The organism is Pikeienuella sp., assembly GCF_046290545.1.
Classification (GTDB): domain Bacteria; phylum Pseudomonadota; class Alphaproteobacteria; order Rhodobacterales; family Rhodobacteraceae; genus Pikeienuella.
In genome coordinates, this window is the sequence record NZ_JBKAGV010000018.1 from 167,916 (window position 1) to 211,898 (window position 43,983).

Sequence of the window (43,983 nt, forward strand, 5' to 3'; positions counted from 1 at the left end):
CTGGTGGCCGTAAGACAGCCACCAGCCAGTTCCACTCTGCGACCGTAGCAACTAGCAACTACGCTCCCTCCTACCCCGTCCACTTTTCTTGCGGATCTGTTCTACACAAAGCTACATCACGCTCTAGTGTATTCACCCAGATTTTTTGCTCATTGAAATAGTATATTTGTTTATCTGCAGGGATTACGGTTGCATGTTTCGCGTGAAGGCGGGCGCCGTTTTCACGGGATCGCGGACGGGTCCGGTAGCGCCCCTTGGGGGGGTGTATGAACGCCAGCTTTCGGAGAGGCCCGGTCTCGATCAGGCGGCCACTGTGGGCAGCCCGTGATTGGGAGTATCCGTGATGGGGGCGAGAGATTACAGCCCCACGTACCGCCGCGCCACGGTCCACTCGTCATTGGTCTCCAGCATCAGCGCGCCGACCAGGCGGATGATCTCGTCGTTGTTCGAGAGTGAGGGCCATCGCCCTACCGCCGACGACGACCGAACGACGCTTGATCTTCTTGTCGACGCGCTTCAGCGGCTTCGTTGAGGCGATCTGCGGCCAGTGCTCACCTGGGAAGTCCATATAGGCGAGCACATCGTCTCTCGAGCCGTCCATCAGGGCGGCGAGCGTGGGCAGTTTATCGCGCGGCGGTGAGTGGGGAGCGTGGCCCCGGTGGGGCCGCGTAAGCCTCGCGAACGCGACCACGTCCCACTGGACGACAACCTCGACCTTGCTCTCCTGGGCGAAGATCGTCTTGAGCATGGTGGCCACGGCGCAGCGCTGCTTGGCGGGCGCAGGGACCAGGTCGTTGCGCATCCAGTGAACGCGGCACCTCTGGTGCCTGGCGGCTGACACCCGTCGCGCGGCGGCGCGGAGCCCCTTGTGATCGTCAGCGATCACCAGCCGGACGCCGCGCAGGCCCCGGTCGGCGAGGCTGCGGAGTAAGTTGGTCCAGGACACCTCGGCCTCGGAATGGCCGGCGTGCACCCCCAGCACCTTTCTCTTGCCGTCCTCGTTGACGCCGACGGCCACTGTGAAAGAACGGCTGACAATCCGGCCGCCGTCGAGCACCTTGATGTAGATGGCGTCGAGCCAGAGGTAGGGCCATTACCCCTCAAGCAGGTGCTGCAGGAAGGCGTTCACCCACACGTCTACGGCGACGCAGAGCCGCAACACCTGGCTCTTGGACATGCCGCCCGCGCCCATAGCCTTCACCAGATCGTCGACGGAGCGGGTGGACACGCCGTGGACGTAGGCCTCCTGTATGACTGCCACCAGCGTTCGCCCGCTCACTCGGACCGCTGGCGTTCGCGGGCTCACTCTCGGCTGTACGGCGCGGCTCCAGGAAGCTCGGTAAGCAGTTGCCCTCGCGCAGCTTCGGGAGCTCCAGCGCGATCAGACCGGCATGCGTGTGGGTCTGCAGGTGGGGTGTTTCCGCCGCGCCGATCTTCCGGGCATGCCCAGATCGGCGCTCCGGCGCTCAGACTGGGGAATTTTCAAACGGCACTTTCGAGGAGTTTACGCTCGGCACACACACCGCGCGCCGAAGCGCGAGATCGTCGAGGCGATCCTCTATCTGTTGCGCGCCGGCTGCTCATGGCGGCTCCTGCCGCATTATTTCCCGCCGTGGCAGACAGTCTACTACTACCTGCGGCGCTGGGAGCGCGAAGGAGTGTGGGCGCGGGTCCACCACGCCCTCGCCGTCGCGGACCGGGAGCGGGCCGGACGGGAGGCCTCGCCCTCCGCCGCGATCATCGACAGCCAGACCGTCTTCGCGGACGGCGGCTATGCCGGACGCCTTGTCGACTGGGCGAAAGACAAGACCCACGTCGCCCTCTAGATCGTGCGCCGGATGCCCTGGATGAAAGGCTTCGTGGCCATTCGCCGCCGCTGGGTCGTCGAGCGCAGCTTCGTCTGGATCATGAAATGCCGCCGCCTCGCCCGAGACTACGAGAAGCTCACCAGCGTCGCCAAAACCCTCATCGCCGCCGCCGCCGCCGCGACCCTCATCAGGCGATGGAAGTGAGCCTTCTCAAACACGCTCTAAGCAAAACACTGAATGACAATAGTTCAGTACCCCGCTACGAAGCTGAGTGATTATTGAATTTGTGATTTATACGAGCGGAGGTTTTTTAACTGTTAAAAAAGAAAATACAAAACGCCTTAGGGTGGAATTTAAGGCATAGCGATTTGACAAAAGCATATCTGGCGAAATTTCCTGTTAGTCGAGTGCAAAGGAGCGTAGTGCGTGTTGAGACTAGAAAAAGTAGATGCATCTTTGGGTGCACGGCTGCGGCGTATGAGGATCCGTGCGGGGATCTCACAATCTGATATTGGGAAAGTATTGGGCTGTACCTACCAGCAGGTTCAAAAGTACGAGGCTGGCACTAACCGCATCAGTCTCGTCTCGCTCGTAAGGATTTCCAGGTTCTATAAAAAATCGATCAGCGAACTATTGGATGATGTTGAAATAAGCTCAATATCCGACTGTGTCAATTACACGCTTGACGACATACAAACACTGCAAAAGCCTGAGCTTGATTTGATCAATGCATACAGGGCCATCGAGGATCCGATCCGGCGCAGCAAGATCCTTGAACTTGTAAAGGCGATTTCTGATCTCAATCACATCGTGGATAACGACAGGTATTCCGAGAAGACAGGTTCCATGTAGAACTGAGAAATTAGGCGTTTTGCCGCCATAAATTTCGACTTTGAGTCTCAGCGCTGCCGGCGCCCTCTATTTCAAGGTGCGTGTATTCGTAAAGCGCCTGCCCTTCCAATTCGTGGCGGTCATCGCGGACAACAAGTCTCGCGGGCGGCCTGCATTTCTTAACAGGAACGTCTTGAGCCGACTCGGACCGCGCGCCCAACCGGTGATTGGCCCACATCCGTGAACCTTTTAGCGCAAGTCGCCGCAGCGAGCGGCGCAATTCCCATGGAACCGCGGTGCGATGCCGGCGCACGCCGCCCTGGAGTCGCTCGATCAGCTGTGCTCGCAGCCCAATGCAGAACGGTTTGCCCGTTGCTGACCTGAACATTTATCTTGAATTCAGTATATCACAGCCGAGTCAAACCAATAAATACAAATGAATAAAGGCTTCTTTACGCACTAGATAAGCATTATACTTATACCAAGTAAAACTTATGTGTGTCTTGATAGGCGAAACGTGTATATAATTTTGCTTATAGCGACGTAATCTCTCGCCCAGTTGATGTTACTAGGAGCAGTCAGGTGCGTCGAAGATCACAAGTGACGACCGCGGCGCTGGCAGGGGCGATGCTGGCCAGTCTCGGTGCATATGCGGGTGCGCAGGAGATGCGCTACACTCCGAACCTGCCGCAGTTCGGCGGTCTCAATGGCCAGACTCCGGCTCGACCGTCCTCGCGGGCGGCGGTGTCGGCACGGTTTCTCAATAGCGCACGCTTTGGTCCGGGGCGTGCCCGAGAGCGCGCCCCGGATTATCCACGCAACTTGACGGTGAGGCCCATGACCGCTCTCGTTTCCCTCCGGATGGCCCTGTTCCCGCTTCTGCTCGCCGCGCCTGCGCTCGCGAATGAGGCGCGCATCCAGCAGGGCGGCGGCGCGATCACGGATTTTCGGTTGGAGCAGGCGCCTGGCGGCGGTCACTGGCTCGGCGGCGTCGAGACCTCTACGCTTCCCGCGGAGCCGGGCGATCTCGTCTTCAAGGCGGCGGGGCCGGCGGCCATGACGGGGGATTTCTCCAAAGTTCACATCGCTCAGAGCGGCGTCGGCGGCAGAGTCGGCCTTGATGTCGACGCTGACACTTTGGAGATCGACATCAGCACCGCAGGGGCCGACACGGTGCTCCTCTACGCCCGCGCCGGCGATCTGTCCTCGACGGTCGAGGCGTCCGGCGTCGGCGCGCGCACCGTGAACCTTTACGTCAACGCGGCGGGCGAGACCGTCTCCCACGACCTGACGCTGAGCGGCGCGGGCGACCTCATGGTGAATGTCAGCCAGACCGCCGCGGCGTCTCTGTCCGTGGACATCACGGCGCTCGGGGGGGACGCCTCGGCGACCTTCAACCAGTCTGGCGCGGGCGCCAGCGCAAATGTGATGGCCACGCTCGACGACGGGGCGGCGCTGACGCTCAACCAGACCATGCCGGATGTCATGGCGAACTTCACGACAAACATCGGCGCCGGCGGTTCGCTGACCGTGAACCAGACGGTTGCTCCGGGAACGTCGGTGAGCCTTGCGACCACCCCCGAGGTTGCTTCGGTGGGCGCCGGTCATCAGGTGACGGTGACGCAATGACCGCCCGGAACCTGGTTGCGCTGGCTTCGATACTTTCGCTTCTTGGCTGGAGTGCGGAGGCGGATGACGGGCCGCTGCGCATCGGCCCGCAGGACGCGCCGCAATCTGTGCGACCGGATGTTCGCGAGGGGCCGGGTTCTCTGCGCCTGTGCGGCGAGGAAGAGACGGTTGGCGACGGCTGCGTCGTGCGTCGCCCGGGACAGATGCTTGAAGACCGGCTGCCGTCCGAGGGCCGGCTTTTGGTCGATCCCCGGCGCCGCGCGGTTTCCGGCAGCGGGGACGGTTCGCGCTCGGTTTCAGTGCAGGGCCTCGGAGGGCGCGATCCTTTTTTCGCCGTCCAGACTTTCGGCGCTCCCACCGAAGTGGGCATACTGGCGGATCTCGCCGGCTCGGGCCGTGTGTCGCTCCGGGGAGGGCGAAGTTCGGTGGGGGACGGCACAGACCCGTCTCTGCCCCCGCCCGGTGTCCCGGACCCGTCATCCGCGTCCCGTGACCTTTTCAACGCCGGTCGGAACAACCTGCCTTCGCTAGCAGTGGACGTGACCCTGTCTCCTTCAGGCTCTCTTTCTGTCTCGCAGTGACGGCTGTTTTGCGCGCCGAGCATTTTATAGGCATTTCTGGTAAGTTCTCTAAACACATGTTTCAGTGTAGTAGTGAGAATTAACAATAAGTCCCCAACTTATCAGTTATGCTCGTTGAACCCGTTGGAGCCCTTTGGGCGCAGGACGGGCGATCAATTCTGCAGATTAAGATGCAGTTCGAGGCCCGGCGGCTTTCGCCGTGGAAAAGGAACGTGTCGCCTGATGTACAGGAGGGTGTGGATTTGAGGTTATCAGAAACCGACGGGAGCGGCGACGATGCCGGCGAGACAACACTTGAATCCGAACTCTCGGTGCTCATCGTCGACGATGAGCGGCTGATAAGGGATCTTCTTGCGCTAGCGCTGGAACAGCGCCTTCCTAACGCTCGCGTCGATACGGCGGCCAGCCTGGCATCTGCGATCGAGCATCTTGACCGTCGACCGCGCACCGACGTCATCGTACTCGACTACAAGATGGGCGACATGCGTGGCGTGAGCAGCGTCTCCCGCGTGGTGCGGCTGGCGCGAAAAGGGCGTGTTGTCGTCCTTTCGGGACATGTGACCGCTGCCCTGGCTTCCGATCTGTCCAAGGTCGGCGTGGCGGCCGCGCTGACCAAAGACGTCGGCATGTCCGAATTGGCGGGGAAAATCGTCGACGTCATGAATGGCCAGAGCTTCTTCGAGTTGCCCACGCCGGTGGACAAGTTGGGCCGCATGCAGTCCACATTTGCGCTATCGAAGCGTGAAGCCGAGATTCTGCAGCACATCATCGACGGGGACCGAAACGCGGACATCGCATTCAAGCTTGGGATCAGCGAGTCGACCGTGCGGGTTCACGTTTACCATGTGTTCAAGAAGCTCGGAGTGACGTCGCGGATCGAAGCATTCAACTGCTGGAACGCGATGACCAACGGCGTAGCGGCCAAAATCTGACGGAGTCCGACTTCGCTTTGCCCGGCAAGGATCACTTCACCGACATACGGATCGATGACAGTGGGTTCAGCTGCGGACTGGGTGGCATTTTCATCCCGCCTAGGACCCGGTCAAGCGCAGCTACAAGGCGAACACGTCGCGCTTCCGGCTTGGCGTCATGAGCCCACTCTACAATCTCGTCCAGCGCAGCTTCGACTTTGCAATGCGTTCCACCGTAAACAACCAACCGAAAAAGAGCATCGATCAGGCGCTGCTGAAGCTCCATTTCGGCGATCAGGTCCTCCAGATCCATCTTAGCATTCCACTTGGCGTCGTTCTAGATTTTTCTTAAGGTGCACTTGTTGTGTCGCGCAATAAGCAAGTAATTTATTGTCTTTCAATTTCTTCAGAATCATCGTTTTTCGAAGCTGTTTTTCGGGCCTCTCGACTTGATCGCATCCGCCGACAGGGGCTTCGAGACGGATGCCGGCGTGGCATCAGAGGCGACCGGGATGGGCGTGCGGGTCGCTGGAGCAACGGGGGGAGGCCGCTGGTCGATAAAGCGCCCGACCGTGGCGACGGCGATCTCAAGACGGTTGTCGCCGGGGATGCGGTCGAGGCCGCACTGGACCTTCGGGCTGTTGCGGTTGGTTGCTGCGCGGCGGGACGCCAGACGCCGTCAGGTAGGGCGAGCGTGGCGAAAGCTGACGGGCCTACGCCGTCAAATCGAAATCCCTGGCCATTCGCTCGGCTGCTTCGCGCGTCCGCTCCATCTCTGGCGTCATCGCAGAGAAGGCCGCGCGCAGGGCCGCCGTTTCGCCTGCTTCGGCCAGTTCCTCCAGCGTCCGCAGGCGACCCGCCAGGCTGCGCGCGCCGAGCACTAGACAGAGGCCTGACAGCCTGTGGGACATACTCCCGACCGTCTGGACTTCGTTTCCATCGATGAGGCGACCGACGACCTCCCAAGCCTTCGTCAACTCGCGCGCCAGTCCGGTCAGCGACCGCGCCAGCGATGCGCCGCCGTCGAGGGCGCGAAGGGCGTCGACCGTTGCGGTGTCGAACGTCTCTTGTGCTTCGTCATGCTGATGCGGTCTCGGCTGATCTTCAAGCAGCGCAGCAAGATCGTGCAGGTTGAGCGGCTTGGGCAGACACGCGTCGAGCGCCTGGTTGCTGAGCATCAGGGCGGCGCTCTCGGTCTGGTGCGCAGTGACGCCAATGATCTTCGCCTGCGCCGACGGGCCACCGCTACGACGGATTCGGGAGGCGGCCTCGGCTCCATCCATCCTTGGCATTCTCAGGTCCATCAGGATGAGGTCAAACGCTTCGCGCCCGGCCAGTTCAACCGCCTCGACACCGTCTTCCGCCTCAACGGTCGCCGCATTGAGTTGTTCAAGACTTAGGGATGTGAGGTGGCGGATGGTTTTTTGGTCTTCGGCCACCAGTACCCGCATCCCGGAAAACATCTCGATGAGCGCGTGATCCGCCATGGCCGAAATCTCCTCGGGCCTCGCCTCCGGCAATGTCACGCGCAACCAGAACCGGGAGCCGCTCCCCGGCCTGCTTTCGGCGCCCACCTCGCCGCCCATGGCCTCCGCCAGCCGACGGCATATCGCCAGTCCAATCCCGTGCCGCCCGACGATGCGTCCAATCGCTCGAGCATCCCGAATTCCCGGAACAGTAAAGGGATATCTTCCGAAGCGATGCCGCGGCCCGTATCAGAGACGGCGAAGGTCATCTCCCGGCCCGCAGGGTCCCGCGGACCCGCGCTGACGGCGAGTGTGATCGTCCCTTGCAGCGTGGCCTCCGCGGCGTTCATGCCGAAGTTCACAAGAACTCTTTGCAGAGCCGCCGTGTCGCCCAGCAGGCATTCTGGAACCGCGCCGCTCTCGATCTGGATCTCGATTCCACGCTGTTCCGCCTCGGGTTTGATCACGCGCCGCACGTTTTGGAGCAGGGTGACTGGATCGAACGGCCCAGGACGAAGACGCACCTCTCCGGAGCCAAGAACGGCGAGATCCAGAACGTCGTCGATCAGTCGCAACATGCCATGACCGTCTTGTTTGGCCTGATCCATCAACTGCTCGCAAGCCTCTCGGTTCGCGTGATGTTTGAACAGATCGAACGACGCCAGCATCGCCACGAGCGGCGCACGCAGATCGTGCGCAAGCACCGCCATGAGCCGCGACTTCCGTTTGTCGGCTGAGCGAAGCTCGGTCAGGATTAGTTGCCGCTCTAAAGCCCGCTCGATCGCAAACTCCGACTCTTCGCGCACACGTCGGCGATCGAGTATCAGGAGCGAGAGCGCAGCGCCAAGAAACGTGACGGCGAGCGCCGAAAGCGCCGGCCAAGCCGAGTGAATGGCTGACCCGAGAAATGTCGGCGGCCGGCTCGATATCGCCAACGTCCAGGCTGGCGCCTCGGCGAGGCGCTGAAATGCGAAAAGCCTCGGCGCGCCGTCTCCTATCGGCATCCCATGGGCGACGCCGCTGTTTCGCTCTTTCGTGAAGTCGACATACCACGCCGGGGTGGCTCGCAGCATGAACTGCTCGATATTCTCCGAACGCGCGATCACCCGCCGCGACCCGTCAGCAAGGGCTGCGAATTCCCCTTCTTGCAACGCCTCGTTGGTGAGCCAGCCGCAGAGATCCGCGAGGCTGACCGAGAAATAGATGAACGGATCGGGGTTCATGTTCCGGTCGACAGGACTAACGACCGTCACGACCGGGCTGCCTTTCACGCGCCCGGGGAAGGCGTCGGAGACGGCGGCCCGCCCCGAGTCAAGGCTTTCCGCCTCCGCCCGCGCGACTTCGGGATACTGTCTTCGCGGCTCCGGCGAGGGAAGAGCGCCGCTCTCCGACGCCGTGGTCATCAGGATTTCCAGCGTGTCGCCCCCGGTCGCGATGGTGAACCACCCGCCGTAGAGATCGCCTATTCGACGAGCGTCCTTTTCGACGCGCCGGAGGTCGAAATCCTCCCGCAGGGTCGATGATTGCGCGACGGTGGAGAGCGCGGCCTTGAAGGTCAGCAGCCGGAGGTCGATCGTCCGCGCCAGCGCAGAGGTTCGCGCCTGGAGGTCGGCTTCGACCGAGCGGCGCTCAAACTGCGCGACCACCGCCGCGACTGCGCCGGCTGTTGCAATGGCCATCGCTGCAACAAGAAAGGCTGCAACGGCCCTTCGCCGCCGATGACGCGCGGCCAAGCGGCGCACCGCGGCCGGCGCCAACTCTTTCAGGTTCGCTGTCGACTCGCTCATGTCCTTCAGGCGCCCGCAATGAATATCTCTGACGCTCAATTCGCACCCTTGTAGTGAGCGCCCCCGGCGCGCCACCGCCGGGGCGAGTTCGTCAAGGTCGGCGGGGAGCTTCTGCGCATTTCATTAGCCGTTGATGAAACACGCTTCCATTAACTCTTTCCGGAAACCGATGCGATGCGTGCGTTAAGTCACAGTGGTTCGAATTCTACTTGATCCTGCGCGGTATTCTGCAGCGGCGCCGAGGGCGGTCTGATCGTTCCGCACGGTCATCAAAATGTTCGCACCTCTCAAAATCCGATAACAAACATCGACGCCGGCTCGAAAGGCCGTCGCGTCAGGGGAACAGGCGAAAGATCGCCAGCGCCTCAGCGCCGGCCCAGGCGCTCCAGCGTCTCGGGGTCGGGCAGTTCGGTCAAGGGCAGTCTGTTGGCCTGCTGGAACTCGCGCAGCGCCTTGCGGACGGGTTCGGTGTAGCGGCCGTCGACGCGCCGGGTGGGCAGGAAGCCGCGCTCGATGAGCTGCTGCTGCACCTGCCGCATGGCCGATTCCGCGATGGCCATGTTCGAGCCGTTGGCCGACATGGCGACCATCGGTCCGTCGGTCTGCGAGCGGAAGGGGGCGAGCGTGTTGAGCACCTGGTAGAGCACGGCGTGGACCGGCGATTGCGGGTTGGCGCCGCAGCGCTTGATCACCATGGCCTGCACCACCGGCGAGCCGCGATAGGGGCTGAGGTCGAAGGTGTTGGGCAGCATCATGTTGGCGCCGGTCACGGCGCCGTCGATCCAGGCGATCAGGGCGAGCAGCTCGGGGCCGCGGGCGGCGACGACGCGCTGAAGCTGGGCGCAGGTCATCACGCCCTGCGCGCCGCGGGCGCCGTAGGCGCCGGTGGCGTCGGCGGCGCGGCCCGGCGCGGGCGCCGTTACGGAGGCTGCGGCGAGGGCGAGGGCGAGCGCGGCGGCGAGGGGGCGCAGGGTCATGTGGCGGCGTCCGTCGAAACTGGGGCCGAACAGGCGGCCGGGGGGTGCGCCGGGCCCCGAACGGGGGCCCGGCGCGAGAGCGGCGGAGGCGATCAGCGCGTGAAGCTGAAGCTCGTGCCGCGAGTCGCGGAGATGGTCGAGGTCGACACGTTGCCGGCCGACCGGGCGGCGACTGTGTTGCCTGCCAGCACCGAGGTGACGGCCTCGCCGCTCGACGACAGCGCCGTGATCGCCGCATCGTTGATCGTGGCCGCCACGGTGGTGGAGGTCAGGGTCTGAGACGCCTGCGACCGCGCCTGAACCGGCGCGAGGCCCGACGCCACGATCAGGTTGCTCTGCCGGTTCGCCGCGGCGTCCGCGGTGAAGCCGTTGTTGAGGATGCTCATCTGCGCGCCCGTCGTCTCAGTGGGCTCCTCGTTCACCGCGATCGACATGACCGAGGAGCCGCCGATCGTCGCCGCCACGTTGTTGGCGGCGTCGGCGCCCGACGTCTGCGCGCCGTTGACGATCAGCGAGCCGCCCGCGATAGACCCTCCAGTGTAGCCGAGCTGGTTGGTCTGGTCATTCAGGCTCGCCATCACGGTGACGGCGTTGTCGCGCATCACGAACGTGCCGTCCACCGCCGTATCGGTGTCGTTGACGTCGATCTCCATGATGCTGCCGTTGACGGTCGAGTCGAGATCGATCTCGTCCGCGATCTGCACGCCGTCGAGCCGCGCAGTGTCGGCGGTCGTCGCGCCGAGCGAGGCGAGGACCAGCAGGTTGTCCTGCCGGTTGATGTTCCCCGTTGCGCTGATCGCGTTGCCCGACAGGTTGGCCACGGCGTCGGCGCCGAGGAAGTCCATGTCCTCAATGGCGATGGTCGGCGCCGCCAGCGTGGCCGCCGCCTGAACGGTGGTGGCCTGCTGTTCGCCGAGCACGCGGGCGTCTTGGCCGTCCAGCGCGCCTGTCGAGGTGAGCCGGAGCTCGTTGGTCGCGACGTTGCCGCCGGCTTCGGCGCCGATGGTGTTGCCGGTGACGGTCAGCACCTCGGTATCGGCCACCTGGAGCTCTTCGCCAGGTTCGGTGCCAGCGAGGCGAATCAGCGACGCCACCACATCCGCCGTGATGTCCTCGGTTCCGTCGCCGGTCAGGCTCTGGACCGAGCCGACGCCGACTGAGGCGCCGGTCACGCCGCCGGTGGTCACGTTGGCGCTGTTGGCCGCAGTGTTGATCGTCGCTTCGGCGAGGATGCTGTTGCCGCGCGCGGACAGGTCGGCGCCCAGCGTCGGCGCGACGCCGCCCACGACGACTTCCACCGTGCCGGTGGTGACGTCGGCGTCCACATTGATCGCGTTCGCCGCTCCGGCGCCGCCGGCGGTCTGCACGTTGCCCACGGCGTAGTCGGCGATGAAGGCGAGCGTGCCGGCGGACGCGGTGCCGAAGGCCAGAGCGAGGTCGGCGACGGTGCCGAGCCCCAGCGCCACGCTGTCTCCGTTGCCGGCGGTCAGCGAGTTGACCGCGTTATTGGCGCCGGCGCGCGAGGCGATGACGTTCTCGTCCACCGAGGCGTCCGCGGTGATGTCGAATGCGGCGGCATCACCGTCGAGGTTCACGCTGACCAGAGCCGTCGTGACGTCGCTGGTGATCGCGGTCGTGGTCGCGGCAGCCGAGTTGTCCGTCGAGGTCGCCGTCTGCAGGCTGACGATGCCGGCCGGCATGGCGACACCGGCGCCGCTGACGTCCTGCGCGGTGACGGTGTTGACCGAGTCATTGGCCAGCGAATCGGCGATGGACTGGGTGCCCCGGATCGTGCTGACGCCGGAGATGCCGATCGAGTCAACGTCGATCTCGATCAGGCTGTCGACGGCAGCCGCGGTGAGGCCGTCGGTGATCGACTGCAGCGACCCCGCGCCGATGCCGAAGTTGCCGACGACCGCTGTGGCCGCGGTGCCGGGTGCGATGTTGAGCCCGCCGACATTCGCCGCGTTGGCCGTGCTCGAATCAACTTCGACCGTGGTTGTCTGCTGGTTCATCCGCGACTGACTGCGGGTGATCACGTTGAGGATCGACTGGCTCTCGGTCACGACGTCGTCATCGACAACGTCGATGGTCTGGTCGCTGGTGACGAGGCCGTCGTCGACGATGGAGGAGGTCGAGAGCTGGCGCGAGCCGCTAAGGAAGTTCTCCAGCCCGTCAGCGATGGTGATCGCCGCCTCGTCGAGCGTTGCCGGGTCAGAGCTGATCGTGACGCTCTGCGCCAGAGCGCCGTTCCAGCCGAGCGCGGCGACCGCCGTGCTGGCCATCAGCGCCATCTTGAGGTTTTTCATCTGGTCGTTCTCCGTTCTGGTTCATTCATGCGGGCGTGTCCTTCGCGCGCGGGTGAGCGCCCTGTCCGACCCGCCCCTGATGCGCCGCCCCCTGCGAGGGTTGCGGCGACATTCCTGTCTGCGGCCCGCGGGCCGCATCCTGTTCCTGCGCGCGTCATCCGGGCGCGTCCGCCGGCCGCGTCGCCTCCGCCAGCGCCAGCGGCGCGATGGCGCACTCCACGGCCCGCCCCGCCATCGCGGCGCAGATGGCCTGCGCCTCGGGCCGCGGCAGGCGCGCCACCACGAGGTGGATCATGCCGTCGCCGTTGCGGAGCCCGCTCACCCGCCCCTCGGCCCCCGCCAGCAGATCCGGATGGGCGGCGAGCAGCGCGCGGAACGCCCCGGCCGCCGCCTCCGCCGTGGCGTGGGCGCCCAGCACCACCGTGTCGGGCGAGCGCGCGGGCTGCGCCGAAGGCGGCTCGGCGGCGGCCGCGGCCGGCCCGGCGGCGGCGGGCGCGGCGGAGTCCTTCAGCGACGGCGCCTCGACTTCCGGCCGCTCGACTTCGGGCCGCTCGATCTTCGGCTCGCTCAGCACCGGCTTCGACGCGGGCGCGGCGCCCGCCCGGGCCGGTCCGCCCGGCGCCGCGGTCGCCGCCGGGGCTGCGCCGCCGCCATTGGTCAGGATCGGCTGAACGCCCTCCTCCCGGCGCAGCAGGTCGGCGACGAAGCTCGCCTCCGCCTCCGAAGGGAACGGCCCGGCGAACACCACGGTCCAGTCTAGCCCCGCCGTGTCCGTCCGCGTCTCGATCGCAGCGGGCATGCCCCGCGCGACGATGGACGACAGCAGCGTTTCGGCCAGGGCCGCCGACTGGAACGAGGCGACCTGGAGCCGGTAGGCGCCGTCGGCGGCGGGCGACGGATCGTCGTCGGCCGCCGGCGCGGCTGCGACCGGCGCGGCGACGATCGGCTCGGCGGGCGCGGCGGGCGCATCCTCAGCCGCAGGCGCAGGGCCCTCAGGCTCCGCCGCGGGCGGGGTCGCCTGCGCGGGGGCCGGCGCAGCGGCTGGAGCCGGGGCCGGCGCAGCGGCCGAAGCCCGCGCCGCGACGGGCGCCGCCGCCACCTGCGCGCCGACATCGCCACGCGCATAGGCCTCGCCCTCCAGCGCCGCCCGCGCCGACTCCTCGCCGCCGGGGTCGCTGGCGGAGGGGGGCTCAGGATCCTGCAGGAAATCAGGCAGGCAGGGGCGATGGTCGACGCCTGTGACGCCGTCGATCAGCTCCATCGTCGCGAATTCGAGCACTGCGCGCACGGCGAGCTGCACAGGTTCGAGCACCTTGGAGCCGGCGTTGATGTCGAACAGCCGCACGCCGAAGAAGCGGAACAGATCGACGCCCGCCTCGTAGCCGACCACCTGCTTCTGAAGCGTCACGGCGCGGTGGACGATCAGGGTCCGCGTGTCGACGATGCGCAGATCCACCGCGACATTGATCGCGAAGGTGCGCGCCCTGCCGCCGATCCCGTCGATGCCGACTTCGACCCCGCCGCTCGAGATCGCGAAGTTCAGCTCGGTGACGCCGCCGACAATGTAGAAGTCGCTGCGCTGGATCGTGCCGCCGCGATAGGGCAGCCACGGCACGGGCGGGGAACCTTCCGAGACCTGGTGCAGCCGCCCGTCGCCGAGCTGGCGGCGGTCGGTGTAGGCGAGTTCGAGCTCCGCGATCCGCGTATCGAGGCGTTCGTGCACCCGCACCGCGCCGCCCAGCTTGGCGAGGGCGGAATACACCATCAATCCACCGCCCTGCGTGATCTGCGCCCCTTCGATGTCGCTGACTTTGCCCGTGAAGTCCCGCACCTCGCCGACGCCGATGCCGACGCCGATCTTGCCGGCGCGCCTCAACGCCGCGCCGTAACAGGCCAGCGCGTCATCGAGCGGCGTGCGGTTCGTCGTGACGCCGGGACCGCTCAGCATGGGCGCATTGCCGCGGCCCATGTCATGCAGGCCCATCGCGGCGGGATTTGCGCATGCGGCGACCAGAGTGGGCAGCAAGAGCGCGGCGCCGAGCCGCCGCATCGATCGGCCCGGGCCCATGTCACTGGCCAAACGCACAAGCGCGGGAGGTGCCGATGGTCGCGCCGACGTTGCTGTTGTTGAGAACCTGATCGGTCGCGAAGTTCTGGTCGAGCGCGCTCGTCGTCACGCCGCCTGCGCCCGACACGCCGCCGATCGTCGATCCGGCCACATCGCTTGTGATCGTCGAGGACTGGACTGTCTGATCAGTCGAGACCGTGCCGCCGCCGCCGGCGTTGAGCGGCCCGCCGGTCTCGCCGCCGGCCACGCTCCCTGTCGAGCCGGCGCTGATCGTCGGCGAGTTCAGGATACTGGGGGCTCCCGCGTCCCCTGTCGCCGAGTTCGTGGAGCTGTTGACGAGGCTCGTCGCGCTGACATCGCAGTTGATCTGGTCGCCGGCGATGTTGGTCGTGTTGTTGTTCGTGATGTTATAGACGGGATTGCCATACTGGCCGGCCTTCTTGCGCTCCATCATGTCGAGCTGCTGGTTCAGAACCGCTCTCTCGTTTGGCGACCGGGTTTCGAATGCTCCTGTCGACACGGCTCCAAATGCGTGCGCGCTCCCAGCCGCAGCGAGTGCCAGAGCGGCCCCAATCCAAGTTTGGCGTATCACGTACATAGCCCCACCCGTACCAAACCCTATCAGCGGCCAAGGCTCTTTTCTGTCCGAACCTCACTGGCTTGTTCTACGTAGCGACGGTTTTTCGCAATAATCGTATCGTTTATTTTCATTATCTTAGTAATTATATACAGTTTATTGCGTCGTCGATAGCACCTTTTCAATAGATTTTCCGTTCCAAGGGTAGGCAACATGGCAAAAATCTCGCTCGAACTCGTCGAGGGCGCACTGCAGCTTGACGGGCCTCTGCCGCTTCTGACATCTCGCGGCGCGCCCTTCACGCTTGGGGCGGGGCAGGCCGGCGTTGCCGCACGGAGTATCGACGAGGGCGCGGGGATCGTAGCCTACGCGGTGGTGATCAGCACGGCGACATCCCGCGGCGTGACATACTCCGAGCAGCGTTTCGGCCTCGACGGCGTCGCCGTTGGGCGCGCCGAGACCCTCGATGCGCTGGAAGTCGTCCGTCTGGAGCCGGCCTATGAGGCTGACCTGAACGGGGATGTATCCACCGGGTTCGCGAAGATTGGCGCGCGCAAGGATGCGGGAACCGGCGATGCCAGCGCCACGGCGCCTGCGGTGTTCGACGTGTCCGGGGGCGCGCTGGCGATCCTGACGGGCGACGGGACGGATCAGGCTCATTTCATCCCGCTGGTGACCGACCGCGGTGCGATCTGGTCGCTGCGCAGCGGGCAGAGCGTTGCGGCGGTGGTCGACGTGGACGGCGGCTTCCGGATCGTGGTCGCGACCGAGTCGCGCGGCACGACGGCTTACGCCGAGCACACGGTGTCGGCCGTAGGCGTGGTGGAGACCCGCGGGACGGCCCTCTCCACGCTGGAGGTCATCGAACGGGAAACCGCTTACGGCGTCGACATCAATGACGACTCGGATATCGGATTCGATGAGGTCGGAGCCCGCAAGGATCGCGGGACAACGACGCCGCCGACAGCAGATGATCCCGCGGTATTCGAGGTTTCCGGCGGCGCGCTGGCGATCCTGACCGGTGACGGTACGGATCAGGCACACTTCATCCCGCTGGTGACCGACCGCGGTGCGATCTGGTCGCTGCGCAGCGGACAGAGCGTCGCGGCGGTGGACGACGCGGCCGGCGGCGGCTTCCGGATCGTGGTCGCCACCGAGTCGCGCGGCACGACGACTTACGCCGAGCACACGGTTTCGGCCGCAGGCGTGGTGGAGACCCGCGGGACGGCTCTGTCGACGCTGGAGGTGATCGAACGCGAAACCGATTACGGTGTGGACATCAACGCGGATGGAGACGTCGGCTTCGCGCTCGACGGAGCGCGAATGGACCGAGGGACAGCCGACCCTGTCTCCGCGATGGCGCCGGCCATTCACACCGTTCTTGACGGCGGCGCGCTGGCAATCCTGACCGGCGACGGCTCGCAGCAGAGCCACTTCATCCCGTTGGTCACCGACCGCGGGGCGATCTGGTCCTTGCGCAGCGGACAGAGCGTCGCGGCAGTGGACGACGTGGCCGGCGGCGGCTTCCGGATCGTGGTCGCCACCGAGTCGCGCGGCACGACGACTTACGCCGAGCACACGGTCTCGGCCGCAGGCGTGGTGGAGACCCGCGGGACGGCCCTCTCCACGCTGGAGGTCATCGAACGGGAAACCGCATACGGCGTCGACATCAACGACGACGGTGACGGCGGATTCGACAAGGTCGACCCGCCGCGCCTCGACCGGAACGTGCTCGACGCAGAAGGTGTCGACAACGGTAAGAACGTCGGCCTCTTCGAGGTTTCGCAGGGGGCCTACGCCATCGTCGCCGACCCGACGGCACCCGAGCAGGACGACTACCTGCCGCTCGTGACCGACCGGGGCGCGATCTGGACGCCGACCGCAGGGGTCCCCGTGGCGCTGCGCAAGGACGGCGACGCCTACAGGATCATTCTGGAGAACGCCGACTCGACCTTCACTCCCTTCACAGAATACGCCGTCAGCGCCGAGGGCGTGGTCGCCTCGCGCGGTACGCCGCTGACGCCGTTCCAGGTGGTCGCGCTGGAGGCAGACGGCCTCTATGATGGCGATGTCACCGGCGGGACGCTGAGCGGCGATCCGGTCGGCACCGTCGGCTTCGTGAAGACCAACGAGACTCGCGTCGACCGCGGCGTCGGCGACATCGCGGTGTTCGAGATCAGCGGTTTCGGCTACGCCATTGGCATCCTCGACGGCGCGGAAACCACGCTGTTCCCCCTCGCGCTGGAGGACGGCCGCGCGTGGACGCCCGGCACGCGCCAGACGCCCGTCGCAATCCGGGGCCGGATCGAGGATAACGAGCGTCCTGGCGTTCTGGGTGATCCGGTTGGCGTCGACTATTTCATCGTCTCGCGGCTGGTGACCCCCACCTCCGAGGCGTTCTACGAGTTCGCTGTGCGCGCAGGCGTGAAGCCCGACGTCCGCGGCACGCTCCTCACTGCCGAGGACGTGCTGTACCGCGAGGGTATCTACGGTTTCGACATCAACGGTGACGGCGCCATTACGGTGCTGGCGCCGCTGGAGCTCGACCTCAAGCTCGACCCGACATCAACCATTCCGCTGAACTTCAACCTCAGCACCGGCACGATCCGCCTCGACGCGTCGGAGTTCACGGCCTCGGATTCTGTCGTCCTGACCGGCGGCATGGAACCGAGCGGATCGCTCACCTTCAACGACTTCAGCGGAACGCTTGACGCCGATGGCGTGCCCGCCGGCGCCAACCCTGAAATCCCGGCGATGACCGGCGCGTTCACGGTGAACACCGCCGCCAGCGCCGGCGCGGTCACGATCAACGCTGGAACGGGCAATCTGACCGTCAACGCTGCGGCAGCCGGCACGACGGTGACCGTGAACGCCGACTCGATGGGAAGCGACGACACGCTGACGCTGTCGGGCGCGGGGAATGTGAACGTCGACGAGCTGTCCTCGACACTCGCCGCCTCTGGCCACAGCGGGACGCTCGACGTCGACACCGAAGCCAGCGCCGGCGCTGTGTCGATCACCTCCGGCTCCGGGGCGACGACGGTCACCGCCGAGACCGGCGTGCAGGTGACGCTGAACGCTGCGGCGCTCGCCGCCGCGCTTACCCTCGACGGCGCCGGGAGCGTAACCGCGACCGGTGTCGCGCAGAACGTGACGGCGACGAGCCTCTCGGGAACGCTCGACGTCACCACGACCGACGCCGCCAACATCACCGTGACGACCGGGAGCGGGAACACGACAGTCGAGTCGGCCGGGACCGTGGCGGTGGTCGCGACCGCGATGGGCGACGAGGACACGCTGACGCTGCAAGGGGCTGGGACCTTCACGGTCACGGACCTCGCCTCCGACGTAGACGCGGATGACACGCCGCAGCTGACCGGATCGCTGACGCTGACCACGCGGGACACTGCGAACATCGCCGTCACCACCGGGTCGGGCGCGACGACCGTCAACGCCGTCTCGGGCTCCACGGTGACCGTGAACGCCGACTCGATGGGAAGCGACGACACGCTGACGCTGTCGGGCGCGGGGAATGTGAACGTCGACGAGCTGTCCTCGACGCTCGCCGCCTCTGGCCACAGCGGGACGCTCGACGTCGACACCGAAGCCAGCGCCGGCGCTGTGTCGATCACCTCGGGCTCCGGGGCGACGACGGTCACCGCCGAGACCGGCGTGCAGGTGACGCTGAACGCCACGGCGCTCGCCGCCGCGCTCACCCTCGACGGCGCGGGAGACGTGACCGCGACCAATGTCGCGCAGAACGTCACCGCGACGAGCCTCTCCGGCGCGTTCGACGTCACCATGACGAACACGGTCGCGCAAACGCTGACGACCGGCAGCGGGAACACCACCGTTACGGCGAACGGGTCTGCCGCGCTCACCGTCGACGCCGTCGCCATGGCGTCCGACGACGACCTCACGCTCAAGGGAACGGGCGCGGTCACGATCAACAACCTGACCGCCGAACTGGTGGGCGCAGAGCATAGTGGCGCGCTGACGCTCACCGTCCCCGACAACGCGGCCGTCACGGCGTCGACCGATTCCAACGCCATCACTGCGACCCTCGGCTCGAACGCGATGCTCGCGCTCACGCCGGGCGACGGGAACGGGACGACCGACATCACCGCGAACGGCGGGGCGGTGTCGGTCGACGCGTCCTCCATCGACAGCGCGGGCGAAGCGTTGGCCCTGAGCGGGGCGAGCGCCTTCACGGTCACCAACATCGCGACGTCCAGGGTCTCCTATGACGGGTCGGGTTCCCTGGCGATCACGCCGACGGGCACGATGACCCTCGATCTCGAGGGATCGGCTGGGGCGGTCAGCATCGACACGGCGTCGCTGAGCGGCGGCACGCTGACGATCGACAACGCGCCGGTTTCGGGTCTCACGATCACCGGCTCGGGCGCCGTCGTGATCGACGTGGACACGGCCTCGACGGACCTGTCGGGCGTGGCCGCGACAGTCGCGCTCACCGTCAACGTGGCGGGCGGCGCGTCGACGAGCCTCACCGCCGATCAGGCGACCGGCTCGACGGCGACGGTTGCGGCGACCGGGTCTCTCGCCATCACCGGCGCGGTCGCAGCAACCACCTACGATTTCTCCAATATCGACCAGACCGACACCGGCCCCGTAACGCTGACCTATGCGACGGGGGGCGTGGTCGGCACGACGCAGTTCGGCGGCATCGACACGATCTCGGCGGCGGACGGCGTCACCCTCACGCTCACGGCGACGCAGGCGGCCGACAAGTCGCTGACGACCGGGGCCGGCGCGAAGGTGATCTTCGACCTCGCCACGAATGACGACATCCGCGCCCAGTCGATGCCGACCATCTACGATCTTGCGTTGCAGAGCGGCGCCACGAACGTGCAGATGACGATCGCCCAGCATGCGAATGCGGCGGCCGTCACCGGCGACGGAACCGAGGGGATCGTGTTCACCGACGCAGGGACGGCGACTGGCGACCCGGATATCGAGGGCTACACGCTCTCTGACGCCGGGGCCAACACCTTCACGGTCGCTGCGACTGCGGGCGCGTCGAGCCAGAACGTGACCGGAGGAACGGCGAACGACACCGTTGTCGTCGGCGCAAGCGTCGTCGCGATCGGGGCTTACACGCTGGGCGACGGCACGAACACCGTGCAGCTCGCCGACGGCGCCGACATTAAGGGCGCCACGCTGACCGACGTCGACGTGATCGCGCTCGACAGCGACGCCTCGGTGACCATGACCGTCGGCCAGCACTCAGGCGAAAGCCGCTCGATCACCGGCGCCGGAACCGAGACCGTGATCCTGTCGGACGCCGGAACGCTGACGGCCTCGGCCGCCATCGAGACCTACACCCTCGCCGCCGAAAGCGGCACGGTGCTGACGCTGGCGGCCGACGCGCAGAGCGTGACCGGCGACGTCGGCGCTTTCGACGACACCGTGATCGTGGGCGCGCGGACGCTTACGGGCGACTCGATCATCGACCTCGGCGGCGGCACCGCCGACAAGGTCCAGTTGCAGGACGGCGCGAACACTGCGGCCGCGACCCTCTCCAACGTCGAGACCATCGAGATCGAAGCGAACGCCTCAGTCACCATGTCCGTCGATCAGCACACGGCGGCCGGGCGCACGGTGACGGCGGGCGTCGACGCCACGGTCACGTTCTCGAACGACACCGACAGTGCGACGGCGGCTGAGCCGATCACCGGCGCCGCGACGGTGGACAGCTATGTCCTCGCGGACGGAACCAACGACTTCCAGATCGGCGCCGCCGCGCAGAACGTCACGACGCAGGGCGGATCGGGCACGATCCGGGTCGGCACGCTGGCGGCGACCGGTACGTTCGACATCGACCAGGGGAGCTACACGCTGGTCGCGAGCGGCGGCGCCGACATACAGGGCGTCAACGGCGGCGCATCCACCACCGCCGCGGTGCTGGAGATGACTGGCGCCGTGACGATGACGCTGACCCAGCACGACGCTTTCGGAACCGTCACTGCCTCCGGCCCGAGCGACGCCATCACCCTCATAGGCGCAGGGTCGGTCGGCGCCAAGGCCGGCGTCGAGAGCTACACGCTCGACGGCGCGGGCGCGAACACCTTCACGGTCAACGCGTCGACGCCCGGCGTGAGCGTCACGGGCGGCGCCGCGGCGGACACCATCGTGGTCGGCGGCGCGAATGTCGGGTCGGCTGTCTATTCGCTCGGGGCCGGGGCCAACGTGGTCCGGCTCGGCAATGGCGCGAACGTCTCGCAGGCCACCATCTCGGCGGTCGGCGGCACGTTCGCCTTCGACGTGCTCGACGGCGCAACGGCGACGATGTCGACCAACCAGCACATCGGCGCGACCGCGATCACCGGCGCCGGGACGAACGCGATCACCTTCTCCAACGGCGGCACGATTACCGGCGACGCCGATATCGGGACCTACACGCTCGCTGACGCCGTCTCGAACACCTTCACGCTCGGGGCGAACGGCCAGAGCGTGACCGGTGGAACCGGCGCCGACAAGGTCGTCATCGACAACCGCGTTCTCACCGGGTCGTCGACCATCGACCTGGACGGCGGGTCGGACACGATCGAGTTCCGCAACGCCGTGAACATCGCGGCGGCGACCGTCTCCGACGTCGAGACCTTCGATCTCGCCGCCAACGCCGCCGTGACCATGACGGTGGCGCAGCACGAGGCGGTCGCCTTCACCGGATTGGGCGCGGTGACCTTCTCCGACGCCATCGGCGCCGGCCCCGTGACGGGCGAAGCGACAGTGACGCGCTACACGCTCGCCAACGGCGCGAACAGCTTCATTCTCGGCGCAGACGGCCAGGGCGTGACAGGCGGCACCGGCGCGGACGTCGTCGACGTCGGCGCGCGCACGATCACCGGCGCGATCGCGCTCGGCGATGGAACCGACACGGTCAAGGTCTCGACGGGCGCGAACCTCTCCGGCGCGTCGACCTTCACCGGCGTCGAGACCATTGACGTGGCCGCCGCCGGCGCGACCGTCACGATCAGCGAGGCGCAGCACGCCGCGGCGATCACCGTCGCGGGGGGCGGCGCGCAGGGCGGGGACGTCACCATCGTCTTCAGCGAGGCGGTGGGCGACGGCGGATCCACGCTGACCGGCAAGACCTCCGTAGCGCGCTACACGCTGACCGGGACGGCGAACGACTTCACGTTCGGCTATGCGGGCCAGAGCGTCTCCGCGTCGGCAGGCTCGGGGACGATCAGGATCGGGGCGGTGGACGCCAGCGGGACGTTCGCCTTCACCGGGGCTGCAGACTACACGCTCGATCTCACCCCCGGCGCGAACATTTCCGGGGTGAATGGCGGCGCGGCCACGACCGCAAACGCGCTCACCTTCACCGGCCCGGTGTCGATGACGGCGGCGCAGCACAACGCGTTCACCAGCGGTATCACTGCGTTGAGTGGGGCGGACACGATAACCCTGACCACGGCCGATACGGCGACGGGCGACGCGGATGTGGAGACTTATGTGCTCGGCGACGGCGCGAACACCTTCACACTGGGAGCCACGGGCCAGAACGTGACCGAGAGCGGCGGAGCCAACACGCTGGTGTTCGGCGCCGGCGCCTATACGGGGACGTTCACGGGCTTCGACGCGGACGAAACCTATCGGGTGGTGGGCGGCACGAACCTGTCTGGCGCGACGGGCCTGACGCAGGGCACGCTCGACTTCCAGGACGCCAGCGCGACGGTGACACTGAACGCTGCGCAGAACGGCTTGCTGACCATCGCGAACGCGGCAGGCGCGCAGATCATCGTTGTGACCGAGGCCGACACCTTCACTGCGGACGCGGCGATCGAGACCTACCGGCTGACGGGCGCGAGCGAGATCACTGTCGCCGCGGGGACGAACGTCGAGGTCGCGGCCGGAGACACTGCCGACCAGACGGTGATCGTCAACGCCCTGACCACGACCGGGTCCTACAGCCTCGGCGACGGAGACGAAGACACGGTCGCGATTACCGCGATCTCCGACATCAGCGCCTCGACCTTCACCGGCGTCGAGCGCGTCACGCTCGGCAACGGGGTGAACGCGACCATGACGATCGCGCAGAACGCGCTGATCTCGACGGCGACCGGGGCGAACAGTGTTGGGTTGTCGGAGGCGGGCGTTGCGACCGGCGCCGCCGAAGTGGAAACCTACAACCTCGCAAACGGCGCGAACACCTTCACGCTCGGCGCGCTGGCGCAGAACGTGAACGGCGGCACGGGTGCGAACACGCTGGTGTTCGGCGCCGGCGCCTATACGGGGACGTTTACGGGCTTCGGCGCCGACGACACCTACCGGGTGGTGAACGGCACGAACCTGTCCGGGGCGACGGGTCTTGATGCGGGCGTGCTCGACTTCCAGGACGCCACCGCGACCGTGACGCTCGACGCGGCGCAGAACGCCTCGCTGACGATCCTCGCCGACGGGGCCGACAGCGGCACGCAGACGATCGCGCTGACCGAGGCGGCGTCATTCACCGGCGACGCGGCCATCGAGGCCTACATCCTCGCGAACGGCAACCAGACCTTCACGGTCGGGGCGGCCGGGCAGGCTGTGACGACCGGGACGGGCGACGTTACGATCAGCACGAATGTCGTAACGGGGGCGCTGAACGGATCGGCGGGTGGCGTGGTCACTCTCGCCGTGACGGGAGGAACCCTCGACTTCACGGGCGTGACGCTGACCGGCCTCGACGCGGTCACCATCGCTGCCGGGGCGACGGTGACGTTGACGGCGGCGCAGGTGGCCCAGATCGGCATCGGGGCAGTGACAGGCGACGGGACGCTTCGCATCGCCGCCGACGAAGGTGGTAGTGTGCTCGACGCTACTGGAGCTTCGGTCGCCGTCGTCTTGGAGGGCGGCGCAGGTGCGGACACCTTCGTGTTCATCGACGGTGTGGAGATCGCAGGCTTCGATGCAACGGACGCGGACAAGATTGACGTCAGCAGCTTTGCCGCTCCCGTTGTTGCCAGCGATCTGGAATGGAACTTGTCAGCAAGTAGTTCTACGGGAACCCCTACCTCGACCCTGACTCCGACTGGCGACGACATCGTGGCGAACCTCAATCAACCGGGTTATTTTACGTTTGCCCGTCCCAATGCGACGCTAACGGCGAACGCTTCCGTGACTGGAAACTACGAGTTTGACTGGACCTTCGCTCGAAGTTTCGGCACTGGAGGCTCCGCTAATCTAGGCCGAGATGGGAGCAGCAATAATCTGCTCAATACTTTCTCAAACGGAACCACTTCCGGGTCGGCGACTTTCGTCATTGGAGATACAACGACGGATGTCTTCCGCTTTGATTTCGGCGGTTATCAGGGACAAGGTGGTTTCGACGCCACACTCACGCTCTCGCTTACCGCTGCGCCTGACGCACCCATAGCCTTCGGAGAAATCCAGTCCTCACAAGATGGCGCAGACGCCGTGCTGACAATCGGACCCGACTTTCTCAGGCTGGTCGGAACGGCCGCCGTTGACGTGCAGGAGAGTTGGTTCCTCTTTTCGTGACGACTTCGGGGCCGGCTTCTCCGGCCCCGCACCGTTCCGGCCCGCTTGCCGGAAAACGAGGCGGCCCGTTTGAGCCGCCGTCACTCCCCGCCCGCCGGCATCCCCGGCGCGGCGGGGTTTTTTCCGGGGAGCGCGGCGGGCCGGGTCCTTCGCGAGAAACCGGGGGCGCCGAAATGGGGTGGCCCCGCGGCCGCGCCCCGAACCCTTGTGTTCGTCGGCGCGGCGCGGCATCGGCGATAGAGACAGCGGAGCTTTGGATGCCGAACAGCAGGCTTTTCGCCGCCGCGGCCGTGGCGATCGGGATTGCGTCTTCGACGATAGCGGCCCCCGCCTCGGCGGACGGGGCGATCGTCGGTCTGATGTCGGAACGGGACGCCGAGGTTCTCGCGGACTTCGACACGCGCCGTGCGGCCGCAATCGAGATGGCCGCCGGCGCCTCCGACGCGGCCGCCCTCGAGGCGCTCACGCAGGCGCTTTCGGGCCGGATCCTGCCTTTCGAGGCGGGATATGACCCGAGCGGCGATTGGCGCTGCCGTTTCCTCAAGCTCGGCGGCGATCCGGCGCTGACCGTCTACGGCTGGTTTTCCTGCCGCATTTTCGACGACGCGGCGGGGTGGGCGCTGCACAAGACGACCGGCTCGCAACGGAGCCTCGGGCGGCTTTACCGGCTGACCGAGGAGAGACTTCTGTATCTGGGGGCGCTGCATTACGCCCATGACGCGCCGATCCGGTTCGGGGATAACCCGTCTCGCAATCAGATGGCGGTTCTGTTCCGTCTCGACGATGGGCGCCTGCGGCTGGAATTCCCCGAACCCGTGGCCGAATCCGCTTTCGACATCCTGGAACTGGCGCCCTTAACCGGCGCCGCCCTCAGCGCAGAAGAGTGATGCTCGAGGGATCGAAGAGCGGCCTTTCCTGGCCTTCTTCGACAAAGATCGCGCGCCCGGCCCAGCGAAGATCGGTCATGAAATACCGGACGCCATGCGTCGAGGCGCCATACGGGCCGCAGACGGGTTCGGGGATCTCGCCGGAGTCGGCGGCGGCAAGGGCGGCCGGATCGTCGGGGGTCAGCACATGAAAGGCCCTGCTGCGCGGGGCGGGGCGAAGGGCGACGGCTCGCCATGTGCAGGCGGCCTCGGGCTCAAGGTATCCGGCCGCGACCAGCGTGTCGCTCAACGCGGCGATCTCCCCGCCGGGCAAGGAAAAGACCTGAACGGCAATCCCCATATCGGCGTCGTCTCTACGGGTGACGAAAGCCGCGCGCGCGTCATCCCACAGGACCTGCCAGATGCGTCCATCGATATCGCAGGTCTCCGCCCAGAGCGCGATTTCACCGCCCTCGCGCCAGCTCCAGGAACAGCCCTCCGCTTCGGTCCGCCAGCCGGGCGCCGGTGGAAGAGCGCTGTCCGCGAGGCCAGCTACGGGCGCGCCCAGCGCGACGAAGAGGGCCATCAGGCCAGTCCGGATCATTGCGCCCACCAGCCTTCAAGCTTCAGCGCCTGCCGCGCGGTCTCCTGCATGTGGCAAGCCAGGGTCGCCGGCCCGCCGCCCGTGCCGCCCAGCCATTGCGCCTGTTCATAAAGGCAGGACGCATCCCGAAATGAGAGCCAGGCCCGCTGCATGGCGCGCAGGCTGTCCGCGACAGAGGCGGCGATGGATCTGAGGGTTTGCGCCTCCGCATCCAGCGCCTGCGCGCCCACTATCCGTTTTGCATAGGCGGCATTCAGCCGGGAGTCCCAATATCCCAGCTCGCCTTCCAGACAGTCCATCATGCCCAATGTGGTGTCGCCGCCGGGCGTCATCATGCAGGCCGCCGCCGCGCGCCCGACGCAATCGAGAACGCCGTGGCCCCCAAGGCCCGGCGAGTTCGCGACGGCTTCACTCACGCAGCCGTCCGTCGCCGACGGGGAAAACGCCGGCTCCGCCGGAAGCTCAGCGGCCGATGCGACGGTCAGGGCAAGCAGGCCCGGTCCGAAGAGGCGGTTCGTGCGTCGTCTGTCCATGATCGACCGTTTCGGCTGCGTCGGGAGATCGGTCGCAAGTCTCTCCTGTCCGGCGGGGCGCCGCAACCGGGAAAGGTTCGGCGCGACTGGGAATCTCATATAATACAATAGTTTACGCCTCTTCTGCCCTTGGCCCCTGTCTCTCGGCGCAGTATGCTGGCGGGGTGTCTTGACAAATGGATGTGGAGGAGGCGGCTCTTGTCCGTTCTCGAAATGGAGGCGCGCGCCGGTTTCTTCGGAATGCGCGGAATCTGCCGGTTGACGCAGGATCATGTGGAGCTTCTTCGCGGCTCACATATAAGCCTGATCGGATATGGCGAGCTTTCCTCGGTAAGGGTCTATCGCCCGGCGCCGGGGCGGGCCGCGCTCGGGCTTGTCGCCCGGAAGGGTCCGAAGATCACGATCCGTTTGACCCCGTTCTCCCGGTCGGACCAAGAGGTTTCCGCCTTCACGGCCGCGCTCGTCGAGCGGGTCGCCCGGGCGGCGCCGATGACGACCCTCCATCTCGGGCCGAGCCGACATCAATGGATCGCCGCATGGATCGGGGCGATCGTCTCCGGGGCCATCCTGCTCGCGGCCGGCTGGACTCTCGCCGCCGGGGGCTCCGCTGCGCCGCTGCTGCCGTCTGTCGCGATCGCGGTCGTCAACCTGGTCGTCGCCGCGCCGATTCTGAAGTCCGGCCGCCCGCATGAAGGGAGTGTCGGCAGGGCCGCCGCGGAGGGGATCCGACATCGGGCGTCGCGGCGGTTCGGAGCCGCGCCTTGGGTTGGCCCGCTTTGACGTTCGGCGGCTGATGCGGCGATGACCGCGCCGCCGGCCGCAGAAGATAGCGACAGGCGCCGAGGCCGCGCCGTCGCGACGCCTTCTTCCGACCGAAGCGATCGGACGATAAAGGGCTCACCCCGGGATCGTCAAGGCGACGTCGCGGTCGCCGGAATGCCGGGGCGCGCGACGTAAGAACCTTTCCGGAATTTACCGTCTTACGTCCCGTCGCCGCGGTTGCGTCGCCGCCCCTCGCGCGGGAGCATGCGGCGCTTGCTCCCGGGGCGGGCGCGCACAGCCGTCGCGTCTTGCGTCAACCGACTCCGGTTCGCTGCGGTCGCCGAAACCCCCGGCGGGAGGGACGAACTTGCTTGAGATAACGCCGCTGATGCGCGCAGCCGCGCTCGCCCTATTCGCGGGAGCCGCGCTTCCCGCCTCCGCGTGCGACGGTGTGTCGATCTCGGGCGCAAGAGCTCTCGAGTTCGGCGCTCTCGCGGTCAAGCCGCAGCGTTCCGGCTTCGTCGAGGTCGCCGCGAACGGCCGCCCCGCGACCTCGGCCGAGGCGATTTCGTTCCGCGGCGTCCCGGCTGCAGGCGAGTTCACCGTGAGCGGGCCCGCCGGTCGCACCGTGGTTGTCGAAGCGGTGGCTCTCGAAGATCCTGCGGAGCGGGTGGCCCCCGCCGCGCTTTCGGAGCTGATCTTCCGCTTTCCGGGGGGAACAAGGCGGCTACCGGCCTCCGGGAGCCATGTCGAGGTCGGGCTCCCGCAGCGTAGCCGCGGCGAAGGCGTCGCGTCGGTGCGGATCTCGGTGGGGGCGGTGATGCGGATCCGCGCGGTCGCGCGACCCGTCGATCTCGACATCGCGGTTTCGCTCTCATGTGTCGATCTTCATTGAGGCCGCTCTGTTGGGGGCGGCGACCGACGCCCGCACCAAAGCGGTGCAGGCGTCTGCGAACTCGGCGAAGGGCGTCTTGATGATCGGCGTACCCGACGCGCCGAACACCCTCGCTATGGCCTCGGTCAGCGGCCCGACCGCGCCCCGCGGGAGATCCAGTGCGCCGAGGTCCTCGGCGATCGCCGCTTCCTTAGCGTCCAGATAACAGACCTTGTCCTCGGTCCGGGCGGCGGCCGCGTCGCCGACGCGGACGGCGACGAACGGGGAGGCGCCGGGTTCCCGCTCAGGGCCAAAGGCGGCCGCGGCGAGCATCTGGCCGAACAGCACATGCGGCGGATGGCCCGGCGTCCGCAGCAGGAACAGGAACGGCGTCGCCTTGGCGGCGGCGTCGGGATCCGTCGCATGACAGGCGAGAAGGCCGCCCGAAAGCTCCGCTCTGCCGCGCACATCGATCACGTGCTGCTCCTGAAACTTCTCCCGGTAGGTCAGGTCGTAGCGCCCCTCGGGCCGCGGCGCGATCCGGAGCACGCCGCGCACGAGGCTGCCCCGGTAGTAGCGGGAATAGGCATGGCTATAGGTCACATAGCTTCCGCTCGCGGGGTCGGGCCCGGCTGGTGCGGCGGCGCGGCGCCCTTCGAGCGTCGACAGAACCGCCTCGAGCGCCGCCGGGTCGGCCGCCAGAACGTCGACCAGTTCGTCGGCGAAGGCGGCCGGTGACGCCGCCGCGATCCAGGCGCCACCGCGGGCCGATCCGATGACCATGGCCCAATCGTCATAGAAGCGGTGATCGCGTGGGCGTGCGACGCCGCGCATCCACTTGCGCGCCCGCTCCACCTCGAAGGCGGTTCGCGGGTTCACGGCGCGGAAGCGCGCGGCGAGTTCCTTGAGGCTTCCGCAGTGCAGCGCCCTCTGCGTGAGCCTGAGCTTGTGCGCCAACGACACTGTCCCGTATCCCCCCTTTCTGTCGTACCTGTTTTCGGGCGAGCCGAATTCCAGCAGTGAAATTGCAGCACGCCCTGGGTAATCTCCAATAGAAATTGTATGCTGATTGGGAATTTCCGGAAATTCCCGCACTGCTACATTTATGATCATCTCGTGTATGCGCTAGAGCATTGATGCCTGGCTGCAATGCAGTGCTTAAGATGGCGACGAAGACTAAGCGATAGTTTACGTAGGTGCGTGCGGCGGGAAGGTCCGTACGCCGCGCCCGCAACCGGAAAGGCTTACCATGCGCAACACCCGCCTCCTTCTCTCCGCCGCCGTCGCGGCGGCGCTCGCCGCCCCGGCCGCCGCCGAGACGGCCAGCACCACCCTCGACGTCACCGTCGCGCTGCAGCCCGCCCTGACTGTGAGCTGCACAGACACGGACTTCGGCATCGTCCGGGTTCGGCCGTCGGCGCAGACTAACACCTCAATCATCACATTCACCGATGCGAACACGGTGGCGATAACTTCTGACGGCGGCGGCGTGTCGCTGAGCGGAACCCCCTCCGCCTCGACGTGCACCGTGTCGGGCTCGTCGGCGGCCAATGGCTCCACGTTGTTCATTAGTGATAACATAGGTTCGCGTACCTTCGGCGCGGCGGCCGAGGGCGGGCCTTCAACAGCAGCAAATCTGAGTTTCAGCTCAAGTCAGTATAATGATGGTTCCGATGTTACGGTGACCGACGGCTCCGCGACCTTCACGTTCATTACTGGTATATTTATCCCGAGCGGCATCGTGGCCGACAACTTCGGCAACTACGTCACGACGGTCACGATCACTGTCGACGACAACATCTGACGCCGACCGTCGCTCCGGCGCGGGGGGGCGGTCTCCGTTCCCGCCCCCCGCGCCGGCCTTCTTCCCCGCGGCCCCTCGCAAGGAAACTACGATGCGGAACACCCGCCTCCTTCTCTCCGCCGTCGTCGCGGCGACGCTCGCCGCCGAGGTCGCCGCCGAGACGGCGAGCACCACCCTCGACGTCACCGTCGCGCTGCAGCCCGCGCTGACCCTCACCTGCAGCGGCGCGGATTTCGGCGTGATCCGCGTGCAGAGCGGCGCCCGGGGCGGCGAGGGCGAAGTCGTGCTCTCGGCGTCGAACCAGCGGTCGATCACGTTCGGGTCGGGCGTCTCGCTGGGCGCCGCGGGCGCGCAGGGAGCGTCTTGTACCCTGACCGGATCCTCGGCGCCGACCGACACCGAGGTGCAACTCACGTTTCTGCAGACGCCGGGCACGGCGCTCACGGGCGCGGCTGTCAACGGCGCCGATGCGCCCGTCACGGACGGCGGCAACGTCGAGATCAGCTTTCTCGGCGGCAACAACGGCTCGCTCGTCGTCAACGGCACGGCGATCTTCAACGACGTCACCATCGGCATCAAAATCCCCGACAACCTGACCGCGGCGAATTTTGGCGGATATAGCACGCAGCTCACCGTATCGGTTGACGACGGCGTCTGACGCTCCGGCGCGTTCACCCCGTTACCCCAATTTCAAGAGGACCGAATGCGCAGACAGCTTCTCTTCGCGGCCACGGCGGCCGCCCTCGCCGCGCCAGCGTCGGCCGAGACGGCGAGCACCACCCTCGACGTCACCGTCTCGCTGCAGCCGGCGCTGACGGTCACCTGCGACCCGGCGGATTTCGGCGTGCTGAAGCTCGCCACGGGGAACCGGGGCGGCGTGACGCGGGTGCAGCTGCTGTCGGACGGCACGCGCATCTTCTTCGGCGCCGCCAACGGCGTGTCCTTCGGCGCCGCCGGCGCCTCAGGCCCCAGCTGCACCATGGAAGGCTCCGCCGCCGGTGATGGCGAAACGGCCTCGATCAGCATGGACATCGGCACGGGCTCCATGTCCGGCGACGCTGTCGGCCAGATCGCGGCCCCGTCCGCCGCCGCCGCCGTTAAGGTGTTCGGCACGACGACCGCAAACGCGACCGTGGCCTCTGGAAGCGCCACCTTCGACGCGCTCGCCGTGACCATAGAGGTTCCGAACAATCTGACTGCGGACAACTACGGCGGCTACGCCGGGACCATCGAGGTCGCCGTGGACGACGGCGTTGGCGGCTGAGCGCCGCGCCGAGGCCTTCCGCTCCGACGCCGGCGTTCAGGGCGACGACCACAGGCCGCGACCGGCCAGCGCCGGCAACACGAGGAGACCTTGCCCATGACGCTCTGGGGTCCGTTCCGTCTTCGGCTCGCACGCGCTTGCGCGCCGGCGCTGGCTGCGGCGCTCGCCGTCGCGCCCTCGGCCGCGCAGGACATATCGGTGTCCGTCTCGGACAATGTGATCGTCCTTTCGGACCGCAAGCGTTCGGGCGGCATCGAAATGTTGAGCATGACGCCGGACGCGCTGGAATTCTCCGTCGCGGCGGCGGGGGCGCCCGAGGGCGCGCGCGACGGCTCAGAGCACCTGCGCTGGTCTCCGCCGCGCACGCTGGTCCCGCCGAACCGGGGCGTCCCGCTGCGCGTGTCGTTCCGCCCGCCAGAGGGGCTGGAGCCGGGCGAATACGTCGCGCGGCTGAACGTGCAGTCCCGCCCCGCCAACCCGCCTCCGGTCGTCCAGCCGGCGGAGGCGCCCGAGGGCGGCGCCGGCCTGTCGGTCAGGGTGCCGATCGTCCCGGTGCTGCCGGTCACGATCTATATCCGGCACAAGATCGACCCGCCCGCGCTCGAGGTGGAGCGGTTCGAGCCCGCGCGCGGCGACGCCGACATGCTGGGGCACTTCCTCGTCCGCAAGCCGGCGGGCGTCAGCTTCGTCGGGACCGTCGCAGTGGTGGCGGAGACTGACGGTTCCGTGCTGTCGCGGGGGCGGCTGCGCCTCGGCCAGACCATCACGGAAAGCCGGGTCGCCGTGCCGCGCGGCGACGGCCAGCGCGGGGTCGCCGGCGCCGTCTGCCTCCGTGTCTGGCGCGATTTTCCGGAACAGGGCGAACCCGACACCGTTCGCTGCAACTGAAGACGGCGCCTGCGCGCCCACGCCCCGAGAACCCGGAGACGCCTCGCGCTCTGGCGAAGAGGACGCGTCCCCATGTCAAGAGTCGTTCGGGTGGCCCTCATACTGGCCGTGGCGGCGTTCGCGCGCCCCATCGCCGCGAGCGAAACCGTTCTTCTCGTGGCGGTTTCGGTAAACGGGCGCGGCGCCTCCGAGTTCGAGGACGTCGCGGTCACCGAAACGGGCGCGCTGCTCGTGCCGGTCGTCGCGATCGTACGGGCCGCCGAGGGCCTTGTCGATGTCGCCGACGACGGCTCCGTCACCCTGCAACTGCCGCCGGCGGACGGGACGATCCGGATCGATGCAAGATCCGAGCGGCTTCAGGTGAACGGCCGCGCTCGGGAATGGGCGCCCGAAACGGCGATGCTCGTCGATGGCCGGCCGCTCGTCGCCTCGGGCCTGATCGCGGAGGTCTTCGGCCTGGAGACGACGCTTTCGCAGGACGCCTCGACGCTCGAAGTCGTGAGCGCGAGGCCGCTGCCCGCAGATCTCCGCGCCATGCGGGAGCGGCGTTGGAGCACTTTCGGCCTCGACAGTCGAGAAGAGCCGGTCGCCGTCGCCGTCGAGACGCCCTACGTCATGCTCGCGCCTCCGGAGGGCGAGCTGCAGCTGGGCCTGTCGGTGAACTCCGGGGGCGACCTCGGCGCGACGGCCTCGGGACGATTCGAGATGGAGGCCCTGCGCCTCGGTCACCGCGTCAGCTTCTCGGGGGACAAGGACGGCGGGATCGGGAGCCTCCGGTGGACGAGTGGTCGGAGTTCCCCGACCGGCGGCGTGTTCGGCGTCGATCGCCTTTCCCGCGCCGAGATCGGGGACGTCGAAGGTCTCTGGGCCCCGCTGGTGCGCTCCGGCGGCCAAGGGCGCGGGCTGCGGCTGAGCAGCGACGTGTTCGAGCGCGACTCTCGCTTCGACGTCTCCCGGGTCGCCGGCGACGCCCCCCCCGGCTGGGACGCCGAACTCTATCTCGGCTCCACCTTGATCGACTTCCAGCGGGTCGGCCCGGAAGGGCGCTTCGCCTTCGAGGATCTGCCCCTCTTTGGCGGGGCCAACGATTACCGCGTGGTCCTCTACGCGCCGGACGGCCGGACGCGCGAGATCTCGGCGACGCGGACGATCGCAGCAGGAGCCCTGCCCGCAGGGGAATGGCGGTTCGACGGAGTGCTGCTGGAGCGCGGAGCTCCCGTGTTCGATCTGGCCGGCGACGGCGTCGACGAGGGGCCCAGCCTGCAGTTCGCCGTCGACTACGGCGTTGACAGCGCGCTGACCCTTGGCGCCTTCGGCTTCTTCGACCTGGAGGCCGGCGCGGAAGGCTCGGAGCCGACGCGCCATTTGGGGCTGCTCGCCCGATCCGGCCTCGGGCCGGTCACGGCCCAGGCAGGCTTCGCTCTGGACTCGAACGGCTTCTCCGCCGCGGAACTCGCCACCGCCGTTGGCCTCAGGTCCGTTGGTCTCCATGCCCGATACCGCCGCTTCGACGTGGGTTTCGACAGCCCGGTCAAGCGCGAGGCAGGCGGCGACGCCCTCCAGTCGTTCAGGGTCGGGGCCTCGACTGCGCTCGGGTGGCTTGGGTCGATATCCGCCGAGTACGAATGGGTCGACTTGGTCGGGGGCGAGACCGAGGAACGCATCGACGCCTCGTTTCGGCATCGTCTCGGGCCGATAAGCTTCTCCCATGTCGGAGAGCTGTGGCGGGTCGGCGGCGCGGATCGGGTCCAGTTCTCTTCGCTCGCGTCTCTTTCGCTCTTCGGCGCCAACGCGCGGCTGCGCGCAGAGGGCTCGATGGAGACCTCGGGCGACCCCCGCCTCGATCGTCTGGAGGCCGCGCTGACCTCGCGGATCGGCCGCGACGCGAACCTCGCCGTCTCGTCGAGCTACGATCTGAACTCTGGCGCGCACGCCACGAATGGCAGCCTCGCGTGGGATACTGAGTTCGGCTCCTTCGGCGTGGCCGCGTCTCTCGACGACCGGGGCGGATGGTCGGCCAACTTTGGCGTCGGCGTCAGTTTCGGTGGCGACACGAGGACGGGCGCGTGGCCGGTGCTGCGCGACAGGAAGGAAACCGACCGGGGGATGGCGAGGCTGCGCCTCGCCGGCGTCGACGGAACGCCCTTCGCCGGCGGGGACGGCGAGTCCGGCGCAGGCGCCTCGGTGGCGCTCCTCGTCGATGGCCGGCCTGGCAGCGCGCCGATCGACGAGACGGGCGCGGCGATCATCTCCGGTCTCGCTCCGGGGAGAGCGACTCTCATCGAACTGACAGGGCTCGACGACGCAGACCCGTTTCTCGCGCTGAGCCCCGCCGCGGCGTCGGTCTCGCCGAGACCCGGGGTTCCGGCGGAACTGTCCGTCGCCGTAGCGCCCGGCGCGATGCTGTCGGGACGAGTGATCGCCTCGACAGCGAACAGCGAGAGCGGAACAGCCCATGCGACGGTCGTGCTGGAGCGGAGCGACGGAACCTCGCGGCAGACGACCCGGAGCCTCACGGGCGGCTATTTCCTCTTCGAGAACGTCTTTCCGGGCGACTGGATCGTGCGCGTGGAGGACCACGAAACCGGGGTTCCGGGATCGCGTTCAGGGCTCGCCGTCATCCTCGCTCCGGACGAGATGCGCGACGACCTCGTCCTCGTGAAAACCGGGGGCGGATGAACCATCGGAGGTAGACCGCACTCCGTCAGGCGCCGCATCGCCCCGGCTGATGGCCTACAAGGAGGCCGCGCCCGGAGCCCTTGCGTAGCGCAGCGCGCGACCGGGCTTCCGCGGGGCGGCAATCGCCAGTTCTCGATAGAGGTTCGGTTTGCAAGACTTGGAGCGCAAACCGGAGACGACGATGGCTACAAGAGAATGACGCTGGACGAGGTGGTTCAGAAGGACGCCGCGATAACCGGCCACGGAACCGCTTGGATCATCCAGGCAGGGCCTGGTAATTTCCCGCCCTTGGCACGGTTCACTTTTTTGATGGTTGGTCCGGGGTCGGAAGGATTTACGGTTTGGAGTTGTATTTGAAGGTCCTAGTGGTTGAGCAGCGGGATGGCGTGAGCCGGCCCGCAGCGGCGCGGTGGTTCGGGATTGACTGTCAGGCGGTCGCGAAGTCGGTTGAGCGCACCAGATTACAAGGATGCGATAGAGGCCGGCGTCGAGCATCTCATTCGGATTCCGTTTCCGCGGAGACCTCCCGGCTCACCTCCCTCGCCAGCGTCGTCCCCTTCGCGAGCCTACGCGCGAGCGCATCGACGAAGCCGGCGTAACGCTCCTTGCCCTTGGCCTGAGCGGCGTCGCGGAGTTCGTCATGGATCGGCGGCGTGGCGGTGAGCCAGAATCGGATGAAGAGCGCAAGCGCCTCGGCGGAGATCTCCTGATCGCGTTCGAGGCGCTCGATGGCGCGGGTCATGCGGTCGAGACGACGGGTGATGGCGGCTTCGCTCTGCTCGGCGCCGTCGGGCGAGAGGAAGTAGGCGAGGGCGGCCTCGACGATCCGCGTGGCGGGAACGCGGCGCCGGGCGGCGAGCGCCTCGAGGTCGTCGGCGAGCCGGGCGTCGAGATAGGCGGTGACCTTCTGCTTGCGCATGGCGGCGTTCCTCAGAGATCGATCCCGTCATCCGGATCCATCGCGGCCTGCCGCGCGACGTTCCGGAATCGGGCGCGAAGGGCGCGGGCGCGGGCGGCTTCGTCATCGGCGTCGTCATCGGGCGCGACGAACTCCGCCTCGGGCGCGGCGCGATCGGGGGCGATGTCCTCGTGTTCGGGGAGGTCGGGTGCGCGTCGGATGCCGCCGTCCTCGTCCTCGGGATCAGCATCGGTAGCTGCAGGCGCCGTTGCAGGCGCTGCGATCAGGGGCAGTGCGCTCCAGTCGTCAGGCGGCGCCCCGGCGGTCGGGATCGGCACGGACTGCCCCGGCGGCGAGGTGATCCGCGCCTTCAACTGCGCGTCGAGATAGTATCGGACCTTGCGCGCCCGGATCGGCGGCGCGCCGGAGACCAGCACGATCTCGTCCTCTGGCGGCAGCTGCATGATCTCGCCCGGCGTCAGGAGCGCCCGCGCCGTCTCCTGCCGCGAGACCATGAGATGCCCGAGCCAGGGCGAGAGGCGGTGCCCGGCGTAGTTCTTCATCGCCCGGAGCTCGGTCGTGGTCCCGAGGGCGTCGGAGAGCCGCCGCGCGGTCCGCTCGTCATTGGTCGCGAAGGCGACGCGGACATGGCAATTGTCGAGGATCGCGTTGTTCGGCCCGTAGGCCTTCTCGATCTGGTTCAGCGACTGGGCGATCAGGAAGGCCTTCAGCCCGTAGCCCGCCATGAAGGCGAGCTGGCTCTCGAAGAAGTCGAGCCGCCCGAGCGCCGGGAACTCGTCGAGCATGAAGAGGAGGCGATGCCGGCGCCCTTTCGCCTCCAGCTCCTCGGTCAGGCGGCGGCCGATCTGGTTCAGGATCAGCCGCACCAGCGGCTTGGTGCGCGAGATGTCGGAGGGCGGCACGACGAGGTGCAGCGTCACGGGGCGCGGCCCGGCGACGAGGTCGGCGATCCGCCAGTCGCAGCGGGAGGTGACGGCGGCGACGACCGGGTCGCGGTAGAGGCCGAGGAAGGACATCGCGGTCGAGAGGACGCCCGAGCGCTCGTTCTCCGACTTGTTGAGGAGTTCGCGCGCGGCTTGCGCCACGACGGGATGCGGCCGGTCCCCGAGATGGGGCGTGCGCATCATCGCCGCGAGCGTCGCCGCGATCGGGCGGCGCGGATCCGAGAGGAAGGTCGCGACCCCGGCCAGCGTCTTGTCGCGCTCGGCATGGAGCACATGCAGGATCGCGCCGACGAGCAGCGAATGGCTGGTCTTCTCCCAGTGGTTCCGCCGCTCGAGCTGGCCTTCGGGGTCGACGAGGATGTCGGCGATGTTCTGGACGTCGCGCACCTCGCGGGCGCCGCGGCGGACTTCCAGGAGCGGGTTGTAGGCGGCGGAGCCCGCGTCGGTCGGATCGAAGCGGAGGACCGGGCCGAGGCGGGCGCGCCAGCCGGCGGTCAGGGTCCAGTTCTCGCCCTTGATGTCGTGGACGATGGCGGAGCCGGGCCAGGTCAGGAGGCTCGGGATGACGAGGCCGACGCCCTTGCCCGAGCGGGTCGGCGCGAAGCAGAGAACGTGCTCGGGCCCGTCGTGACGGAGGTAGCGCCGTTCGAGCCGCCCGAGCACGACGCCGTCCTCGCCGTAGAGCCCGGCGGCGGTCACATCGGCGGGCGTCGACCAGCGGGCGGAGCCGTAGGTGGTGACGTCGCTCGCCTCGCGGGCGCGGAGAACCGAGAGGAGAATGGCGACGAGGATCGCGGCGATCCCGCCCGAGGCGGCGATCACGGCGCCCTCGACGAAGATCGCCGGGGCGTAGGCGTCGTACCAGTACCACCAGAGGAAGAGATCCCAGGGCCGGTAGACCGGCCAGCCGAAGAGATCGGCCATCGGCGCGCCGAGCGCCGCCTGATGGCCGAGGCGGAAGGCCGTCCATTGCGTGGCGGCCTGCAGAAAGACGAGCACCACCAGACTGACGATCACGATCTGGCCCCAGAGGATCGCGGTGGCGGGCGAGGCGGCGGGACGAGGCATCGGCGGTCCTTCCGGTCAGAGCGCGAGGCCGCGGCTTCGGCCGAGGGCCCAGTCGACGCCGCCGCCGGAACCGACCGTTCCGGTCACCGAGCGGCCAAGGTGGCGGTCGAGCTGCGGGCTCCAGGGGACGAGAGAGAATCCGAGCCCGCCCTCCGGGCCAAAGCCCTCGATCATGGCGAAGCGGCCCGAGGCGAGGTCGAGGCGGCGGCGGAAGGTTCCCTCGACCGGATCGCCCTCCCGCGACCGGTGTCGCGGCAGGCCGGTCTCGGCGGAAAGGCGGGCGGCGGCCGTGTCGAGCTCGCGGGCGCGCAAGGTGGCGAGGAGGTCGCGGGCGAAGATGACGCGCCGACCCTGTCGCTGGGCCAGTCCCCCGGCGACGAGCCGCTCGGCTCGGCGGTCGAGCGCGTCCCGCACTTCCGCGCCGAAGCCCGAGCCGCTCAGCGGCGCCGGGTCGCGGGCGAGCCGGATGCGGTCGAGCCAGGTCGCGCCCTCGGCTTCGATCTGGGCGGCGAGATCGAGATCGCACCGGCCGACCAGCGCCAGCCGGGCGCGCCCGCCCGCCTTCGGCGTCCAGAGCCGGGTCTCGACGACGCCGCCCGGGGCGGTGTCGCCGGTCGCCTCGATGTCGGGGAAGCGGAGATGATGGACCCGCCCGTCGACCCCGTCGATGACCGCAAAGGCGACGCCGTGCTGCTCGTCTTGCAGGCCACGCGCGACGAGCCGGCCGAGAATGGGCGAGGCTGGCACGCCGTCGATCACGAAGTCGGAGGCGGCGCGCTCCGGGCCGCCCGCCATTGCGCGGTGCATCGTCCGTATGATGTCGCCGCGGAGGGCGAGGTCGCGGAGCGTCGCCTCCGCCCCGGACTTAAGCTCCCAGACGGCGGGCAGGACCGGCGTCGCCAGCCCCAGTCGCTCCAGCTTGCCGGCGCGGCCGATCATCAGGCGGCGGAGTTCGGGATCGCGCGGCTCAGGCGCGCCGCGGCGGAGATCGACGACGCCGGCGTGGTCGTCGGCAAGCGAGCGCAAGGAGCGGTCGAGATCGGTCCAACGCTCGGCATTGACCTGGCGCTCCAGATCTCCCGCGATCTCGCGCGCGCTGCGGGGGCCGAGTTCAAGCCCGATCAGCGCCTCGGCCCGGGAGCGCAGCCCGTGGGCGATGTAGTCGCGCGCGATGACGAGGTCGCGTCTGTCCTCGGCCTTGCCCCGGACCAGGATGTGGACATGCGGATTGTCGGTGTTCCAGTGATCGACCGCCGCCCAGTCGAGCCTTGTGCCGAGGTCGCGCTCGGCCTGGGCCATCAGGTCACGGGTGAAGGCGCGGAGGTCCCCGAGCCGATGAGCGTCCTCGGGCGAGACGATGAAGCGGAAGTGATGCCGGTCGTCCTTGCAAGCAGAGGCGAAGGCGCGACCGTCGACACCGTCACCGTCGCGCCTGAAGAGATCGGCGTCCCGTCCGTCCCGGCCGACCCCGTCGCGCCGCAGATAAAGGATGTGCCGGGCGAGCGGGGCGGACCTGAGCTTCGCGCCGCCATGCCGGACGATGCGGGCCTTGACGAGGACGCGGCGGCTGGAGCGGGAGAGCCCCGCGGCGGTGCGGGCGAAGCGACCGCGTCCGCCGGTCGCCCCGGCGCGGTCCGCTGCGCCGAAACGATGGCCGGCATGCCCCTCCTTCCGGGCCGCGCGCATGACCTCGGCGACGAAGCGGGTGGCCCGGCGGGTAGAGGGGCCGCCGTCGCGGATGCGCCCGGGGCGGATGCGGAGATCGTCGTCGCCGCGCGTCACGCTCCCGCCTCCGCGCGGGTAGCGCCGCCGCGCCGAAAGCCGCGCGGTCTCAGGGGCTTGGGCCTCGCATTGCCGCATGGGTGCGGTGGGCGCCGCGCAAATGTCGCCACAAGAACAACAGCATGCGGCCCGCCTGCGGCGCCGCTTTTATCTTGCGATCCTTCCCGTTGGACTCGCGCCGATCCTGCCCGGCCTGCCGTCACCGCGACATCGCAGGCCGGAACACGCCGGAACGCGCACGGGGGTCTCATGGCGCCCTCCGGGTCTGGAGCGGCGCAAAGAGCCCCCAAGGAGCCGATCCCGCGACGCTTCCGGAAGCGTCTTCGACGTCAGCGCGACGCGCGACGGGCGCCGAGACGAAGAGCGGAGCATCCCGCCAATCGATCGCGTCGGGAAGAAAGGACTGCGGAGGTGAAACCCCTGCGTCTTCGTTGATCATCGGCGCCAGAACGGCGAGATAATCGCGGGTCTCTCGAGGCAAGGGGCGACCCGTAGCGAGATGCTCGGCGTAGCGTGTGGGCCCCGCATTGTAGGCGGCGAGGAAGCCAGGGGAGCCGAACCAGTCGAGCATCTCCCGCAAGTACGCTGCGCCCGCGAGGACGTTGTCGCGCGGATCGAACGGGTCATCGCCGAGCCCGTGGGCGGCGCGGAGCTCGGCCCAGGTGGCGGGCATGACCTGCATCAGCCCCATGGCCCCGGCGCGGCTGACCGCCCGCGGATCGCCGGCGCTTTCGACCGCGACGACGGCGCGGATCCAGTGCGGCGGGAGGCCGAACCGCTCTGCGGCCTCGGCGATATGGCGGTCGATCTCCGGCGCGGCGGCGGCGAGCGGGCGCGCTTCCGCCGGCTGCCCAACGGTCGCTCCAGGCGCAAAGATCGCACTGGCGAAAAGCAGCCCGGCTGCAACTCCCGTGCAGGCTGCGCGGCGCGAGACTGGCGGATGAACCCACATCGGTTCAGCCTCCCCGCGTCCAGATCGGGCGCGCACATGCGACGATGGTGGCGATCCCCGTCGGGCCGAGGTAGCGCCCGTCGAGGCTGTTGGGGATCTCGGCGAGCAGGAGGAACACCTGTCCCACTCCCAGCCGTCGGCAGCCTCGCCAGATGGGCATCGGTCGTCCATGACTGTCGGCGACGACAACCGTGGCGACGGCGACTCCGTCGATCAGGATCGCGCCACCGGACCGGCAGATTACGGCGCCCGGCATCGCCGCGACGCGCTTCAGGAGCAGTGCGCTCCGCCCGAGATAGCGTCGCGACGCAGCCCAGTCGGCGCGGTCCGGCGGCAGCCGCACGGCGACCAGATCGCCGAGCTCGAGGGCGCCCGGCGGCGTCAGCGCATAGAGGCCGATCGGCAGGCTGGCGGAGGCGTTCCAGAGGAACCGCGGCGCCCGTTCCGGCAGCGACGCGACTATGAGCGCGATGGCGACGCCCGCACCGAGAAGAGGAGGAGCGGCGCGGGTCATGGCGCCAGTCCGCGACGCTTCAGCCAGGCGGCGTGCCGGGCCGGCGCGTAGAGGCGTGGCGTCAGGCCCGCGGTCAGCCGGTTGTGGAGGTGCCGCCAATGATCCGGGCAGGCGTCTTCCGGCGCGACGCCGCAGCTCTCCACCCGCTCGATGGCGGCGAGCGCCGCCTCGACCTTCGGCCAGCCGGAGAGCCGCAGGAGGATCTCGCCGCCGGGCGTAACGAAGGGCACTGTCGCGCAGGGCGCGCCCGCCTCGACGGCGCACAGGATGTCGATCCGGCTCTCGACCGTGCCATAGGCGTTCGACGCCCAGCGGATCAGCGCGAAGACGGCGCCGGGATCGAAGGAGACGCGCCTCTCTGCTCGCGTCAGGATCGTCTCCTCGGCGATCCGGCCGAAGCGGATCCAGCGTTCGACGCGCCCCTCGTCCCAGGTGAGATCGACAGTCGTGCGCATCGCGTCAGCGCCGCGAGCGCAGATAGGCGGGGGCTAGGGCCGCGTGGCGTTTGGCGGGCGGCAGGGTCTCGCCGCTCTCGTCCGAGGTCGAGGTCTTGCCGCCCCGGGCGACCCAGGCCTGAAGGTCGCCGAGCGCATAGACGACGCGGCCGCCGATCTTGGAATAGCGCGGGCCTGTGCCGTAGGTCCGGTGCTTCTCGAGCGTGCGCCCCGATAGGCCGAGGAAGCGCGCCGCCTCGGGCGTGCGAAGATAGCGCGGCGGCAGGGACGGGTTCGGGTCGGGCATGGCGAAGGGCCTCCGGGTGCTCGGTCCCGCCGCGGAGTTGCGCCGGGTTACCGGGGGTAAGTGAAGCGAAGATCGGGGCGGAGGGGGGATGACGAAGATCGGTCCTGGAAATCGTCACCCCCCGAGATCGGGGGTTGAGAGGCCGCGGATCGGTCTTCGTCCGAGCGGTCAGTCGTCGCGCCGGCGGCGTCCGGTCGGACGCTGGCCGCGAAGAAGGGCGCGGTAACCGTCCTCCGTCAGGCGCCGCCCATGCGCGATCAGGCGCACGACCTGGGCCTTCAGCGGGCTCGTCTTCCAGGGCTCGGCGCCGACACGCTCTTCGCCATAAAGATGCTCGGCGATGGTGCGGAGGACCGCCTCCGCCTCGCGCCCGTCGAGCGCCCGGAGCGCCATCGCGATGCGGCGGCGCTGCTGCAGCGTCAGCGGATCGGGCGGCGCCCGAAGGCCCATCAGACGCGCCCGCAGCCGCGCGGCGTTCGCCCGCCGCGCGGGCCAGCGGTCGTCGAGCGGCAGCAGGATGCCGACTGGCTTGCGGAGATCGGCGGGACGAAGCGCCAGCAGCTGGCCGGTCTTCAACCGGAGGAAGAGCAGGCCGTCGGCCTCGCGGCGGAGATCAACACCGTCCGGATCGAGCGTGACCGAGTCGCTGTCCGGGTCCGCAACCGGCGCGAGCAGCGTTACCGCGGCCGGCGCCGCCTTCGGCGTCCAGAACACCGGCGCGCGGGGCGCCGCCAGCTCCGGATCAACCGGGAAATCGCAACCCCCAGCCGGCCGGGGAGGCGAGCCCCCGTCCCAGCAGGGGGTACTCCTTCCTGTAGCGGCTGTTGCGGCGCAGGCACTCCCAGGCGAGACCCGAGAGGTCGAGCCGGTCGAAGACGTCGTAGGCGTGATCGTCCCGCCAGTCCCGCGTCATGGCGATGCTCCGCGCCTCGGTTAGCCGGAACCTGAAGGGAAATAGGGTCGGCGCTGCTGCGCGTCCACCGATTGAAGGCCAAGGAAATACAACTTTAGCGCGAGACCGGCTCTGCAGCGGAAGTTCGACGCCGGCGTCAGTCCTCGCGCTCGGCCAGCAGCAGGCGATAGCCGATCTCGGTCATCCAGCGTGCGCGGGCAAGGTGCGTCTCGACGACGTCGCGCGCGCGGTCAGGCTCGGCCTCGGCGTCGATGTCGAACAGAACCTGCGCAATCTCCGCTAGAGTCGCGCCGCTCGTCTCGGCGTCGAGCAGGCGCATGTAGAGCTTGACGTTGGCGCGATCATAGACGGTCAGGGCGTCGCCCTTCGGCGCAGTCGCTGCGATGCCTATCCTGTTTGGCGCCGACATGTGCCCCCTTGGCGCCCGACAGGGCACTGGTGAAACATCCTCCACGAACCGGCTCGAACGCAAGCCCGGTGCGGTGCGCTGGTCAAATGAGTATTATAGTGCGTCGCACCGAAATACGCGACGCGTTTTCTGTCGGCGGATGGATATCCGCGCCGTGTTCGGTCGAAACCTGAAGCTGCACCGGCGGCGCGCCGGCCTCAGCCAGGCCGCGCTCGCGGCGCTGATGGATGTCGACCGCGCGCATGTCAGCGCCATGGAACGCGGCAGACAGAACGTCACTATCGTAACGCTGTGGCATGTCTCAGTGGCGCTCAACGTCCAACCGGCGATGCTGCTGGAGCGGGAGGAGCCGCCGGGTGAGTAGTCGCCGAGGTTGCGGTGCGCTGGCGGATTGCGAATGTAGAAACGTCGCACGCGTGACATGATGGGTGGGAAGCGGACTTTCGCTGCAGGCTGCGCCAAGGTCGGCTAATCGGGGTATGCCGAGGTTGCGTGTTTTCCCGATTCCGGCCCAAGTCTCAGGGTGGGCGCCGAGTTGCTCCACGGAATTCCGTCTAGAAGCCTCAGCATTTGGCGCTGGCAAGCCCTATCCGTCTGAAGGTGGACCAGATAGACAGGATTACCAACTTTAACTCTCGAAGCAATACAGAGAATTCACTGTCACCGAGCGGTCGCACCTAAAGCAATGTCGTCTGTGGTCCGTTCAGTCGCTCACTTCGCCAGGACTGCGCCTTAGAACCGAAAGCGCAAGTTTCAGCATCTCTCGAACATGTGTCGGCGTCTCGCCTGAAGCGCGTTGAGTGATGGCGAGGCCGATCTGTTCGCCCAGATAGGCCGCCGCGGCTTCGACAGAAAGCCCCTCTCTCAGTTCACCTGCTTCGTCGCGCGCCCGCAGGAAAGCGGCGTAGGCGGTCCTTGCCGCCAAGTCGATCTCGTCGACCCTCGCACGCGTCCGGGGCCCCAGTCGGTGCTTGCCCGCGCGCATCTTGTAGAACAGGCACCCGGTTTCCATCCGC

The 43,983-nt window shown here is 67.8% G+C and carries 34 protein-coding genes and 3 pseudogenes; 15 read left to right on the forward strand and 22 right to left on the reverse strand.

Annotated elements, in window-relative coordinates; genetic code table 11:
* Nucleotides 1-357: 357 nt before the first annotated feature.
* Nucleotides 358-1,397, reverse strand: a pseudogene (locus ACE37J_RS21745) (IS256 family transposase); the annotation flags it as partial.
* A gap of 45 nt (nucleotides 1,398-1,442) precedes the next feature.
* Here ACE37J_RS21745 and ACE37J_RS21750 point away from each other — a divergent pair.
* The 5 genes and pseudogenes from ACE37J_RS21750 (at nucleotide 1,443) to ACE37J_RS21770 (ending at nucleotide 5,781) form a co-directional block, all read left to right on the forward strand.
* Nucleotides 1,443-2,012 (forward strand): annotated as a pseudogene (locus ACE37J_RS21750) (transposase).
* Between the two features lie 222 nt (nucleotides 2,013-2,234).
* Nucleotides 2,235-2,660 (forward strand): helix-turn-helix domain-containing protein, encoded by a 426-nt coding sequence (locus ACE37J_RS21755; protein WP_409715954.1) that lies wholly within the window; start codon nucleotides 2,235-2,237, stop codon nucleotides 2,658-2,660.
* Between the two features lie 579 nt (nucleotides 2,661-3,239).
* On the forward strand, nucleotides 3,240-4,268 hold the full coding sequence (locus ACE37J_RS21760) for a hypothetical protein (RefSeq protein WP_409715957.1): 1,029 nt from the start codon (nucleotides 3,240-3,242) through the stop codon (nucleotides 4,266-4,268).
* Complete coding sequence (locus ACE37J_RS21765) at nucleotides 4,265-4,849, forward strand: hypothetical protein (RefSeq protein WP_409715960.1); 585 nt, start codon at nucleotides 4,265-4,267, stop codon at nucleotides 4,847-4,849. The genes ACE37J_RS21760 and ACE37J_RS21765 overlap by 4 nt, the downstream gene beginning before the upstream one ends.
* A 170-nt stretch (nucleotides 4,850-5,019) precedes the next feature.
* Nucleotides 5,020-5,781, forward strand: a complete 762-nt coding sequence (locus ACE37J_RS21770; protein WP_409715963.1) for a response regulator transcription factor — start codon at nucleotides 5,020-5,022, stop codon at nucleotides 5,779-5,781.
* A 31-nt stretch (nucleotides 5,782-5,812) separates the two neighbouring features.
* Here ACE37J_RS21770 and ACE37J_RS21775 read toward each other — a convergent pair whose 3' ends face one another.
* The 7 genes and pseudogenes from ACE37J_RS21775 to ACE37J_RS21805 form a co-directional block, all read right to left on the reverse strand.
* A complete protein-coding gene (locus tag ACE37J_RS21775; RefSeq protein WP_409715966.1) occupies nucleotides 5,813-6,073 on the reverse strand; it encodes a hypothetical protein in 261 nt (86 codons plus the stop codon).
* A gap of 400 nt (nucleotides 6,074-6,473) precedes the next feature.
* Nucleotides 6,474-7,247: a response regulator gene (locus ACE37J_RS21780; RefSeq protein ID WP_409716064.1), complete on the reverse strand. Its 774-nt coding sequence runs from the start codon at nucleotides 7,245-7,247 to the stop codon at nucleotides 6,474-6,476.
* Nucleotides 7,248-7,337: 90 nt separating this feature from the next.
* Nucleotides 7,338-9,013 (reverse strand): annotated as a pseudogene (locus ACE37J_RS21785) (ATP-binding protein); the annotation flags it as partial.
* Nucleotides 9,014-9,378: 365 nt separating this feature from the next.
* Nucleotides 9,379-9,990 (reverse strand): peptidoglycan-binding domain-containing protein, encoded by a 612-nt coding sequence (locus ACE37J_RS21790; RefSeq protein ID WP_409715970.1) that lies wholly within the window; start codon nucleotides 9,988-9,990, stop codon nucleotides 9,379-9,381.
* Between the two features lie 92 nt (nucleotides 9,991-10,082).
* On the reverse strand, nucleotides 10,083-12,299 hold the full coding sequence (locus ACE37J_RS21795) for a beta strand repeat-containing protein (protein ID WP_409715973.1): 2,217 nt from the start codon (nucleotides 12,297-12,299) through the stop codon (nucleotides 10,083-10,085).
* A 154-nt stretch (nucleotides 12,300-12,453) separates the two neighbouring features.
* Entirely contained in the window at nucleotides 12,454-14,367 is a 1,914-nt protein-coding gene (locus tag ACE37J_RS21800; protein ID WP_409715976.1) for a CsgG/HfaB family protein, read from the reverse strand.
* A 1-nt stretch (nucleotide 14,368) separates the two neighbouring features.
* Nucleotides 14,369-14,818: a hypothetical protein gene (locus ACE37J_RS21805; protein WP_409715979.1), complete on the reverse strand. Its 450-nt coding sequence runs from the start codon at nucleotides 14,816-14,818 to the stop codon at nucleotides 14,369-14,371.
* A gap of 339 nt (nucleotides 14,819-15,157) precedes the next feature.
* Between ACE37J_RS21805 and ACE37J_RS21810 the strand changes: the two genes are divergently transcribed.
* Entirely contained in the window at nucleotides 15,158-24,451 is a 9,294-nt protein-coding gene (locus tag ACE37J_RS21810) for a hypothetical protein (RefSeq protein WP_409715982.1), read from the forward strand.
* A 359-nt stretch (nucleotides 24,452-24,810) separates the two neighbouring features.
* Nucleotides 24,811-25,338, forward strand: a complete 528-nt coding sequence (locus ACE37J_RS21815) for a DUF4893 domain-containing protein (protein WP_409716067.1) — start codon at nucleotides 24,811-24,813, stop codon at nucleotides 25,336-25,338.
* On the opposite strand, the gene ACE37J_RS21820 is transcribed toward ACE37J_RS21815, so the two are convergent.
* A complete protein-coding gene (locus tag ACE37J_RS21820) occupies nucleotides 25,322-25,903 on the reverse strand; it encodes a hypothetical protein (RefSeq protein ID WP_409715986.1) in 582 nt (193 codons plus the stop codon). The genes ACE37J_RS21815 and ACE37J_RS21820 overlap by 17 nt on opposite strands.
* A gap of 14 nt (nucleotides 25,904-25,917) precedes the next feature.
* Complete coding sequence (locus tag ACE37J_RS21825; protein ID WP_409715989.1) at nucleotides 25,918-26,454, reverse strand: lysozyme inhibitor LprI family protein; 537 nt, start codon at nucleotides 26,452-26,454, stop codon at nucleotides 25,918-25,920.
* Nucleotides 26,455-26,652: 198 nt separating this feature from the next.
* Between ACE37J_RS21825 and ACE37J_RS21830 the strand changes: the two genes are divergently transcribed.
* Together ACE37J_RS21830 and ACE37J_RS21835 are read left to right on the forward strand one after the other, a co-directional pair.
* Complete coding sequence (locus ACE37J_RS21830) at nucleotides 26,653-27,234, forward strand: hypothetical protein (protein WP_409715992.1); 582 nt, start codon at nucleotides 26,653-26,655, stop codon at nucleotides 27,232-27,234.
* A 349-nt stretch (nucleotides 27,235-27,583) separates the two neighbouring features.
* The gene (locus ACE37J_RS21835) at nucleotides 27,584-28,111 is read left to right on the forward strand and encodes a DUF4402 domain-containing protein (RefSeq protein ID WP_409715995.1); all 528 of its coding nucleotides are present in this window, start codon (nucleotides 27,584-27,586) and stop codon (nucleotides 28,109-28,111) included.
* Here the strand turns inward: ACE37J_RS21835 and ACE37J_RS21840 are convergent.
* Complete coding sequence (locus tag ACE37J_RS21840) at nucleotides 28,091-29,047, reverse strand: hypothetical protein (protein WP_409715998.1); 957 nt, start codon at nucleotides 29,045-29,047, stop codon at nucleotides 28,091-28,093. The genes ACE37J_RS21835 and ACE37J_RS21840 overlap by 21 nt on opposite strands.
* Before the next feature lie 292 nt (nucleotides 29,048-29,339).
* Here ACE37J_RS21840 and ACE37J_RS21845 point away from each other — a divergent pair, with 292 nt between their 5' ends.
* From ACE37J_RS21845 to ACE37J_RS21865, 5 genes are all read left to right on the forward strand, one after another.
* Nucleotides 29,340-29,894, forward strand: a complete 555-nt coding sequence (locus ACE37J_RS21845; protein WP_409716001.1) for a hypothetical protein — start codon at nucleotides 29,340-29,342, stop codon at nucleotides 29,892-29,894.
* 91 nt (nucleotides 29,895-29,985) lie between these two features.
* The gene (locus ACE37J_RS21850) at nucleotides 29,986-30,552 is read left to right on the forward strand and encodes a hypothetical protein (protein WP_409716004.1); all 567 of its coding nucleotides are present in this window, start codon (nucleotides 29,986-29,988) and stop codon (nucleotides 30,550-30,552) included.
* Between the two features lie 45 nt (nucleotides 30,553-30,597).
* On the forward strand, nucleotides 30,598-31,158 hold the full coding sequence (locus ACE37J_RS21855) for a hypothetical protein (RefSeq protein ID WP_409716007.1): 561 nt from the start codon (nucleotides 30,598-30,600) through the stop codon (nucleotides 31,156-31,158).
* 96 nt (nucleotides 31,159-31,254) lie between these two features.
* The gene (locus ACE37J_RS21860) at nucleotides 31,255-32,046 is read left to right on the forward strand and encodes a hypothetical protein (RefSeq protein WP_409716010.1); all 792 of its coding nucleotides are present in this window, start codon (nucleotides 31,255-31,257) and stop codon (nucleotides 32,044-32,046) included.
* A gap of 72 nt (nucleotides 32,047-32,118) precedes the next feature.
* Nucleotides 32,119-34,725 carry a stalk domain-containing protein gene (locus tag ACE37J_RS21865; RefSeq protein WP_409716013.1) on the forward strand — a complete coding sequence of 869 codons (2,607 nt, stop codon included), beginning with the start codon at nucleotides 32,119-32,121 and terminating at the stop codon, nucleotides 34,723-34,725.
* Nucleotides 34,726-35,221: 496 nt separating this feature from the next.
* Here ACE37J_RS21865 and ACE37J_RS21870 read toward each other — a convergent pair whose 3' ends face one another.
* The 10 genes from ACE37J_RS21870 to ACE37J_RS21915 all read right to left on the reverse strand — a co-directional run bounded on the left by ACE37J_RS21870 (nucleotide 35,222) and on the right by ACE37J_RS21915 (nucleotide 42,967).
* Entirely contained in the window at nucleotides 35,222-35,644 is a 423-nt protein-coding gene (locus tag ACE37J_RS21870; protein WP_409716016.1) for a CopG family transcriptional regulator, read from the reverse strand.
* A gap of 11 nt (nucleotides 35,645-35,655) precedes the next feature.
* The gene (locus tag ACE37J_RS21875) at nucleotides 35,656-37,656 is read right to left on the reverse strand and encodes a conjugal transfer protein TraG (protein ID WP_409716019.1); all 2,001 of its coding nucleotides are present in this window, start codon (nucleotides 37,654-37,656) and stop codon (nucleotides 35,656-35,658) included.
* Nucleotides 37,657-37,671: 15 nt separating this feature from the next.
* Complete coding sequence (locus tag ACE37J_RS21880) at nucleotides 37,672-39,438, reverse strand: relaxase/mobilization nuclease domain-containing protein (protein WP_409716022.1); 1,767 nt, start codon at nucleotides 39,436-39,438, stop codon at nucleotides 37,672-37,674.
* A 247-nt stretch (nucleotides 39,439-39,685) separates the two neighbouring features.
* Nucleotides 39,686-40,390 carry a lytic transglycosylase domain-containing protein gene (locus ACE37J_RS21885; RefSeq protein ID WP_409716025.1) on the reverse strand — a complete coding sequence of 235 codons (705 nt, stop codon included), beginning with the start codon at nucleotides 40,388-40,390 and terminating at the stop codon, nucleotides 39,686-39,688.
* A gap of 4 nt (nucleotides 40,391-40,394) precedes the next feature.
* On the reverse strand, nucleotides 40,395-40,904 hold the full coding sequence (locus ACE37J_RS21890) for a S26 family signal peptidase (RefSeq protein ID WP_409716028.1): 510 nt from the start codon (nucleotides 40,902-40,904) through the stop codon (nucleotides 40,395-40,397).
* Nucleotides 40,901-41,359, reverse strand: coding sequence for a DUF2840 domain-containing protein (locus ACE37J_RS21895; protein ID WP_409716031.1), 459 nt, complete (start codon nucleotides 41,357-41,359; stop codon nucleotides 40,901-40,903). The genes ACE37J_RS21890 and ACE37J_RS21895 overlap by 4 nt, the downstream gene beginning before the upstream one ends.
* A gap of 4 nt (nucleotides 41,360-41,363) precedes the next feature.
* The gene (locus tag ACE37J_RS21900) at nucleotides 41,364-41,645 is read right to left on the reverse strand and encodes a helix-turn-helix transcriptional regulator (RefSeq protein ID WP_409716034.1); all 282 of its coding nucleotides are present in this window, start codon (nucleotides 41,643-41,645) and stop codon (nucleotides 41,364-41,366) included.
* 168 nt (nucleotides 41,646-41,813) lie between these two features.
* Nucleotides 41,814-42,359 carry a DUF2285 domain-containing protein gene (locus tag ACE37J_RS21905; protein ID WP_409716037.1) on the reverse strand — a complete coding sequence of 182 codons (546 nt, stop codon included), beginning with the start codon at nucleotides 42,357-42,359 and terminating at the stop codon, nucleotides 41,814-41,816.
* A 28-nt stretch (nucleotides 42,360-42,387) separates the two neighbouring features.
* Complete coding sequence (locus tag ACE37J_RS21910) at nucleotides 42,388-42,558, reverse strand: transcriptional regulator domain-containing protein (protein ID WP_409716040.1); 171 nt, start codon at nucleotides 42,556-42,558, stop codon at nucleotides 42,388-42,390.
* Nucleotides 42,559-42,694: 136 nt separating this feature from the next.
* Nucleotides 42,695-42,967 (reverse strand): DNA -binding domain-containing protein, encoded by a 273-nt coding sequence (locus tag ACE37J_RS21915; RefSeq protein ID WP_409716043.1) that lies wholly within the window; start codon nucleotides 42,965-42,967, stop codon nucleotides 42,695-42,697.
* 139 nt (nucleotides 42,968-43,106) lie between these two features.
* Here ACE37J_RS21915 and ACE37J_RS21920 point away from each other — a divergent pair, with 139 nt between their 5' ends.
* Nucleotides 43,107-43,331, forward strand: a complete 225-nt coding sequence (locus ACE37J_RS21920) for a helix-turn-helix domain-containing protein (RefSeq protein WP_409716046.1) — start codon at nucleotides 43,107-43,109, stop codon at nucleotides 43,329-43,331.
* Between the two features lie 339 nt (nucleotides 43,332-43,670).
* Here ACE37J_RS21920 and ACE37J_RS21925 read toward each other — a convergent pair.
* The coding region (locus tag ACE37J_RS21925; protein ID WP_409716049.1) for a hypothetical protein at nucleotides 43,671-43,983 on the reverse strand (313 nt) is incomplete at its 5' end.

Excerpts from the sequence above, each read along its gene's own strand:
- ACE37J_RS21765 (WP_409715960.1), top strand. The coding sequence starts at position 4,265 with ATGACCGCCCGGAACCTGGTTGCGCTGGCTTCGATACTTTCGCTTCTT.
- ACE37J_RS21770 (WP_409715963.1), top strand. The coding sequence starts at position 5,020 with ATGCAGTTCGAGGCCCGGCGGCTTTCGCCGTGGAAAAGGAACGTGTCG.
- ACE37J_RS21775 (WP_409715966.1), bottom strand. The coding sequence starts at position 6,073 with ATGGATCTGGAGGACCTGATCGCCGAAATGGAGCTTCAGCAGCGCCTG.
- ACE37J_RS21780 (WP_409716064.1), bottom strand. The coding sequence starts at position 7,247 with ATGGCGGATCACGCGCTCATCGAGATGTTTTCCGGGATGCGGGTACTG.
- ACE37J_RS21790 (WP_409715970.1), bottom strand. The coding sequence starts at position 9,990 with ATGACCCTGCGCCCCCTCGCCGCCGCGCTCGCCCTCGCCCTCGCCGCA.
- ACE37J_RS21795 (WP_409715973.1), bottom strand. The coding sequence starts at position 12,299 with ATGAAAAACCTCAAGATGGCGCTGATGGCCAGCACGGCGGTCGCCGCG.
- ACE37J_RS21800 (WP_409715976.1), bottom strand. The coding sequence starts at position 14,367 with ATGGGCCCGGGCCGATCGATGCGGCGGCTCGGCGCCGCGCTCTTGCTG.
- ACE37J_RS21805 (WP_409715979.1), bottom strand. The coding sequence starts at position 14,818 with ATGGAGCGCAAGAAGGCCGGCCAGTATGGCAATCCCGTCTATAACATC.
- ACE37J_RS21810 (WP_409715982.1), top strand. The coding sequence starts at position 15,158 with ATGGCAAAAATCTCGCTCGAACTCGTCGAGGGCGCACTGCAGCTTGAC.
- ACE37J_RS21815 (WP_409716067.1), top strand. The coding sequence starts at position 24,811 with ATGTCGGAACGGGACGCCGAGGTTCTCGCGGACTTCGACACGCGCCGT.
- ACE37J_RS21820 (WP_409715986.1), bottom strand. The coding sequence starts at position 25,903 with ATGGCCCTCTTCGTCGCGCTGGGCGCGCCCGTAGCTGGCCTCGCGGAC.
- ACE37J_RS21825 (WP_409715989.1), bottom strand. The coding sequence starts at position 26,454 with ATGGACAGACGACGCACGAACCGCCTCTTCGGACCGGGCCTGCTTGCC.
- ACE37J_RS21845 (WP_409716001.1), top strand. The coding sequence starts at position 29,340 with ATGCGCAACACCCGCCTCCTTCTCTCCGCCGCCGTCGCGGCGGCGCTC.
- ACE37J_RS21850 (WP_409716004.1), top strand. The coding sequence starts at position 29,986 with ATGCGGAACACCCGCCTCCTTCTCTCCGCCGTCGTCGCGGCGACGCTC.
- ACE37J_RS21855 (WP_409716007.1), top strand. The coding sequence starts at position 30,598 with ATGCGCAGACAGCTTCTCTTCGCGGCCACGGCGGCCGCCCTCGCCGCG.
- ACE37J_RS21860 (WP_409716010.1), top strand. The coding sequence starts at position 31,255 with ATGACGCTCTGGGGTCCGTTCCGTCTTCGGCTCGCACGCGCTTGCGCG.
- ACE37J_RS21865 (WP_409716013.1), top strand. The coding sequence starts at position 32,119 with ATGTCAAGAGTCGTTCGGGTGGCCCTCATACTGGCCGTGGCGGCGTTC.
- ACE37J_RS21870 (WP_409716016.1), bottom strand. The coding sequence starts at position 35,644 with ATGCGCAAGCAGAAGGTCACCGCCTATCTCGACGCCCGGCTCGCCGAC.
- ACE37J_RS21875 (WP_409716019.1), bottom strand. The coding sequence starts at position 37,656 with ATGCCTCGTCCCGCCGCCTCGCCCGCCACCGCGATCCTCTGGGGCCAG.
- ACE37J_RS21885 (WP_409716025.1), bottom strand. The coding sequence starts at position 40,390 with ATGTGGGTTCATCCGCCAGTCTCGCGCCGCGCAGCCTGCACGGGAGTT.
- ACE37J_RS21890 (WP_409716028.1), bottom strand. The coding sequence starts at position 40,904 with ATGACCCGCGCCGCTCCTCCTCTTCTCGGTGCGGGCGTCGCCATCGCG.
- ACE37J_RS21895 (WP_409716031.1), bottom strand. The coding sequence starts at position 41,359 with ATGCGCACGACTGTCGATCTCACCTGGGACGAGGGGCGCGTCGAACGC.
- ACE37J_RS21900 (WP_409716034.1), bottom strand. The coding sequence starts at position 41,645 with ATGCCCGACCCGAACCCGTCCCTGCCGCCGCGCTATCTTCGCACGCCC.
- ACE37J_RS21910 (WP_409716040.1), bottom strand. The coding sequence starts at position 42,558 with ATGACGCGGGACTGGCGGGACGATCACGCCTACGACGTCTTCGACCGG.
- ACE37J_RS21915 (WP_409716043.1), bottom strand. The coding sequence starts at position 42,967 with ATGTCGGCGCCAAACAGGATAGGCATCGCAGCGACTGCGCCGAAGGGC.
- ACE37J_RS21920 (WP_409716046.1), top strand. The coding sequence starts at position 43,107 with ATGGATATCCGCGCCGTGTTCGGTCGAAACCTGAAGCTGCACCGGCGG.